The organism is Flavitalea antarctica, assembly GCF_054461535.1.
Genome location: NZ_JBTLQG010000018.1, coordinates 57,672 through 114,222, shown reverse-complemented (window position 1 = coordinate 114,222; position 56,551 = coordinate 57,672). Strand labels below are relative to the sequence as shown.

General features: G+C 43.1%; 43 protein-coding genes and 1 tRNA gene (1 of these 44 running past the window's edge). 24 read left to right on the top strand and 20 right to left on the bottom strand.

Annotation, left to right across the window (positions count from 1 at the left end):
• The first annotated feature begins 3 nt into the window (after window positions 1–3).
• Together ACX0G7_RS16545 and ACX0G7_RS16540 are read left to right on the top strand one after the other, a co-directional pair.
• The gene (locus ACX0G7_RS16545) at window positions 4–126 is read left to right on the top strand and encodes an ATP-binding protein (protein ID WP_458924617.1); all 123 of its coding nucleotides are present in this window, start codon (window positions 4–6) and stop codon (window positions 124–126) included.
• A 2,041-nt stretch (window positions 127–2,167) separates the two neighbouring features.
• Window positions 2,168–2,410 (top strand): hypothetical protein, encoded by a 243-nt coding sequence (locus ACX0G7_RS16540; RefSeq protein WP_458924614.1) that lies wholly within the window; start codon window positions 2,168–2,170, stop codon window positions 2,408–2,410.
• 232 nt (window positions 2,411–2,642) lie between these two features.
• On the opposite strand, the gene ACX0G7_RS16535 is transcribed toward ACX0G7_RS16540, so the two are convergent.
• The 4 genes from ACX0G7_RS16535 to ACX0G7_RS16520 form a co-directional block, all read right to left on the bottom strand.
• A complete protein-coding gene (locus tag ACX0G7_RS16535; RefSeq protein ID WP_458924613.1) occupies window positions 2,643–2,984 on the bottom strand; it encodes a helix-turn-helix transcriptional regulator in 342 nt (113 codons plus the stop codon).
• A 242-nt stretch (window positions 2,985–3,226) separates the two neighbouring features.
• Window positions 3,227–3,487, bottom strand: coding sequence for a phosphoribosylpyrophosphate synthetase (locus ACX0G7_RS16530; protein ID WP_458924612.1), 261 nt, complete (start codon window positions 3,485–3,487; stop codon window positions 3,227–3,229).
• A gap of 370 nt (window positions 3,488–3,857) precedes the next feature.
• The gene (locus ACX0G7_RS16525; protein WP_458924611.1) at window positions 3,858–4,400 is read right to left on the bottom strand and encodes a carboxymuconolactone decarboxylase family protein; all 543 of its coding nucleotides are present in this window, start codon (window positions 4,398–4,400) and stop codon (window positions 3,858–3,860) included.
• Window positions 4,401–5,544: 1,144 nt separating this feature from the next.
• Entirely contained in the window at window positions 5,545–5,724 is a 180-nt protein-coding gene (locus tag ACX0G7_RS16520; protein ID WP_458924610.1) for a hypothetical protein, read from the bottom strand.
• Window positions 5,725–6,469: 745 nt separating this feature from the next.
• Between ACX0G7_RS16520 and ACX0G7_RS16515 the strand changes: the two genes are divergently transcribed.
• The 10 genes from ACX0G7_RS16515 (at window position 6,470) to ACX0G7_RS16470 (ending at window position 22,290) form a co-directional block, all read left to right on the top strand.
• A complete protein-coding gene (locus ACX0G7_RS16515; protein ID WP_458924609.1) occupies window positions 6,470–14,893 on the top strand; it encodes an RHS repeat-associated core domain-containing protein in 8,424 nt (2,807 codons plus the stop codon).
• Window positions 14,894–15,709: 816 nt separating this feature from the next.
• Window positions 15,710–15,844, top strand: a complete 135-nt coding sequence (locus ACX0G7_RS16510) for a hypothetical protein (RefSeq protein ID WP_458924608.1) — start codon at window positions 15,710–15,712, stop codon at window positions 15,842–15,844.
• A gap of 148 nt (window positions 15,845–15,992) precedes the next feature.
• Window positions 15,993–16,226, top strand: coding sequence for a hypothetical protein (locus ACX0G7_RS16505; RefSeq protein WP_458924607.1), 234 nt, complete (start codon window positions 15,993–15,995; stop codon window positions 16,224–16,226).
• Window positions 16,223–16,501, top strand: coding sequence for a hypothetical protein (locus ACX0G7_RS16500; RefSeq protein WP_458924606.1), 279 nt, complete (start codon window positions 16,223–16,225; stop codon window positions 16,499–16,501). Before ACX0G7_RS16505 ends, ACX0G7_RS16500 begins: the two co-directional genes overlap by 4 nt.
• A 173-nt stretch (window positions 16,502–16,674) precedes the next feature.
• Window positions 16,675–18,249, top strand: coding sequence for a hypothetical protein (locus tag ACX0G7_RS16495; RefSeq protein ID WP_458924605.1), 1,575 nt, complete (start codon window positions 16,675–16,677; stop codon window positions 18,247–18,249).
• Window positions 18,250–18,469: 220 nt separating this feature from the next.
• Window positions 18,470–18,865 (top strand): hypothetical protein, encoded by a 396-nt coding sequence (locus tag ACX0G7_RS16490; RefSeq protein ID WP_458924604.1) that lies wholly within the window; start codon window positions 18,470–18,472, stop codon window positions 18,863–18,865.
• A 27-nt stretch (window positions 18,866–18,892) separates the two neighbouring features.
• Window positions 18,893–20,503, top strand: a complete 1,611-nt coding sequence (locus tag ACX0G7_RS16485) for a hypothetical protein (protein WP_458924603.1) — start codon at window positions 18,893–18,895, stop codon at window positions 20,501–20,503.
• Between the two features lie 100 nt (window positions 20,504–20,603).
• Window positions 20,604–21,104: a hypothetical protein gene (locus tag ACX0G7_RS16480; protein WP_458924602.1), complete on the top strand. Its 501-nt coding sequence runs from the start codon at window positions 20,604–20,606 to the stop codon at window positions 21,102–21,104.
• Between the two features lie 324 nt (window positions 21,105–21,428).
• Window positions 21,429–21,785: a hypothetical protein gene (locus ACX0G7_RS16475; RefSeq protein WP_458924601.1), complete on the top strand. Its 357-nt coding sequence runs from the start codon at window positions 21,429–21,431 to the stop codon at window positions 21,783–21,785.
• A 142-nt stretch (window positions 21,786–21,927) separates the two neighbouring features.
• Window positions 21,928–22,290: a hypothetical protein gene (locus ACX0G7_RS16470; RefSeq protein ID WP_458924600.1), complete on the top strand. Its 363-nt coding sequence runs from the start codon at window positions 21,928–21,930 to the stop codon at window positions 22,288–22,290.
• On the opposite strand, the gene ACX0G7_RS16465 is transcribed toward ACX0G7_RS16470, so the two are convergent.
• The 3 genes from ACX0G7_RS16465 to ACX0G7_RS16455 form a co-directional block, all read right to left on the bottom strand.
• Window positions 22,280–22,768 carry a hypothetical protein gene (locus ACX0G7_RS16465; protein WP_458924599.1) on the bottom strand — a complete coding sequence of 163 codons (489 nt, stop codon included), beginning with the start codon at window positions 22,766–22,768 and terminating at the stop codon, window positions 22,280–22,282. The two genes, ACX0G7_RS16470 and ACX0G7_RS16465, sit on opposite strands and share 11 nt — an antisense overlap.
• Window positions 22,769–23,161: 393 nt before the next feature.
• Window positions 23,162–25,807, bottom strand: a complete 2,646-nt coding sequence (locus ACX0G7_RS16460) for a T9SS type B sorting domain-containing protein (protein WP_458924598.1) — start codon at window positions 25,805–25,807, stop codon at window positions 23,162–23,164.
• Window positions 25,808–25,870: 63 nt separating this feature from the next.
• Window positions 25,871–26,953, bottom strand: a complete 1,083-nt coding sequence (locus tag ACX0G7_RS16455) for a hypothetical protein (RefSeq protein ID WP_458924597.1) — start codon at window positions 26,951–26,953, stop codon at window positions 25,871–25,873.
• A gap of 129 nt (window positions 26,954–27,082) precedes the next feature.
• On the opposite strand from ACX0G7_RS16455, the gene ACX0G7_RS16450 reads away from it, so the two are divergent.
• The gene (locus ACX0G7_RS16450; protein WP_458924616.1) at window positions 27,083–27,652 is read left to right on the top strand and encodes a lipase family protein; all 570 of its coding nucleotides are present in this window, start codon (window positions 27,083–27,085) and stop codon (window positions 27,650–27,652) included.
• A gap of 30 nt (window positions 27,653–27,682) precedes the next feature.
• Window positions 27,683–27,988, top strand: coding sequence for a hypothetical protein (locus ACX0G7_RS16445; protein WP_458924596.1), 306 nt, complete (start codon window positions 27,683–27,685; stop codon window positions 27,986–27,988).
• Between the two features lie 1,006 nt (window positions 27,989–28,994).
• Here ACX0G7_RS16445 and ACX0G7_RS16440 read toward each other — a convergent pair.
• From ACX0G7_RS16440 to ACX0G7_RS16420, 5 genes are all read right to left on the bottom strand, one after another.
• Complete coding sequence (locus tag ACX0G7_RS16440; RefSeq protein WP_458924595.1) at window positions 28,995–30,221, bottom strand: site-specific integrase; 1,227 nt, start codon at window positions 30,219–30,221, stop codon at window positions 28,995–28,997.
• A gap of 397 nt (window positions 30,222–30,618) precedes the next feature.
• A tRNA-Arg gene (locus ACX0G7_RS16435) sits at window positions 30,619–30,692 on the bottom strand.
• Between the two features lie 190 nt (window positions 30,693–30,882).
• Window positions 30,883–32,799: a glucosamine-6-phosphate deaminase gene (gene nagB / locus ACX0G7_RS16430; protein WP_458924594.1), complete on the bottom strand. Its 1,917-nt coding sequence runs from the start codon at window positions 32,797–32,799 to the stop codon at window positions 30,883–30,885.
• Between the two features lie 237 nt (window positions 32,800–33,036).
• Entirely contained in the window at window positions 33,037–34,458 is a 1,422-nt protein-coding gene (locus ACX0G7_RS16425) for an alpha-L-fucosidase (RefSeq protein WP_458924593.1), read from the bottom strand.
• A gap of 131 nt (window positions 34,459–34,589) precedes the next feature.
• Window positions 34,590–36,470 carry a CocE/NonD family hydrolase gene (locus ACX0G7_RS16420; protein ID WP_458924592.1) on the bottom strand — a complete coding sequence of 627 codons (1,881 nt, stop codon included), beginning with the start codon at window positions 36,468–36,470 and terminating at the stop codon, window positions 34,590–34,592.
• Window positions 36,471–36,547: 77 nt separating this feature from the next.
• Here ACX0G7_RS16420 and ACX0G7_RS16415 point away from each other — a divergent pair, with 77 nt between their 5' ends.
• The 4 genes from ACX0G7_RS16415 (at window position 36,548) to ACX0G7_RS16400 (ending at window position 39,393) form a co-directional block, all read left to right on the top strand.
• A complete protein-coding gene (locus ACX0G7_RS16415; protein WP_458924591.1) occupies window positions 36,548–37,015 on the top strand; it encodes a nuclear transport factor 2 family protein in 468 nt (155 codons plus the stop codon).
• 32 nt (window positions 37,016–37,047) lie between these two features.
• Window positions 37,048–38,064, top strand: coding sequence for a N(4)-(beta-N-acetylglucosaminyl)-L-asparaginase (locus tag ACX0G7_RS16410; RefSeq protein ID WP_458924590.1), 1,017 nt, complete (start codon window positions 37,048–37,050; stop codon window positions 38,062–38,064).
• A gap of 91 nt (window positions 38,065–38,155) precedes the next feature.
• Window positions 38,156–38,911: a copper homeostasis protein CutC gene (locus ACX0G7_RS16405; RefSeq protein WP_458924589.1), complete on the top strand. Its 756-nt coding sequence runs from the start codon at window positions 38,156–38,158 to the stop codon at window positions 38,909–38,911.
• A gap of 188 nt (window positions 38,912–39,099) precedes the next feature.
• A complete protein-coding gene (locus ACX0G7_RS16400; RefSeq protein WP_458924588.1) occupies window positions 39,100–39,393 on the top strand; it encodes a hypothetical protein in 294 nt (97 codons plus the stop codon).
• Window positions 39,394–39,595: 202 nt separating this feature from the next.
• On the opposite strand, the gene pyk is transcribed toward ACX0G7_RS16400, so the two are convergent.
• Both pyk and pfkA read right to left on the bottom strand, forming a co-directional pair.
• Window positions 39,596–41,089: a pyruvate kinase gene (gene pyk, locus ACX0G7_RS16395; RefSeq protein ID WP_458924587.1), complete on the bottom strand. Its 1,494-nt coding sequence runs from the start codon at window positions 41,087–41,089 to the stop codon at window positions 39,596–39,598.
• A 77-nt stretch (window positions 41,090–41,166) separates the two neighbouring features.
• The gene (gene pfkA / locus ACX0G7_RS16390; RefSeq protein ID WP_458924586.1) at window positions 41,167–42,150 is read right to left on the bottom strand and encodes a 6-phosphofructokinase; all 984 of its coding nucleotides are present in this window, start codon (window positions 42,148–42,150) and stop codon (window positions 41,167–41,169) included.
• Window positions 42,151–42,408: 258 nt separating this feature from the next.
• Here pfkA and ACX0G7_RS16385 point away from each other — a divergent pair, with 258 nt between their 5' ends.
• Window positions 42,409–43,311, top strand: coding sequence for an SDR family oxidoreductase (locus ACX0G7_RS16385; RefSeq protein ID WP_458924585.1), 903 nt, complete (start codon window positions 42,409–42,411; stop codon window positions 43,309–43,311).
• Here ACX0G7_RS16385 and ctlX read toward each other — a convergent pair.
• On the bottom strand, window positions 43,248–44,204 hold the full coding sequence (gene ctlX / locus ACX0G7_RS16380) for a citrulline utilization hydrolase CtlX (protein ID WP_458924584.1): 957 nt from the start codon (window positions 44,202–44,204) through the stop codon (window positions 43,248–43,250). The two genes, ACX0G7_RS16385 and ctlX, sit on opposite strands and share 64 nt — an antisense overlap.
• Before the next feature lie 90 nt (window positions 44,205–44,294).
• Window positions 44,295–45,749: an arginine deiminase family protein gene (locus tag ACX0G7_RS16375; RefSeq protein WP_458924583.1), complete on the bottom strand. Its 1,455-nt coding sequence runs from the start codon at window positions 45,747–45,749 to the stop codon at window positions 44,295–44,297.
• A 265-nt stretch (window positions 45,750–46,014) separates the two neighbouring features.
• Between ACX0G7_RS16375 and ACX0G7_RS16370 the strand changes: the two genes are divergently transcribed.
• The 5 genes from ACX0G7_RS16370 (at window position 46,015) to ACX0G7_RS16350 (ending at window position 52,435) form a co-directional block, all read left to right on the top strand.
• The gene (locus ACX0G7_RS16370) at window positions 46,015–47,169 is read left to right on the top strand and encodes an acyl-CoA dehydrogenase (protein ID WP_458924582.1); all 1,155 of its coding nucleotides are present in this window, start codon (window positions 46,015–46,017) and stop codon (window positions 47,167–47,169) included.
• Window positions 47,170–47,208: 39 nt separating this feature from the next.
• Window positions 47,209–47,991, top strand: coding sequence for an ABC transporter ATP-binding protein (locus ACX0G7_RS16365; RefSeq protein ID WP_458924581.1), 783 nt, complete (start codon window positions 47,209–47,211; stop codon window positions 47,989–47,991).
• The gene (locus tag ACX0G7_RS16360; protein ID WP_458924580.1) at window positions 47,984–49,648 is read left to right on the top strand and encodes a hypothetical protein; all 1,665 of its coding nucleotides are present in this window, start codon (window positions 47,984–47,986) and stop codon (window positions 49,646–49,648) included. Before ACX0G7_RS16365 ends, ACX0G7_RS16360 begins: the two co-directional genes overlap by 8 nt.
• A gap of 1 nt (window position 49,649) precedes the next feature.
• A complete protein-coding gene (locus ACX0G7_RS16355) occupies window positions 49,650–50,336 on the top strand; it encodes a YggS family pyridoxal phosphate-dependent enzyme (RefSeq protein ID WP_458924579.1) in 687 nt (228 codons plus the stop codon).
• A 419-nt stretch (window positions 50,337–50,755) separates the two neighbouring features.
• Window positions 50,756–52,435: a glutamine--tRNA ligase/YqeY domain fusion protein gene (locus ACX0G7_RS16350; RefSeq protein ID WP_458924578.1), complete on the top strand. Its 1,680-nt coding sequence runs from the start codon at window positions 50,756–50,758 to the stop codon at window positions 52,433–52,435.
• A gap of 11 nt (window positions 52,436–52,446) precedes the next feature.
• Here ACX0G7_RS16350 and ACX0G7_RS16345 read toward each other — a convergent pair whose 3' ends face one another.
• From ACX0G7_RS16345 to ACX0G7_RS16330, 4 genes are all read right to left on the bottom strand, one after another.
• Entirely contained in the window at window positions 52,447–53,799 is a 1,353-nt protein-coding gene (locus ACX0G7_RS16345; protein WP_458924577.1) for an amidohydrolase, read from the bottom strand.
• 239 nt (window positions 53,800–54,038) lie between these two features.
• Window positions 54,039–54,590 (bottom strand): GNAT family N-acetyltransferase, encoded by a 552-nt coding sequence (locus ACX0G7_RS16340; protein ID WP_458924576.1) that lies wholly within the window; start codon window positions 54,588–54,590, stop codon window positions 54,039–54,041.
• A 114-nt stretch (window positions 54,591–54,704) separates the two neighbouring features.
• Window positions 54,705–56,264, bottom strand: a complete 1,560-nt coding sequence (locus tag ACX0G7_RS16335) for an acyl-CoA mutase large subunit family protein (RefSeq protein WP_458924575.1) — start codon at window positions 56,262–56,264, stop codon at window positions 54,705–54,707.
• 84 nt (window positions 56,265–56,348) lie between these two features.
• Window positions 56,349–56,551, bottom strand: partial view of a DUF7935 family protein gene (locus ACX0G7_RS16330; RefSeq protein ID WP_458924574.1) — the 3' end only. Its footprint extends 343 nt past the window's final position; the window shows 203 of its 546 coding nt (coding positions 344–546); its start codon lies off the right edge, out of view — the gene reads right to left on this strand; its stop codon occupies window positions 56,349–56,351.

Here is a 56,551-nt window from a genome sequence, read left to right as displayed (position 1 = left end):
GAAATACTTGGTGATGAAGTACTGGCAACAGCGCTTCTAGACAGGTTATTGTTTAAATGTGAGGTCATCAGTCTTACGGGCAAAAGCTATCGACTACAAAACAGACAAACAATTTTCGCAAACTAGTTCATAAAATCTCTCATTCTGTATTCCATGTTGCCAAATCTTCTGTATCATTGTTGCCAATTATTCTGCATTCCTAATTGCCAAAAGTTCTGTATTGTTAGTTGCTGATTACATCCTACGTCATGTAGCATCTCCAGCGATCGGATAATGATTGTCTCATCATCAAAAAATTCAAGCGCTTCGTCTACAGTCATTCGCAAAACCTCCGCGATGTTTTTATAATTGCAAGTAATCTCGAGAGTTTTTGCATTGTAAATTTCGTGGTGAAACTGGCCGGTAATATGGCTGGAAATCGCAGAATAATTTCACAGATTTTCCCAACTGTGACTCTCGAGAATGCAGTCTGGACAATTGTTTGAGTGGAATCCGGTGGATCAATTTTTGAGGGTGAATCGAATCACCGGTTAGTTCACTGGAATTACGATAAGATTTGATATAATTTGACACGCCTAAAAACAAAAAACCTAGCAAAATCAAGTGTTTTGCTGGGATCTGATATCATTTGATATCCGTAGTTGTGACCGCGTCAGGATTCAAACCTATTGCGGAATGTCTTGTCCAGCCTGTATTTCAAAGATTGTTCGATACTCAGTTCACCGAATAATTCACTGAACTTCAAATTTACAAATTATCGGACATAAAGAAGAATGTTTGCGAACTATGGGGATAATTGCATCTGTTGAAACAGTGTAGATATTCCTTTGAGTTGAATTTGCCAGAATAGCTTTAATTGTTTGCGGTTGAAAGGTTCCAATTCATTACTCTCCGCAGATCTCATTTGCAAAGCGATGTAAAATGATGAAGTAGTTGATAGACAACACATGCAATTTTGGTTCGTATGCAGTTGAGCGCAAAAAAAGGCACTTAACTATTGTACTTTCAGAGACCAAGGAGAAAAAAATGCTTGCAAAAATAATTCGAGCAACTCGTGCCCCTTGGTGACTGACCACTGGGTATTTGACTGCGCAGACCCATAGATGAGGTCGATAAGCACTGACTCGGGAGGACACTTTAAGGGCTTAAGAGATTCTCGGTTTGGGAACCCGTGATTTTCAGAGCCCTCGCCAATCAGATGAGTAGTTATTGGGACTTGGCCACTGGGAGGTCTGAATTCCCAAGTCGTAGGGGAGGCTTAACAACTTGTGTTTGATATGAGAATAGTTTAAACACTTACCATTACAAAATTAATTTGCCTAAGCCTTGACAATTCTATAATAACGAGTATTTTAACCACCAAATTCGCTGCCCTTTTAAATCCGTGAATGGGACTGGCGTGGCGAAACTATGATTATAAATATCAGGGTGTCGAATATGTTGGATTCGGCAAACTCCCCACAATTCACGCTTGTGGGTAAAGTTCCAATGAACAAGCAACACAGACCACCATCTCATGCAATCTTCATTGTTTTCTAAAATGCATTTTCATTGTGAAATGCAAATATCGCGCACTCAAAGTGCGTTATATTTCAGATTGGGTGCATCTATTCACAACGTGCATAAGATGAGATATTTCGGGCTAGGAGATCTTAGATGTACGCTGGTAGTGTTTTCGCAAAGACATTTGAACACCAAATAAAATCACTGTATACGTCACTTTGTGACGTATAAAAATTATTACAGAGAAATAAACGATAAATTAAGTGTGCCAGGTGAGCCGCGCGCTTCGGCGTGGTAAGCTTGTTTGCCAAAGCCGAAGCGCGCGGCTCACGGAGCAAAGTTAGCGGGTAAATTTTTGAATGTCGGTGATCGGGGGACGTATTAACATCGTGAGCTCGTGGTATTTTCACCGTAGCCAACCCAACGACAAAGGTTAATTAAGTGGGAACGTATTGGTCCGTCCTGGCCAGGAAAAATAACTTCGTCAATCGGATATTGACAAAATTATTTTTCCTTCACAACTGCTTAGCTGTTGCTGATCATCGGCAACGTCGGCTAACGCGGTCTTGCCAAAAGCGGCCATCAAGATTCCTGATTTTGCAAGTTACAGTCGGGCAGCCATCGGCAATACCCATCACGTTGTGCGCAACTACAAGTCCATCAAATGGAATCGATAAAAACGAGTGGTCGTCCCACAACGAACTATACAATTGTCGAGAGTGGTATCATGATCACAACATTTACCCATTCTAAACTTCCGACCGAAGAGCACGTGCCTTTTGAATATATAACGAACGAAAAATTTTATTACGTTAATAAAAATCCAATGCTGTTGATTTTGGCCGGTATTTTTCTCCTGATATTTATCTTTGTGTTGATAATTCATTCCCAAAGGAGAGCCGATTAACCCTGTATCAATTATTTTACTTGGCCATTATTAATAGTTCTTTTCACGGCGTGTACTTCATGTTACAGCCGAAAAGGTATTATTTAAAAACCTTTACAGACAAATCTATAAAGTTCAAAATCAACAACAATGAAGCCGAGGTCGTCAAGTTTGTGGAAACTGTAATTATCAGGCGAAACGAACATCTTAGATTTAAATATGGTACGCCGAATCCATACTTGTCATATGATGCTCAATTCTCCAATTTCAATATTATGCTTAGGGAACAAATAATCAACGCTGCCGAGTACCAAAGCCGGTATCTGCTTGTTTCAACGCCCCGCACGGAAATATTCAAGAGTTGCGAGATCTCTTTACTACTTAAATTCATATGCAGGTAATTAGACAATTTTATTTCATTTTGAGTGAGACTAGGATATAGCGTTTGTAGACTTTTAGTGAAATCGCTAAGTATGGTATCGAAATGTGTTGCGAAGTTTTTCCAGTCATCATCCATCTTGTCTTCGTCTTTTAGTGCTCTGATTAATTTCCTGACACTATCACCGCTTCCATCTTCATCCGAAACCTTTTTCAAGCGAACAAGCTCATCTTTGGATACGTGGAGGGAGAAAATGGAAGCATGCGACGTGAGCTTTTGAACACCTGTTTATTTAACAGCTTTTTGGTAGTCACCTGATAGACCGAAGGATGGTGTCTTGATTACAACACGGAGGGACCGCCTAAGTCTCTTCCATACCTGTCACCCAGTTTAGGCCGGTTGGTGGGGCAAAGACTCAAAACAAACACCGAGGTTTTATCTACAAATAGCCCTTGCTTTTACATTAACCGCTTAAACATTCTCTCTGTGTTGCTATCCGCATAAATACCATATCCATCGACAAATACCCCGAGAAGGCCGTTACTCGCTGACAACGCATAAACCACGGCTTCATCCGCGGGATCGCTATGACCTTCGAAACGGTAAACTTCATGAATTTGAACATCAGCAAGATCATACGTCTTGTTAATCTGGTGGCAATTAAGCTGATTCTTCTTCAGGTTATAGTCGAATCGATAGCCTCGATTACGTAGGTCCATGACCGCAGCCGTTAGAGTGTCATAGCTATACATGGTTCATTTTTTAGTCGATTCAGATATCAATTATCCGATGGACTGCTAGTCTGTTATCGGTTGTTCGGTGTATGTACTTGAAAAGGTGATCTACTTATTGTAATTTTGGTTACCGCTTTTACGTTGTTACATGTAAGAACGTCGATTATTTGCGAGCCAAAGCATTCCATGGCCATTTCGCGAAGTGTTGCCTTCCCAGACGGTGAAGCGTGTTTTACGGATTGTTAACCCTCTCATGCGACTCGCTTTCCTATTGCCAAAGAATTTGTTTCTGCGTGCTGGAAATCTAAAGGCATATGTTTCCGACCAATAGAAGTTGACTACTTTCGAAGTCCCATTAAGCCGGTAATGGCGAAACTCGCTGAAAGTCGATTGGGATTTTTGTTACAGCGTACACGTAATTTGTAAAGATGCGCACAGTGATTAGCCCGATAAGCTCCATGAGAGCACCTTCATCATAACCGTTGTCAAAAAACCGTTGTAATGCCTCCTCTGAAGCATGACCTTGTTCTTCTAAAATAGAGGTCGTAAGATGTATTAGGACATCCAGTTTTGGATCTTTTAACTCCCCCTTACGTATTGACATAATTTCCGCGGTTGTAAAACCCTTTTTAATTGCGGTAATGGTATGGGCTGCAAGGCAGTAATCACAGGCATTCAACTCAGAAACCACCAGCGCGATGACCTCTCGTTCTTTCGGTGAAAACACTCCCTGATTCAAAGTTTCTTCAAATGCCATAAACGCCTTCAACGCTATATGTGAATATCCCATTGTTGCGTAAAGATTCGGCACTTTACCGAGTTTCTTGGTTATAGCATCAAAAAGGAATCGACTTTCTTCATTTAAGGCTTCTTTAACCGGGACCGATATCGTGTACATTTTCGATTGTTTTTGTAAAAAAAAGAGGTTAGGATGATTAGCGGCCTGCTATGCGACACGAAATGATTGATAAAAAAGTATCGTAGCAGTCAGCTAAATGATCTTATCCTCATAAGGTGATAAAAAGTGACCTCCGAATACATGGCGTCAGATGATCTGTTTTGTGACCGATGCCTGTTAGGTCTTCGAGAAGCAACATATCGCCGCCTGTGAACTTGCGGGTTTCCCCGCTGCTACATGTGATTTCCATTTCCCCGTCAAGGAGAATAATAAACTGCCGCCTTACTGAGGGATTGTAATTCAATTCACAATTTGCTTGAGTCTCGCAAAAAAATAACATTTCGGGGGTTACTGGTTTTGACAACAGATTGCCCCCATCTTCATTATTGAGGAGCACGGGAACCACATCGAAACAACTGTTCCCTTCGTGGTCGGAGTATATTCTGGTATAATGCATTTAATGGAGTGTTTATAGTTGATAAATTATTAGGTCAGAATTTTTATAATTTCAACTTCTACGTATAATCAGGACGCTGCCGCTGAAATTACAAACACTGATACTATAGCGTTCGTTGAAACGAATATAAAGCCGCATAACGTGTGATAACCGCTGCAATATTGCTTCACGTCAGATTCCGAAGGCGACCTGTCCTTGCCCTAGGCATCTGCATTGACCAGTTTGGGTTCCTTTGCTTTTTGACCTGTCTGAAAACACATTCAGTGACAAACTATTTGTTACACAAAGATTATATATACTTAGAAGTTGCGGTTGACTTTACTAACATTACTTTTTGATTTTTAGATTCATCAAATCCCTTAACTGTTATGCCTTCAACTCTTCAATTTGCCTTTTATGTAGCTAGGTTGAATTTTCAGCAGGTTGTAAACAGGAAATAACGATACAGAGCTTTTGGAAATTAGGAATGCAGAATAATTGGCGACAATAGGACAGCATGTTCGGCAACATAGATACTGACTAAGAAATTTTTGAACAGCTAGTATGCAAAGATGCGTTGTCGTTATTGTATTCAATAGCTTTTACCTTTCAAGTTGGTAACGCCGCATTTGAACAAAGGCCAATACACCGGTTGCCATCTTCGGGATTGCGATTTGTACGCAAATGCTGGCCGCACGCTCATTTCTCTTATTTGAGCCGTTTTAAAGGCTTTACATTTTCAATGATGGAGTTGTCGAAAGAAGCGGACAACAGGAATAGGACATGGCTATTTTTCACATCTTCTCCAAGTCGCAGGATCAGCAGTCTCATCTGCGAGGCAACAGAGATTTGTTGTCCGATACGCCAGCTGATTCTGATATCAACCAAATTCATGCAATTATATCCTGACCCGAAAATTTCACAAAGGGGGTTAGGGTCGCAGTTCGTCCCCTCAGTTCTCGTGCACCGTCACCCAAGCGGCTCATGAAAGTTTAGGAGCGGTTGCTCAACCATCGCGTTGAATGAAAACATCAAAATAGTTGAACGAGGCTATAAAAAATGGAATGAACTTTTCTTAGAACTTTACATTCGGAAGCAGAAAGAGACTGAATTCATCGGGTTGCATTGTTCCGGCAGCAGTGGTTTTTTGTGAGATGATTAAACAGTCTTTATGATACAAGCAGGCAGTTATAGTTAGTTTTTCATTGGCAGTAGGTTTAGGTACGCAGGCGGTTGTTTCTACAATCGCCTGCTTCGTTATGGCCGAAAGTCAATCTTATTTTACGCTTACTTTTGATGGGCAGATAAATAGAATAACGATCGTGTAGATTACAGGCTGAAGTACACGTTCAAGTTTTTGTTTGATCCACCATTCTACAAGCAGACTGAATAAGCCTACAACGTTGCGTTAAGGGTCCTTGTATGAATATTCTAAGTATGAAAGGGGCAAATCCGTGAGTGAGCTGAGGCTAAGTGATATAATTATTAATGGTGCAATCGTAATCATAACAAAAATTCCACTTATCAACATATCTCCAGTGTCAGGTTACAACATGTAACGAGATCAACGGTAAAGATAGAGAGCATAGTAATCACTGGAACTACGCTCGCGTATATTCAACCAGCACTTATCTTGGAAAACGAAATTGCGGTAACCCGGGAATTTGACTTTTTTTGCGGGGGCAAGGAAGTACAATCGATCCAGATTCATGATTCCACTGTGCTCACACAAGGGGAGTTGCAGGTCAGCTGGCCTGTGCAACCAATGGCGGCAGAGTATGACCTTGAATGGGCATATATTGATGCTTCTGCGCTCTCCAAGTACTATTCTTCCGGTACAACGCTTGACAGGGCGAAAATCTTTCTGAATAATGCGACCCGCGTAACCACGGCATCTTCCAGCTACCGGATACCATTGTTATACGATAACAACGGTCATTTGTTTGTTCGTGTCCGGCCGGCACAATTTAAGAACGGCAATCTGAGATTTGAAACCCCGTGGAGTACGAACTTTCCTAATGGATTGGGGCAATACAATTTTGCCGGGCATGAAAGTTCACTTAACTGGCAATCAACGATCAGTTTTGCGGAAGACGGTAAACGCAAAGCCGTGATTCAATATTTTGATGGCTCGCTGAGAAGCCGTCAGACTGTTACCAAAGATAACTCGACCGACACAACTATCGTGGCCGAGTCTTTCTATGATCACCAGGGAAGAGCTGTGATACAAGTGCTTCCGACTCCTTCACTAAGCAAGATAATAGCTTTCAGTCCGAACTATAATAAATCTATCAATGATGCCGAATATGTGAAAGGTCTCTATGATGGTACGTTGTCTGGCGACTGTATTACCGGCGCTCCCGGTATGAGCGATTCAAGCGGCTCGTCTAAGTACTACTCGCCCAGGAATCCGCTGAAGAACTTTTTAAAGAATCAATTTATACCCGATGCAAAAAAGTTCCCGTTTGCTGAAACGCGTTTTACTCCTGATAATACCGGCCGGATCGCATTGCAAGGTGGAGTAGGAGAAGACCTTCAGATTGGTAAGACTGCCGATGGCGCCTCTCACGAGACCCGATATTTTTACGGTGGCGCGAACCAGGAAGAACTGGATGCATTATTCGGCACCGAAGCAGGTAACTCAAGCCATTATTTTAAGAATATGGTAAGGGATCCCAATGGGCAGTATAGTGTGAGTTATGTGGACATGCATGGCCGAACAGTAGCTACTGCCTTAGCCGGTACGCCCCTTGCCAAATTGGATCAATTACCATCGAAAAATGAAAAGGTAACTACCCGCAGATTGCTTGACGACAAATCAAACATTGTTCGCGGTACGGAGATTCGTGCGGAAAAGGCATTGCTAGTCGCCAGGGCTGGTCAGCATAATTTCAAATACTCATTGATGCCGGATAGCCTGACGATTCCAGATAAAGACGGTATGAATATCTGCTATGACTGTATCTACGATTTGGAGATTACCATATCAGACGATTGTAGCAACACAACTTTCGGTGGTAACCCACTAAGAATAGTGCGTACCAACATGTCGGTGATTCCTTTAAATACTAGTTGTGATGCGAACCAGCAATTTCCCAGCGTTGATACCAGTGTTTATCTCCCGGAGGGCAGTTATCTGGTGACAAAGCGGCTAGTAATAAATAGGAGTGCAATGGACTACTACCGTGACAGCGTCTATTCAATAAGAAACCGAACAACAACACTGGAACAATCTATTGCAAACCAGTATACGCTGCTGCGAGAGACTCAGGAATGCGAAGTGACCTGTGCGAGTTGTGAGGCCAGCCTGGGTCCATGGGATGAGTTCCGGGAAAGTTATATCGTGGGGCTCGGTATAAATGCAGCTGATTCTGCACAGTATCGGGATCAGGCTTATAGCGCATACCAAACAAGAAAACTTGAGTGCGATAAAATCTGTGAGCGGATTGGTATACATAACGATCTGCGTGAACAAATGCTGGCAGATATGAGTCCTCCATCTGGTCAGTATGCAAATGCTGATTTAATCGATGAATACTCTATCTTTTTTCCAATGCAAGGGCTACCAGTATGGCACGACGGTCGCGTCGATTACAGGGACGAGAATGGAAAGCCGGAAGTAATTGATCCTAGGTCCCTCAGCCAGGAGGAGTTTATTGCACGATTTAAACCATCATGGGCTGAGGCGTTGCTTATTTTGCATCCTGAATATCACAAATGGAATCTTTATAAGAATTTGAATGAAAGTCAGGCCTGGGATGAGCAATTTAAGAAAGTAACTAGCTACGACGAGGCGAAAAACAGAGGTTATCTCAACCCGGGAAATTTCATACCTCCCAATAATACAAGCAAGTTTAATTATGTATCCGGATTTCGTGATCCATTTTTTACAGACTATATAGGTGTCCATGTAACCACTGCTCAAAAGGCAACTATGCAGAGTGCGTTGAACCAGGTCGCAGCGGATAACGCCAGATCAATGTGGGCAATGGCGACGATTACGGGGCATTGTCCTAAAGATGACATGACCTGTATCAACACTTTTTCCAACAATAATAATGCCTTCGAATTGAGTGCTGATTGCGCAGGGGATCTAAATATTGCCTGGAAAAATTTTCAGTCCTTATATCAAATAGCCAAGCAGGATATAATCAACAAGATGCTGGAGGATTATAACTCAAGTGTGTCTTCTAAGATCGTTCTGGCCCATCTTAAAAGGGATGGTCATCATCTGCATTTCGTAAGTAAGGAACTCAATTTGAGTGATCTGCCAATAGCTACCAGGGATGAAGTTGCCATGCGTGCTGCCGAGCAGGCCAGCTACGCAAGAAACTGCGAATATTATGTGGAGTATTGGTTGGAACAACTAGGTCCATGTAATTTAACCGAAAGTGAAAAAGCCGCAATCATACCCCAACTTAAACAAATATGTATTGAAGGCAGTGATGCCAGCCATCCGCTTGGTTCTTCATCTGTCAGGCCATCGAGCACAAATCCCTACCGCAGTTTCGAACAGTTTCTTAAACAATATCTCGGTAGCCGCTACAATGAAAGTTGTAATGCTCTTTTGATAGAAGCACCTAAAGCGTATGCCGTTCCTCTAAATTTTGGCAGTAGCACAATCATGTCCAAGCCGGATACTTGCGCTTGTGAGAAAATCAATAGCTATTTCAATGTTTATCAAGCCAACCGCTTGGGTACGGAGTCATTTTCTGGTTATTTAAACCGTACGGTTAAAGTGAGTATAAGCCAGGGAAGCCTTGATACCCTTAGGTTATCTTGTACGGGTCAGCTGGTCTGTAATTTTCTGGAAAACCCGGTCAAGCTACCGTCACTGTTTAATTGCAGCACGCAGTCGGCTATTTGTGTTGATTGTGACGTTTTCGAAAGTGCCTACACCGCATTTAAAGCGGATTATCCGAACATCGTGCCAGTACAGGCAACTGAAGATAGCCTGCAAAATGTGAGAAACAATTTGTTTACTAGGTTCATGAATGCCAAGCTTGGATTTGCAAAGGGGCTACCTGAATACATCTCATTTATGGATACTTGTGGTATTCTAACTTCATCTGCGGAATGTGACTCTTTGAAGGCGATTGCAAACAACTTCACTTATGTACCAATATGCGATAGCAGTAGATATTTCGCTGGGGCAGATGGAATTGGGGTAATCAGTTCATCAGCTGTCTATGCAAACGGTACAGCTCATATCCCTGATTATTTTGCGCAGTCTCATGCTGGGCCCTCGTTTTGGTCAAGGTACAGGATATTAGATACCCTTTACTCAGGTAACGTATTCACTGTAGAGACCCGAATGAAAAGACCAGGCACCGCGGATATTCCACTTACTGTTGATTTTCATGTCCATTACAATGAAAATAGTAACTTGGATAAGGTTGCTGGAATATTTTCCGTCCCCAAAGCAGGCGCCACTGCAGCTGATTCTTCAGGTGGATATCGAGGTAGGCTAGCCCACGGACGGACCGGTCAGCAGGTAGACGCGACTTCACCAAAAGTGCCCGACTTCAGAGACTGGGTAATTCTTAAACTGAAGCATTCTACCGACAATATCTGGCGCTTGTATGTGAACGATACTCTGGTGAATCAGCTGTATCTTGATAGCTCGGTCAGGAAAATCAATCAAGTTAGTATTGGGGTGCAGGGGCTGAATTTTGGATATATTGATTACATAAAAGTATATGATGGTAATGGCTTGCTTCAGTATACAGAAGAATTTGAAGATAACTGTCAGTCCTCTACAAATACACCACTTGCGTTTAAGCATAAAGATTTACCCACAAATTGTGAACGTGCATTCGTAAATCACTATAATACACAAAAAGGGACATCTTATTCTAAACCTCAAATTGACTCGTTGTATAGCAACTGTGGTTTAGTCCTTCCATATTGTCCAGATGTCTCTGCATCCCAACTTAATCAATCACTGACGGAATTTACAATTAACAAAGGTCTTCCAAGACTAGATGCCGGTGGTTGTGATACGACGCACTGGAAAGTAAACTTTGGCAACTCTGCGAACTATGTGAGTCCATTGCCTTTAAGTCAATTGATGAAAAATGGAGTTTTGACTCATCCGCAGCTCCCCAACACACCGACCGCTGTCGATTTTGATTACTACGATACTGTCTGCGTCAACAACCAACCGTTGACTTTTGAATACAAGATTAAATCAAATGTGCCGGCATCCGGCGCAGATCATTTTTGGCTCTGGTTGACCTGGTTTGATTACAACGGGAACAGTTGGCGAAATTTGATCTCGTCAAAGTTCAATAGTGCACAAATGGGATATTGCGATCTTCTATGTTCCAATGTCTCAGTTCCTCAAGGTCAGTCCTATTCTACACCAAAAGTTATTCGCATCAGCTATTGGAAAGATTCAATATCTGTCTTCTTTGATGGACAATTCTACTTTAAAGAGAAAGTAAGCCTTCCCAGAGCTAGATTCAAGAGTTTTGCGTTTTCGTCGTTCTCGAGAGATTTCGAACTCGACTATGCCCGAATCTATGACAGTACCAACACTTTAGTATATAATGAAGAATTCAATGACTGTACTGCGCAGGCAAGAATTCAACTTCCGAAATGCACAGATTGTAAGGTTCGTTTTCAGGACTACTTTAACGAGAAATACCGCACCAATTTTAACTATTCACAAATCAGTAGTGTTTACCAGCGAATTACCGGTACACCTTTGACCCTCTGCGGACAGACAGGTGCTACGCTTTGTGGCAATGCTGAATCATCATACGAGGCAGTCGATTTTCCTGGTGGAGCTACCTGTAAGGATTCTACGCTGATAGCTTATAGCGTCGGAACTATTTTATATGAAAATTACCGCGATTCATTGGTTAACAATTTTGATGAACGCTACCTGGCTAAATGTCTTGCGGCTAAGAGCCTTGAAAAATTCACGGTAACTGATACTTCGAGTGAGTATCATTACACCCTGTATTATTATGATCAGGCAGGTAACCTGGTAAAGACAGTACCACCTGCGGGTGTTAACGAGAGTAAGTTTGGTCACATGATTGCGTGGTCGGATTCCGTTAAGCTGGCCAGAACCAATAGGCAGCATCTTACACCGAAGCATATCATGCCAACTGATTACCGTTACAATACTTTAAACCAGGTGGTGGCCCAACATTCATCAGACGGTGGTAAGTCCATGTTCTGGTACGACCGGCTGGGTAGACTGGCTGTATCTCAAAATGCAAAGCAGTTTGGTGCCAGTGCCACGGAAACCAATCGCCTATATAGTTTTACCATGTATGACTTCCTGGGTCGTATAACAGAAGTAGGTCAGATAAAAAACACCACGGCAAACCCAATGACAGATGCGCGCAGCCGGGACGTGGCATTGTTGTCCGGATGGATCACGGCTTCAGCCAGTGGCAAAAGTGAGCTTACTAATACTTATTATGATCTTGGTTATCCTGGTTTAAATAACGGCGCAGTCATCTCTCAGACTAACCTGCGTAACCGTGTGTCCTATACCAGCTTTACGGCACTCAGCAACCCGGTACAATTCACACAGGCGACGTTTTATGCTTATGATATCCATGGTAATGTCAGACAGTTGACACAGGATTATGGCAGTGCCTTTACAAACATGATGACGGCCCGTTATAATCGGTTCAAGAGCCTGCATTATGAATATGACCTGATCAGTGGTAAGGTAAACCAGGTTTCTTACGAACCAGGATTCAAAGATGCCTGGTACCACCGCTACGAATATGACGCTGAAAATCGGATCACCAAGGTACAGACTTCGGTCAACGGCATCCATTGGGAAACCGATGCACGGTATGAATACTACCGGCACGGACCGCTGTCCAGAACGATCCTGGGTGGACAAAATGTCCAGGGTATCGACTATGCCTACACGCTGCAAGGGTGGCTGAAGGGTGTTAACAGTACCAACCTCTCCGCTGACCATGATATGGGCAATGATGGAGCGGTTAATTTATCAAACCAGTATACGGCCAAAGATGCAGTTGGCTTCTCGCTCAACTACTTTGCCGGCGATTACCACGCCATTACAGGTCAGATCAAATTCCCCGGAACCAATGGGTTATTTCCCGGCACAACAATACCGGCCATGTATAACGGTAACATCAGTAGCATGGCTGAATCGATTGACAAGATGTCAACAACGGGGCTGTTTGGTGGAAAAACCATGCTGTACAACTACATGTATGACCAGTTGAACCGGATCACCGGAATGGATGCCTACAACAATTTCAATGTTGCGAGCAACAACTGGAATGGTATGGTAAAGCTTGACCAGTACCAGGAGCGGGTGGCTTATGATGCCAATGGTAATATCCAGAAATACCTGCGACATGGTCACCTGACTGGTGGCAACCTGGTTATGGATAGCTTGTCCTATAAATATGATCTAGCGAACAAACGGCACAACAGGTTACTTCAGGTAGTAGATAATGTGTCTCCAACAAGGTATGGCACTTACCGTGACCTGGATCCTCAAAGCTCAACTACGAACTATCAATATGATGCAATTGGTAACATTGTGGCCGATGCTTCGGAAGGCATCACATCAATAGTGTGGAGCGTGTATGGAAAAATCCTGGAGATCAACCGCACCGCTAGCACAAACAATCCAACGACTAAGATCGTATATACGTACGATGCACAAGGTAATCGGATCAGTTCGGTGACCACGAAATCGAATACCACCAACCGGGATTATGTCTGGTATGTACGGGACGCACAAGGCAACGCCATCGGTGTGTACAAAGCAACCGGTAGTACCAACCTTGGTAGTCTCTACCCGGCACTGTCTGAACGCTACATCTACGGAAGCAGCCGTCTCGGATCATACAACCTGTCAACTTCTGTGAGAGATGGATCCGAGCAAATGAAAAATGTGTACAATTACGGTTATAACAGGGGCGAGCGAAACTACGAGTTATCAAACCACCTTGGAAACGTGCTGACTACATTATCTGATAAGAAATTCGGCGTACCTTCAGCCGGCAATAGTTCTTTGATTGATTATTATACAGCAGATGTCACTAACGCCACATCGTACTATCCATTTGGATCGATCATGCCTGGAAGGACCTGGAGTAATGGAGGTAAATATCGTTACGGTTTCAATGGTAAGGAGAATGATGACAATGTCAAGAACGCAGAAGGCACACAGCAGGATTACGGAATGCGGATTTTCGATCCTCGAATTGGTAAATTCTTGTCAATGGATCCAATCACAAGTGATTTTCCTTTTTATAGCCCGTATCAGTTCGCCGGCAATAAACCTATCTGGGCGATCGACTTGGATGGCATGGAAGAGTGGATGCAAACCCAAGCTAATTTGCAAAAGCAACGAGCAGTCCTTCAGATGAAATCGCTGGCTTCACCTAAAGCCACAGTAAGTGCGTATAATCCAGGAAACAAAACGTTTGCTCAAAACTGGAGGGATTCAAAGAATATCGCAGCAAATATTTCTTATGACATTATGAATGGCTTTTACACGCTACCACAGCAGTTGACTGCTGACATGCGGAATGAAGATTACATTTACAATATTGGCGGAAATTATTACAATGCTAGGGGGATTTTTGATGAGAAGCAAAGACTTAAAAATTTCAACAATGGAGCAACCGCTCTTGTTCCCGGTAGCTTAGCATCCAAAACTGAGGGAATACTAGCGAAGTATGCAGACAACGTAATTATTGGAATCGAAAATAAAGTGACTCAGCAAATAGCCTCTAAGACGAAAAATCTTGTGAGTATAAATACAATTGAAGGAGATGTCATGATTTTTTCTAGCAAAATTGGTGATGAGCTCGTTGAGGGCATTACAAACTTCAAAGTTTCGGATGGGAAATTGTTTTTAAATCAATTGCATTTGGAAGGATCTGCAGCTAACAAGGTCGGTCGAGAAGCACTTTGGAAAATGGCAAAAGATTTAGGAAAGCAATACAATGTGAAAGAAGTTATTATTCAAGGGGGGAAGCGCACAACAGGAAAATATAAAGGAAAAGAACCGACTCCTATAACTATTAAAGTAGATTAATATGCCAAAAATTATAATGCAAGGGTGGCAAGAAGGAATGAAAAAGGTATCTCTGACAAAACTTCAGAACACACTATTACAAGTTCCATTACAGGAATCGAAAGATAATGTTGACAGATTGTTATGTAGTCAGATTATTGAGATCGAAATCAGTGATCGTTCGACTGCTGCTCAGTTCGTAAAGGAAGCAGTAAGTCTGGGTGTAATCTGTACTATTGAGGATTGAATTCTTTTCATCGAAAGGGTCCTGAAGTTGATTTGTCGTACCATCGAGTACACAGCGAGCAAAGACTTTGGACATGGTCATAATTTTCAGTAAGACAGGCTTTCAGAGTTGTTGTAGCTCAAGATACCAGGCCGGTTCCTGCCAGCGCTAATGGAACAAACTGGTCATACAATTCTTCCTTGTGTGACCTCCTGAGTGGGAGATACGATAAATCTGCTGGTGCTGATGAAAGTAATTTCGAACACATCATTGCGTTGTCGGCTTTTATTTATCTGGCCAGAAACAACAGGCAACTTCTTACTTCCCAGCATATTAGCTGACTGATTGCAGTTTATACTTCAAACAAGGTAGTCACGCAAAATTCTTCAGACGGTGGACAGTCTATGTTTTGGTGAGTCCACCTTGTAGACTCGCTGTATCAAAACGCAAAGCAGTTTGCTGCCAGTGTCACGGAAACCAATCGCCTATATAAATGCGCCTAGTAAAAATTAAACCAATCAAAAGTGGTTTGCAACATTGTAGAACCAACGTAACCGGTTGTCCTATTCAAACTTCACGCCACTCAGCACCCGTTGCAATTTATCCTGACTATGTTTTGTGCCTATGATATCTATGGTAATGAAAGACAGTTGACGCAGGATTATGGCAGTGGCTTCGCCAACATGAAGACAGCCCGTCATAACCGATTTAAGCGTTTGCCCTATGAAAAGGGCCTGATCAGTTGAAAGGTGAACCATGTTGCGGTATGATGAATACGTAGGTAAAAGACAATCAAGAAATATATGGAAGACGCTCAAAAAGGGAAATCTAATCTTCCGGACAATATATCAGTTCAAAATGAATAATCTTTTATGAAGCACAAGAAATACGTTTTTGGTACTTTTTACTATCATGGGTTCATGTCGTGATTCGCGGTATGACACGAAACGTCTAGGTAAAAAAGCTATTGAAGAATTGAAAAAAGTGTGGTATACTAAAGAAGACTTTTTAAAATGGCGAGAGACATACAAAGAGGCTGTTAAAAACCTTGAAGGCATGAAAAAGAACACCTCAGTTCAACAAGCAAGACTGGAAAGCGTTGAGAAAATTTTAGAAATATGGAAATGAAAAAGAAAATATTTACCCACAGTGTCTTAAACAACACAGAGAGGGAAATACAGATCATCGTGGAGTATATTCATTTTGTTGAAGTAATCCCTCCAAATAAGACATTTAGAATTGAAGTTCTTACATTCAAAAATGCAAATCCTTTGAATGATCTTCGATTAGAATATGATAGTGATGGACTGGCCATCTATTTTGACAATAAAATTGAGGATTACGGAAGTTATGAGATATGTTTTTTTCTGGATAAAATAAGAATTTGCAGCCAAACTATATAGACGCTAATACCTGGTGTATATGGGTTCAAATCATGTCAATGGGGGTTTTTAATAGTTGACTAAAGAAATCATCATACGAGGCAGTCGATTTTCCTGGTGGAGCTACCTGTAAGGATTCTACGCTGATAGCTTATAGCGTCGGAACTATTTTATATGAAAATTACCGCGATTCATTGGTTAACAATTTTGATGAACGCTACCTGGCTAAATGTCTTGCGGCTAAGAGCCTTGAAAAATTCACGGTAACTGATACTTCGAGTGAGTATCATTACACCCTGTATTATTATGATCAGGCAGGTAACCTGGTAAAGACAGTACCACCTGCGGGTGTTAACGAGAGTAAGTTTGGTCACATGATTGCGTGGTCGGATTCCGTTAAGCTGGCCAGAACCAATAGGCAGCATCTTACACCGAAGCATATCATGCCAACTGATTACCGTTACAATACTTTAAACCAGGTGGTGGCCCAACATTCATCAGACGGTGGTAAGTCCATGTTCTGGTACGACCGGCTGGGTAGACTGGCTGTATCTCAAAATGCAAAGCAGTTTGGTGCCAGTGCCACGGAAACCAATCGCCTATATAGTTTTACCATGTATGACTTCCTGGGTCGTATAACAGAAGTAGGTCAGATAAAAAACACCACGGCAAACCCAATGACAGATGCGCGCAGCCGGGACGTGGCATTGTTGTCCGGATGGATCACGGCTTCAGCCAGTGGCAAAAGTGAGCTTACTAATACTTATTATGATCTTGGTTATCCTGGTTTAAATAACGGCGCAGTCATCTCTCAGACTAACCTGCGTAACCGTGTGTCCTATACCAGCTTTACGGCACTCAGCAACCCGGTACAATTCACACAGGCGACGTTTTATGCTTATGATATCCATGGTAATGTCAGACAGTTGACACAGGATTATGGCAGTGCCTTTACAAACATGATGACGGCCCGTTATAATCGGTTCAAGAGCCTGCATTATGAATATGACCTGATCAGTGGTAAGGTAAACCAGGTTTCTTACGAACCAGGATTCAAAGATGCCTGGTACCACCGCTACGAATATGACGCTGAAAATCGGATCACCAAGGTACAGACTTCGGTCAACGGCATCCATTGGGAAACCGATGCACGGTATGAATACTACCGGCACGGACCGCTGTCCAGAACGATCCTGGGTGGACAAAATGTCCAGGGTATCGACTATGCCTACACGCTGCAAGGGTGGCTGAAGGGTGTTAACAGTACCAACCTCTCCGCTGACCATGATATGGGCAATGATGGAGCGGTTAATTTATCAAACCAGTATACGGCCAAAGATGCAGTTGGCTTCTCGCTCAACTACTTTGCCGGCGATTACCACGCCATTACAGGTCAGATCAAATTCCCCGGAACCAATGGGTTATTTCCCGGCACAACAATACCGGCCATGTATAACGGTAACATCAGTAGCATGGCTGAATCGATTGACAAGATGTCAACAACGGGGCTGTTTGGTGGAAAAACCATGCTGTACAACTACATGTATGACCAGTTGAACCGGATCACCGGAATGGATGCCTACAACAATTTCAATGTTGCGAGCAACAACTGGAATGGTATGGTAAAGCTTGACCATTACCAGGAGCGGGTGAATCAAAGGCCACGGCCTGTTGAAACACTTGTCCTTATGCTACTGTGCAAGGCTACGAACGACTTGCCAATTCTTCATCCTCAGCCATGCCTTAACACGAGAAAGCCAAGAAAATAAAATATAATCGGAGCGTGTAGTAACGATTATGGCCACGCGAAAAGGAAACAAATCACCAGTGTTCCAAAAAACCAGAAAGTAAATGATTGTATCTAATGGGTTTTGTATAGTGAAGGAAGTGTTAACACGTAGATGAAGGAAACGCTGTACTTAATCAGTAGACACGTTTACATTTTCGCACTTTAATCTTTATATTAGTGTAACCAACCTTATAGCTGCTATGAGAAATGCAAGTCTTCGGACCTTCCCCCGCGTTGTTAGGAACTTTTTGCTTTTCATTTATATAAATTTAGCCTGGTCTTGCGAGAAAGTGATTAACCGTCCTGACTCTTTAACCGAAAAACCCGGGATTCAGAGCTCCAATCAAAGTCTTTCTGCCTTGAGTGTAACCAACGAGGATGACTATTGTTATGAAGATAGGGAAGATGGCTTTGCCTTCGACAGTGTATTGAAGCCAACTATCCTGGGTGCGCAACTGATTGGCGCACCTTATTCTGTGGCAAATATGCAACAAGCAAAACTGAATCTAACCGGTACAAGTGCAGGTATTTCTGAAAACAAGTGGTACGTGAGATTGAAGCCAACATCACATGAACAGCTGGCTGCAATCGAGTGATTAGATGTTGACTTCTTTGATTATCCGTTGGACTACGAATTAATACAGGAAGGTGATTACTTCGATGATGGTTCCACTTCTCCTGAGGATATACCTTGGCTATATGCGGTTGTGGATATTAATTTTATTCCTCCTACAGGCATTGCCTTTGAATTATTGCAAAGATTACACGTTCCAGACGACTACAGAATTGAGAATGAAGCGTTTGACATTACTGGTAATTACGTCGATACTGCGGACTGTTCTCAGGCTGCATTGATTTCTGCACCACAAGATGACGCTCAAAGAACTGGCTGTAATTGTTCAACTAGGCCGTCAGCTCTATCGTGTGATTGCCGGGTAGAATGCGGCTTCTCCAGATGCATTACACCATTGCCTCCGATTCCAATAACCAGGATACCCGTGGGAAACATCACTGTAAGTGACGACATTGTGCAAGCCATAGTACCCATCCGTAAAGTAAGAATGATAGCCAGGCGGTTCCTCAAAGTTGACAGAACGTTCACTGACAACAACGGCAATTATAACTTCACCAAGAGCTTCCGAAATAAGGTTACAATCCTAATGAAATTCAAAAATGTCGATGCGACTGTTGGTGGCTTGAGGGGCGCTCGTCTCTGGCAAATGTTGTTTCCGGTGAAAATCAATCTAGGCAGATTCAGAGGTAATCTAAATAATGTACGCTATAATGTTGCAGACAACAATGACCTAAGAACTTCTGGCGCGAAAATGTGGGCTGCCGCAACCACCCACAACGCAGTACAAGAGTATACCTCCGGTTACGCTACTTCTGAAGGCATCGGCGCGCCACCAGGCAATTTGAAAATGTTAGTCGTGCCGGGCAATGGAGCTGGAAGTGCCCCCATGTTTGCAAAGCGATATGCAGGCAATATTCCGGATTATTTTGTAAGACAGTTTCTACTTCCGATTAATCACAACAATGCTCCTGCTTACCTGAGTGCACTTGCTACTACTTTGGCTTTCCGTTTAGACGTAGTAATTGGATATGAAGGTTCAAGTTCCAATCTAACAAAGACAAATGCTCGGATGGCAGAGTTGTGTTACCATGAACTGACTCATGCAGCTCACTATAATAAAGTCGGTAATAACTGGTATGGAAATTTTGTGGCAGCTGAATTAGATGAAATCCGGCTTAATATCGATAATTCTGCATTAAGTCCATACGGCCCTGGCAATACTAGTAATTCTCCGATTATCGCTTTGGGAGAAAGCTGGGCTTATCATATAGGGCACTTTCTGACCCAAAGGAAATACGGTGCCTTAAGTGGGCAGTTTGTTGAACAGGGAATTACATATGCGAATCAGTCGCCTTTCCCAGGTTTGAATAGTAACTTCAATTTACTTGAAGATTTCAGTTCAGGTCGGCTTAATGATCAGTTTAGGTGGATACCGCAAGGTATTTATTACGATTTATTTGATGATACGAATGACTTCGACAGGCCTGGTAGACGGGTGGATTTAGTAGATGTGGTCTCAAGTTATTCAAATGCTCACTTTTTCAACGCACTAGACGATGATATTGTAGATATGCCTTCTTATAAGAACCGGCTTCTTAATGAGAATGGGAACCGCGATGCTTCAGGAGTAAACATTATATTTGACTTTTATGATAACTAGATACATAAAGTGGCTATTATTATATTGCTCTTTAACTTTTGCAAATGCTGGCTGTCGATTGCTGTCATCTGAATGCGCTAACACCACTTACAGCTTTGAAATGCCTATCAAAGCGTATCCCGATTCAGAAAGTATCAATTTGCGAGATACCATTTGGTTTGAAATCACTAGTTCTACCCAATTCAAAGATGAAGCTACCGGCATTTTTGTTGACTATGATAAAGCTCAGAATCTTGGCACTTATCTGTCTTTTGCCGGCCTTCTTAAAGATTCCATATTTCCGGTCACTGTCGATAAATTTGATTTCATTCTCAAGAAAGGGCTTGAAAGTAAAAGTACTGATATCAGGCTGCGAAAGGAATACAATTTTCCGGATGTTAGGAATCGTTATGAATTCTTACTTGGGATCGTTCCGAAAGAGAAAGGGACGTTCTCAGTACTATTTAGCAGGGCTGCTAACGTTTATCGGAGTGACGATAAGTGCACTAAAGCCACTTTTTCAATAAACTTTGTCGACACAGATCAACATTATGAACTTCATCCATTTTTTGTGGGTAACACAGGACTGAAAGGGGGGGACTATTATTTTGTAGTCAAATAATAATGTATTGATTGTGCATAATAAGACTCCTCGTTATAAAAGGCATGAATTTCAACCTATGACATTGAAATTGCCAATTATCCGTAAAAAGTTATTATTATTATGCCACTGCCGGTTTGAGGTGACGGCGTGATGTTCTTTTGTTTGTTCCAGTTCTGAGGAAGAAGTTCTCAGATCTTATTGATGCGTGGCCTCTTTTTGATTACATCTTTGCTGTTCTTTCATCCAGTTGCCAGGCGCCAGAAGTATTGGTGAATATTGCTCTTGCCTAATCTCAGATACTTAGTCCTCCGTTTTCTGATATGGCAGTGGCTTTACAACATTATGACAGCCCGTTACAATCGTTTCAAGAGTCTGTATTATGAATATGACCTGATCAGTGGTAAGGTAAACCAGGCGTCTTATGAACCAGGATTCAGTGCGGTGAATTTCTCAAACCAGTATACGGCCGAAGATGCGTTTGGCTTCTCGCTCAACTACTTTGCGGGCGATTACCAGGCGATTACCGGCCAGATCAAATTTCCCGAACTAACGGGTTCTTTTCCCGCACAGCACTACCGGCCACTGTATAACGGTAACATCAGCAGCATCGCTGAATCAATTGACAAGATGTCGACAAAAGGATTGTTTGGTGGAAAAATCATGCTCTACAATTACAAGTATGACCAGCTGCTACAATAAATTTAATGTTGCAAGCAACAACTGGAACGGCATGGTAAAGCTTGACGAGTACCAAGAGCGGGTGGCTTATGATGCGAACGGTAATATCCAAGAATAGCTGCGACATCGTCACTTAAAGGGTGGCAACGTGGTGAGGGATAGCTTGTCTTATAGATATGGTCTAGCCAACAAACGGCACAACAGGTTACTGCAAGTAGTAGATAATATATCTCCGACAAGAGATGGCACTTACCGTGATCTGGATGCTCAGGCCTCGACAAAAAGTTATCAATATGACGCCATTGGCAACATTGTAGTTGATGCTTCTGAATGCATCACATCAATAGTGCGGAGCGTATATGGAAAGATCCTGAAGATCAACCGTACCCCGAGCACAAACAATCCAACCACCAAAATCGTGTACAATTACGATGGACAAGGTAACCGGATCAATTCGGTGACAAAGAGAACGATTACTACAGGCTGGCACTATGAAGAGAACTTATCTCTGTTACTCACTCTTTAAAACCAAAATTGAGGTAAACATTCTGGGTGGTTGTGGTATAGTTCAACCCCGTAAACAAAAAGTCATCATAAAGTCCTGGCTTAACGTCGGTATCAATTTCTATAGCTATACTCAGGTAAATCGGGTCTGCACTGCCACTGACTGGAATATCAATGACCGTAGAAGTGGCTCCGTGAATAATTCTGTCAGAACTTTTAACGATTGTTTCCTTCCACTTATAAGGGTTCGCAGGTTGAGGATCGGGGGTATATTGGCGAACAACTATCAGGTGGCCTAAATAACCGGCAAACACAGCCACGCTTTCCGTAAGAAATTCTAGCTTAATAGTGTCGGCAATTGGCTGTTGTGCATTGAAATTTTTAATAGTTAGCGGAAATTCCATTGAAAGGCCAGCGTAATGACCATTGCCATAGATCCCTGGCTCATCGCCGATGTGGATCCTGCCCTGCCAAATAAAAGTGGAGCTCGAGTTGATCATACAATTTTTTTTCTGAAAGTTAGATTATTTCGTAAGATGAAAGATTCTATTTTTCATGTGGCAAAATCCTGGTGGTGCGAGCTAGCAATTTTTCGTTGAGCTGGGATAAATGATTGAAGCCTGGCTAGAGGAGAAATTGACAGAGGGAAGCTCCGGAGACATTCTAGGGAAGTGATCCGCCTGCAAGGACCCGCTCAAAACAATTAACAGCAGTTTGTACAAGCGATAATTTTTTCACAACATGCCTCAAGACAATCAATAGCACAGTTGAATTAATGAAACTTTTACAATGAACTTTACTTAATCTGAAGCTGGATAGAATACCACTGTTAGTCGTTTTGTAATTGGGCCAGTTAATCAAGATTGTGGATAATGGTAGTACTCTTTGCTGTTCTATCTAGAAAGCGTAAGTGTGCCATGCTGAACACTCATTGCCTCGTTGATGAATTGATAACTGCACACCCAGACAAAGACGCCTTGCGGCTGCATTTTTTGGCTAAGCCTTCCATCCCAGGTGGTACCAATATCTCTCGTTGCAAACACTACCTGCCCATATCGATTGTAGATTTTTAGGTCATAATAGATAAGTTCCCCGCTTATAATCGGTCTGAATTTATCATTGAGTCCATTTCCATCCGGTGTGAAAGCATTTGGGAAATTTATTTTTTGTGTGCATCGAATCTGTGAAACGATGACTGTATCTGCTGACTTGCAATCGTTCATATCAGTTGCATTTAACCGGTAAGTTCCTGGGGAAGAAACCACGGTTTCCGAAGACGTTGTACCGTCATTCCATAGGTAACTTTTGAATCCCGGTTGTGGTTTAAGAACAAGCCGCTTTCCCTGACATAGAGCCGTGTCTTTTCCCAGATCCGGTTTAATAGGTGACTTTACTTTGATTTGAATGGAATCGCTGATAGTGCAACCCGGGAAAGCAAGCGCCTCAATCCGGAAAGTTTTATCCTGAGTGATAGAGCTAAGTCGCGCTGTTTTTCCATCGGCTAATACTTCCAACCCTTCCTGAGCACGCCAAAAATAATTCGAGTATCCGTTTGCTGGAACGATTTCAAGCTTGTCATTGTTGCAAAGATTTACGGTGCGTGCTGTGTTTAATAGGGAAGGAGGCTCGGTAATAGTAATTGACTTTGTCTGGACCGCATTGCAGAAACTAAAAAATCTCACTGTATAAGTCCCGGCTTTTGTAACATTGAAAACGGAGTCGCTTGAGCCGTCCTGCCATTGATACATCTTAAACCAATTCCCCGGTGTTAATTTTATAGTATCTCCGGGACACAAAAAGAACTGTGGGTTAAGGAAGTTTCCCGGGGGCACTAAGGTGATGACCAGAGAATCTAAGATAGCCTTGTCAACCCCGACATAAGCGTAAATTTTTACTTTGGTAGTTGTTGCTCCAAGACCTCTGAAGGTAACAGCTATTGTTGAATCGTTTATATTGGTAAGGGTATAAATATCAGTCGCCTTGACATCCCACATCAGCGCTTGGTTACACTTTGTGTTTCTACTAGCGGAATAGTAAACCTGACCCTCAACCACGCACACAGTATCCGGACCAGAAATCTTAATACTATTGCAAACATTCTCATCTGCGCATAACGGGCTGATAGTTAGCGAAAGGGTAGTCTGAGTCAAAACGATTGGTTGGACTGAAACGACATTGTCCTCGATAGATTTAAACTCCAAATCCGATGAGTAAAGGGTAAACGGATCTACAGTTATTGGAAACGAAGTGTCTCTCGCGGAGCATGATTCAAACGCTTCAAAACCCAGATCTTGATGAACCACCTCAAACGAGGGAAATGGCGTTGAGGAAGTATTGCTGAAGTACCTAATTCTCTTGCCAGAGACCTCCACATTTTCACCGCCTTCCGACAAGTAATAATCGATACCAGGCACTGATACTCGAGACATTTGAGTGAGAACCTTGCCGTTCAAATTAAAATAAGAATAATATTGATATCCACCTGGCCGGGTACTAATCATATGAAAATTGAACGCGGAGTCTGGTTTCATCTGGCTGCGAGGTGCGAGAAGAAACGAGGAGTAGACACTTTTACTTTGCTCAATTGCTAATGACTCATCAAAGACCACGAGAAGTTGATTCCTATTTGTCGAGGTTGCCTCAGCAAGAAAGCCCCAAAGAACGAACTTATTCTGAATTTTTTCGACCCGGTAATTGTGTCTAAGGACCGAATAACTGAGAGTCGTCGGAGTATTTCCGAAGCAGAACCGTTTTGTGTCCACAATGTTGCCTGAACCATAGTCCAGCTGCAAGCCATAAATAGCTCTCGTATCCAATTGAGGACATTCGTTATCGATTATAAAACCGAAGAGGAAGATTTTGCCTTTATGAAGAAACACGCCGATAAAGTTGTTAAAAGTCCCATCGTAACTGACAAACAATTTATTGACGACCACATTGCCGTTTATATCAAGACGAACGAAAATGCCGTGATCTGCATTAGATCCGTTTAGTGTGCCGGTAGCAGTGGCTGCTATTAGTATGTCACCGCCTAAACCCTCCGACACTGCGGTAATGGCGATCTTTAAGTTGTTAGTAATCACCAGATCTTCCGCAAGGCTTTTTGTCCATATAAGCTGTCCATTTGCATTAAGCCTGGTTACAAAGGGAACCGACCGCTCAGGGCTACTATTCTCAATCGTCCTTCCCATAATAAGCACATCACCGCTTGCAAGCTCAAGAATTTTGTTAACTCGGGAGGACTTTAGCAAAGATCCCAATGATGTGTTCCAGACAATGTTTCCAGCCGGGTCAAGTTTGACAACAAATCCTTTTTCTTGAGCATTTCCTGACATTTTATACACGCCACCAATGAGGCTGCTGGCATCAATTGTTGTGGTAAGGCAAACACCTTCAACTGATCCATTAGTCGCACGCAGCGACGCAATGATTAAGGAGTCACTGGCAACAGCGCACGGCAAGTTGATTAAAAAAATTACAACTGTGGTTAACAGCCAAAGCCAAAGGTGCTTCATAGAAGATGTAAAAACTGCAACCATTTACCTTACTATTTAAGGCACATGGTTGCAGTTATTTAGGGATTACTCATCTCAGTCAAAGTACTAAAAAGTTATTGTAGGTCCAAATGCAGACCATGGGCCAACGCAAGTCGTTCCAGAGACCATCTTGTTACGGTATCGCATCTTATAGCTTCCAGCTTTTACATAAATGCTGAAAGCGTTATCCGGTTCTGTACCTGCATAGACATTTTTAACTTCGAAATTGTCAATTACGACAATTTCAGAAACAGCAGTACCGCCAACTGCCTGGAATTCCACTTCATGTTGGTTTGGTAAAGAGTAGCCCGAAATACCTGTGCACTGCCCGCCGCCATTGCAGCCTGATAAGGAGGCTGGCATTGGTGACATCGGAGGATTAAAATATATTTCATCAATGCGCGAACATGGCGCAGAACTTATTCCGCCGATGTATAAGGTATAAGAAGCAAGGTACTGTGTTGCCACATTCAAAGGGTCTGAGCATGTCGTTCTAAGTATACAATTGTTTTCCACAGAGACAGCACTTTGATATGTTGACTGGGAAATATAACCACTTTCATAGGTTACCGAATATACCGTGCTATTAGGAAAGCTTGCATTTATTTGACTAGTCGCCACGACGCTGACAGGGGTAATGTTCGTGTTAGAATATATTACAGAGTTTGCACTGTTCCTTAAGCGCAACTGCCCTCTGGTGGATGTTGATACCAATGGCAGTTCAGTTGTTATCATGAAGGTAACTTGCAACTTGTAGCCATTATTAATCCCACACAAAAAACTGGAACTACCGCTGAACGTTACATCATCAAAGGTGTATATCGGATCACCGTTTGCATCTGTGCAGGATGTTATTCCGTTTGTTATTATATCGGAACTCATTGTGGTTACGTTAGAAATAGATGGTAACAACAAATTTCCATCGGCGTCACAGATGCCGGACGTTCCTTTTGCATTTGAAATTAACGAGATGCGCTTTCCATAAGTATCGAAAAATTGACCAGCGGCTAAAATCGCTTTTTCATGGTCTGATTTGGCTGAGGGGGCATTTAATTGCAAATCGTCTTTTTTACAAGACACCACGCAGGAAACGACCAGCATCAGCATGGACCAATAACGAATTCGGAAATTAATTTTTGAAAGAATCATAGATAAGGTTTTTGGTAAGAAGATTGTGGTTTGTGATAAAATCTTTTAAAAGTATCTTAATAAGTTAAGACCTACTATAGAGGTTAATACTTAGCTTTAGTCAAATCAAGTTCCCCGAACCAATGGGTTATTACCCGGCCCAGCAATACCGGCCACTGTATAACGGTAACATTAGCAGCATGGCTGAAAATGAGGAGAGTCGCAGCGCAGCAACTTGCTGACTATGTAATGGCTAATCGAAAGAAGGGTGAGTCAATCACTTTAGTTGGTCATAGCCATGGAGGAAATGTGGCCATTCAAGCGTCGGAAATGATTCGACAACTCACGGGTGAAAAAGTCAATCTAATAACAATAGCTACTCCAGCCTATAATAAGAGTGGTGATTCTGAAAATCCTGGATCTCATGAAAAGGACATTAATCAACATATTGCTTTGTGGAATAGATTAGATGCAGTTTCAGGCGGCTTGGCAGGAGAAGATAATTACACAAATTCAGATATAACCACCAATATTGAAATTGATGTTGATTTTTGGTACATAAAGAAGGAGTATTATGATGTTAGCTCTGGGCATGGCGAATACCGAACAAAAGAAAGTACTGTTGTCGATAGTTACGGAGCTCACAGCTTTGACGTACATCATCCAGAGTCGTTAATTCAAGCAATACGACGTATGAGCGGAAGGTTCGATAAAAAATAATCTTCGTTAATGAGCAAATCAATTAAACATATGAGAAAAATTTTAACAATAACATATGCTGGATATGTTGTCATCATGTTGGCAATTATTTATTTGAGTATATATGGTGATCTTACATTTGGAAACGGATTAGGTGACATAAAGTCGCTGGTGGTGTTAGTACTAATAAATGTAGCCTTATTTGTGGTATGGTGGAAGTTTATCCGCAAAACCTTGCTTGTAAGAAATCATTTACTATTTTTAAGTGGGCTCATTCTCATATTAATCATTACTTTGCTACAACTAACAATTTTTCGCGGACCAGAATTTCCCTGGAATGGTGATATATTTTTATAACATGCAATACGTTAAATGTTATTTGCAAGATTGTGATAAGAAACTGCGAAACTGTGGAGTTCTGCAAATAGAGAATTAATATTATTATGAACTTCGGCCGGATGTTTTAGAGATAACCGCAAAATTGAATTCCTCCCTTTTATGGAGGAAGCTGACATTAGTTGTTTAACAGCAGTAGTATCAACAGTTATTATCTCAATTAGTACCCAGACGCCTCAATCACTTTCTCGAAGCCTGACTTTGTATAAACGTCACTCAATACACTGGAATTGCAGATTGCGCGGCTAATCTATTTATTGTGCCACTTTTTATTGATTAGTATAACTGATTCGTCAATGCGGTTGTCTTTTTTTAGTTTCGGCAAATTGTATAGCGACTGTTAGTCATAATAAGGCTTTAATGAGGTGGCTCCGTTTAGCCGGACACTAAATTCTCTTGGTTAATTAATGCCCTCATTTCTTTGGGTAATGAGGAGTTGTTTTGTTTCAAAGAGCCGGATTAGAAATCAATAATGCCTAAGGATTGGAAACTGAGACAACCTATAATAGAGCATACAATAGTGTGAAATAATAGCTAGGATTTGAAGTGATTTGATTAAATTTGACACTTAAGTCTTCATACAATTTTATCAGTGAGTCATTCGGTGAGTCGTAAGAAAATGCTCTTGTAAATAATTGAGATACAAATAATTACAGGGCAAGTTCGAATCTTGTCTTCCCGACAATAGCAACTGTCAAAACTTATTATAATCAATAATATCAAATTTTTTACACGATCTTTTCATTTTCATCTTATGCGTTTTGTTGCAAAAAACATCAAACCACTGGTGAGAGATTCGGTGAGTCTTTGTAAGTACGTAATTGATAACGTCCGGTTGATAACAATGTCTGACTCCGGCTGAACCAGTAAGTTGAACGATGGACTGGGAACGCTGGAGACTGTGTAATGTAATACCTAAACGTGTCTCTCGTCCAGCCGCTAAAAAGAAAGATGCGATTTCTAGACATTAATTACCCCGTTCCAAAAGTTTTTCCTCTAGCTGATTCATGTCTTTACTGACCTTGCTTTCCAAAACCTTGGCATATATTTGCGTCGTCGTGATTTTAGTATGACCTAGCATTCTGCTCACTGTTTCTAGTGGTACCCCATTTGTTAAAGTGATGGTTGTGGCGAAAGTATGCCGGGCCATGTGAAATGTGAGATTCTTACTTATGCCGCATATTACAGCTATCTCTTTCAAATAGGCGTTTGTCTTGATGTTTGTAATAACCGGGAGCACGCTCGAGTCAGCCATTGCATTCTCTGGCCGATATTTTTCCAAAATTTCCAGTGCTACTGGCAACAACGGAACATTACACTTAGTATTTGTTTTCTGACGAAAAGTATAAATCCACTTTTTGCCATCGATGCCAACAACAATGTTTCCAACTGTCAAGTTTGCAACATCAACATGTGCCATTCCAGTGTAGCAACAAAAAACAAATATGTCTCTTATCCGTTCAAGGCGTTCAACATGTAGCGTTTTGGTTTGGATCGCAGATAGCTCTTCATTTGTCAGGAAAGTTCTATGAGATTTTTCTTGTTTTCCTTTGAAGCCCAGGAAGGGGTCTTTAATCAGCCAGTTATTGACTATCGCCATTTTGACCACTTTGTGAATGCGCTCGATATGTTTTAAGGCTGCATTGTTACCACATGACCACCTAGTTCTTGCAAATCTTTCAAATTCTACAATGAAATTTAGGTCAAGCTGGTGAAAGGCGATGTCTTTTACTCGGATGTGATCATTGAGGAACTCTTTTAGATGGCCTTTGGTAACCTTCCAGTTCTTAACAGTACCCTTAGCATAGCCGGCGGTCTGCCTTGCCTCCATGTCATCTACGGCCAGTTCAAATTGTTGCAAAAGCAAGCGTTTTTTGTGATCAAAGCCAAGTAACTCGTTTTTTATGGAGTCGGCCGTGATAATTTTGCCTTGTTCGATAAAACGATTATAAATTTCTCGAATCCGGTGCTCGAAGTTGACGATGCCACCATTAAGCCGTTTGGACTCATCACTTGTTCCTCTTACCCGCCCCTTATTCGGATCCCATTTTGATTGGGAAACCGCGATTTTGGTAGAGACCTCCGTGCGCGAACCATCGGCAGTGATGCGGATATAGACTGTCGAATTCCCGGAGTCCGTCAACCCTTGTTTCCGCAAAAAAGATAATACTGCAAAGCTGTGTTTCTTGTTCATCGTTCATTTGTTTAATTTAAAAAATGCTCGGTGAATACATGTTCCTGAATGTCCATGAAAATCGCTTCTGGAATTCACAGATTTTCACAACTGGGTCTTTTGTAATGCAGGCTGGAAGCGCGATTGGTTGAAATTCGGGAGTCATTTTTTATCGAATCTTGATAACTCCCGATTTACTCACCAGAATTATGATAAGATTTGATACAAATTGACACGCCGAAAAACAAAAAACCCAGCAAAATCAAGTGTTTTGCTGGGATCTGATATCATTTGATATCTGTAGTTGTGACCGCGTCAGGGTTCAAACCTGAAACCTTGCCGTACGTACGGCATGCTCTATTCAGTTGAGCTACGCGCAAAAAAAAAGCCCCATCTTTCGATGAGACTTCTTAAAGCGTGACCGCGTCAGGATTCAAACCTGAAACCTTCTGATCCGTAGTCAGATGCTCTATTCAGTTGAGCTACGCAGCCGAAATAAAAACCAATTACTGTTTTGCGTCAAACCTGAAACCTTGCCGTACGTACGGCATGCTCTATTCAGTTGAGCTACGCAGCCAGGGTGATTTTAATTGGACGGCAAAAATAAGGCAAATCGGAATAACTCCCAAGCTAAATTATAGATTTCGAATTATTTCGAACACACGTTGCCCATCTTCCACGACTAGTAATGCCACCGCACAAAAGCCTCAACAGCAGCGTATTTTGTCAATCCGAGCTTGGCATACAGCTCCGCAGTAGCCGCATTCCGGTCTTCGGCACGCTGCCAGAACTCCCGGGTATCGGAACCCTGGAAGGGAACCATATCTTTCTGCGACTGATGAATAAATATTCCAAAACGTTTTTTCATCACCTGGTCAGGGCTCATCGGGATCGCCATCTCGATCTCACTGATATCCCATTCCTGCCATGCTCCCTTGTACAACCACATCCAGCATTCCTCCACCCATGAGTCGGCCGGATCGCCTGAGGTTTTTATCCTTCTCAACGCCTCGAACACAATATCCAGGCAAACTTTATGTGTACCATGCGGGTCCGCGAGGTCACCGGCACAAAACACCTGCTGCGGCTTCAGCTTCCTGAGTAATTCGATGGTGAGCACCACATCTTCTTCTCCCATAGGCTTTTTCTCAATCGTACCCGTCTCATAAAACGGGAGGTTCATGAAATGATAGTTATCATCGCTGATGCCGACGTAACGACAGGTTGCTTTCGCTTCGCACCGCCTGATAAGGCCCTTGATGGCCCTGATCTCAGGGGTATCGACCTGGTTAGACTTTTTCCCCATCAGGTATGCCCTGGCGGTATTTAAGATTTCCTGGGATTTTTTGCTTTCCATCCCAAACATGTCTTCAAATCCCACTGCGAAATCCATGAACCTTGTAACAAACTCATCAGTTACCGCGATATTTCCCGAGGTCTGGTAAGCAACATGCACATCATGACCCTGGTCGTGCAGGCGCTGGAATGTACCACCCATCGAAATAATATCATCGTCGGGATGCGGTGAAAATATGATCACCCTTTTTGGATAAGGCTGTGACCTTTCCGGGTGATTAGGCAGCAAAACATTTGGCTTACCACCTGGCCAACCGGTTATAGTATCACGCATCATATAATATACCTGCAGATTCAGCTGGTAAGCATCTCCTTCCTCAACGAGGAGGTCGCTCAGGCCCGAATCACGGTAATCATTATTAGTGAGGCTTAACAAAGGTTTGCCGGTTTTGAGAGACAAACCTATCACCGCCTTACGGATCATTTTTGGCGTCCAGTCCAACTCACCCGTCAGCCATGGGGACTTATAACGGGTAAGCTCAGACGCAGAAGCTTCATCAAGAATAAAAACGCATTCATTGTGTTGTTGTAGTAAAGAAGCAGGGATCTGCTCTGTCACCTGGTCCTCAACAGCTTTTTGAACAACTGCTGCCTTGCCCTGGCCCCAGGCCATCAACAAAACACGTTTTGCTTTCATGATGCTTGAGATACCCATGGTAATCGCAAGCCTCGGTACCTGTGTAATATTTGCAAACTCATAAGAATTTGCTATGCGTGTTACATTATCAAGTGTGACCAATCTCGTCTTGGAAAAAATGCTTGAACCGGGTTCGTTAAAGCCGATATGGCCATTGTTACCGATACCCAGCAACTGAAGATCGATACCCCCGAGATCTTCAATAGTTTTTTCATAAGCCATGCAATAGGCCTTGATTTCCTCTTTTTTTATTTCTCCGTTCGGGATATGAATATTTGCCGGATCTATATCAACATGATCAAGCAAATGAACTTTCATGAAGCGGTTATAGCTCTGCAATGCATCGTTGTCTATCGGATAATACTCATCCAGGTTTACAGAGACAACATTTCTGAAACTCAGACCTTCTTCTTTATGCATCCGTACAAGTTCAGCATATACAGATTTCGGGCTGGATCCTGTAGCCAGGCCGAGTACACATTTTTCGCCTGTTGCCTGCTTTTCCCTGATAAGGGCCGCCATTTCATCGGCTATATGCTTCGAACCCTGTTCAAGGTCCGGAAATATTTTTACGGGGATCTTTTCGAAAGCGTCTACCATGCTCATGCTTGATTAAGATTTAGTCGGGAAATGCCGCAAATTTAAAGTCTATTTATGGAAGATCTTTCAATTTGTTCAACTGGTATCAAATATTTTGCAATTAAATCACCACACTTCAAACCGGTTCGAACACATCTTTCGGGCCCATTGAGACCAGGGAACATCTTATTTAGTCAACCAGGAATAGTAAGAGATTGCTGTCAACGGACCGTTTCCAAATTCTGTTGATCAAGGTCAGTTTGCCTATTGAATTATGAAACAATAAGCATGTTTCTGATTCTTAATTGTCGGGTCGTTCGTCGGTAAGGTGATAACGATCTCATCATTCCGGGCCAACCACTTCAATTTGCCTTTATATCCCGCAAGTGAAACAGTTGCACCTTTTGATGGCACAATGCCCTTGATCGTAACGTTGTTCCCTGTTTTTACACTGTCTTCAACCAGGTAAAATGCGTAACGTTTTTTGCCATCTTTGCTTTGGGTGAAATAAGTATTGCCAGATGAATAAGGCGCAATCGATTTACTATTATAAATTCCTTCACTGTTAAGACCCATCCATTCGCCGATCTCATTCAGTCTTTCATAAGCCACCGGATCCCAGTCTCCATCGGGCCCTGGTCCGATATTCAGCAAAAAGTTCCCACCCCTTGAAACAACCTTCACCAGCAGGTGGATAAGCTGATGTGCCGATTTGTATCTGTCATTCGGAACATAACTCCATGAATCGCCCATGGTCATGCAGGTTTCCCAGGGGTAGGACAGGGGCTCGTGCGGCACTTCCTGTTCCGGAGTGGTATAATTTTCAAATTCGCCCGGAACGCTACGGTCAACCACAATCAGGCCGGGTTGATGGCTCCTGGCCATTGTAGCAATTCTCCTCATATCTATATCCTGGTCCGTTTTAATACCTTTTTGCCAGGAGATAGTTGTATCCACTGTTGATAACGGCCTCACCCATCCGCCATCAAGCCAAAGGATATCTATCTTTCCATAACCTGTCATCAGTTCTTCAATCTGTTTGTAAGTAAAGTCTTTAAACGCGGTCCATCTTTCCGGGTATTTGGTAGGTTCATAATTTACATTCCGGTCTTTTGGAGGCATGTATGGCCACCAATAGTCCCTGTTATGCCAGTCTGGTTTTGAAAAATATGCACCGGCAAGAAAGTTTTCTTTACGAAAAGCTTCAAACACTTCTTTTGCCACATTGCTTTTTGGATTGGAAGAAAAAGGTGTTTTTGGATCAGTGATTTTATAATCACTTTGTTTGGTGTCGAACATGTTGAAGCCGTCATGATGTTTTGTTGTGAATACAACGTATTTCATTCCGGCTTTCTTCGCTGCCGCGGCCCATTTTGCAGGATCGAATTTCACGGGATTAAAAGTGGTCTGCAATTTTTCATAAGCCTGCACATATTCAAAGTAATTGTTCGCATAAGGACCTCTGCGTTTGGTCCAGTCTTCGTCCTCAGGACAAAGGCTCCAGCTTTCAACAACTCCCCATTGACTGTAAGTTCCCCAGTGCATAAACAATCCGAACTTCAGATCCTGCCATTGGCCAAGTTTTTCTAACACCAGGGGATCAGTGGGCGCGGTGTATTTGTGCTGCGCGGAAATGGTGCCTGCATAGAGGACACAAAACATTAAAACGATAGACTTAAATTTCATTTTATTCAGATTTACAATCCTCGAAGCAGGCTTATGATGATTGGATAAGCATGTTAATCAATAAAGCAGACTTCAATTGGTTTGATAGACACATTAATCAATGAACCGGTTTCAGATGATTGAAAAGTATGTTAATGGATTACCGGTAGGATGATGTTGCTGGCGTTGGATGCGTCATGAAATATCCGGATAGTTGCTTTTTGAAAATCGCTTTCACCAGCTTGGTAAATATTTATAAACTTATGGGGGTTGCGGTCGACAAGCGGGAACCAGCTGCTTTGCACCTGGATCATTAGCCTGTGTCCTTTTTTAAATGTGTGGGCAACATCAGGTAAAGTGAATTTCACCCTTTCTATCTTACCCGGGGTAAAGGCTGATGGCTTTTCATAACTGTGCCTGAATTTCCCACGCATTACTTCGCCTCTCACCAACATCTGGTAGCCACCCATTACGGCCTGGTATGGTAATGCATCCGGAACAGGTTGCTTATATTGAAAGGTGTCCGGAAAAACATCAATCAGCTTCACGATAAAGTCTGCGTCAGTCCCGCTGATGCTTGTTAAGAGGTCAGCAACCACTGGGCCGGCAAGGGTCATATCTTTAGTAAGGATATCAGTTTTAAACACGAGTACATCGGGACGTCGCGCCGCAAAACGCTGGTCATCGATCATATACTCACGGGTACGCTCACTGCCTGTTTGTTCAACATATGGCACCGGCTTCATCGGATCGCTGATGTATTCTGTGAAGGAACTTTTGCCCGCTGGCTTATTGAAAGAGAGTTTGCCATTTGCACCAAGATAAACGGGTAGGTCCTGTTTCTCCGCAACCGGCCATGCGGGTAATTTGCGCCACTTGTTTTCGCCCGAAAAAAATATGGTGGCTTCAGCAAGTTTAGGATCGCCTCCTTTGCCTTTGAGATGATGGTTGAAGAACGGGATTTCAATATTATCCTGGTACCACTCACTCGTATTTGAACCAAACTGAATATTACCCAGGGAAGCCCCACCGGCAGGAGATGACCATTGCCCGTGATACCACGGGCCCATTACAATACGGTTATCTGCGGATGGACTCTTTTGTTCAATGGCTTTGTACAGGTTCCATGCACCATAACAGTCTTCTGCATCAAACAATCCCCCGATTATCAGCATGGCTGGTTTCAGATCGGAGACATGGTTCATCGGGTTACGTTGCTTCCAGAAGGTATCATAATCCGGATGACTCATCAGGTCTTTCCAGAATTTGATGCTATCGCCCATAATAGCGGTAAGATTTTTTACAGGACCTGTTCTAAGATAAAAATCATAGGCATCAGGTGTTGGATAATTATATTCAGGAGGTCCCACCGTAGTAGGTACTGGTCTGGGTTGTCCGAATCCTTTATAAAAGCGAAATGCATCCATCTGGAAAAATGCCCCGTTATGATGGAAGTCATCACCGATAAACCATTCTGTCACCGGGGCCTGGGGACTGACGGCCTTCAGTGCCGGGTGCCCGCTTAATGCCGCCATGGTACTGTAAAAGCCGGGATAAGAGATGCCCATGACGCCAACGTTGCCGTTATTGTTTTGTATATTTTTCACGATCCAGTCGATAGCATCATAGGTGTCGCTGGCTTCATCTATGTCCTTATTTGTTTTTTTATTTGGGTTAAAGGGTCTGATATCCACAAACTCACCTTCACTCATCCACCTGCCGCGCACATCCTGTTTTATTATTATATATCCTTCTCTCAGGTAATAACGGAAATAAGTGTTCCAGTAAGCAGTGCGTTGATCTTCGCCATAAGGAGCACAGGAGTATGGGGTACGCATAAAAAGAATGGGATGTTTTTCCGAAGCATCTTTTGGCATAAGCACGGAAGTAAACAGCTTCACTCCATCCCGCATTGGGATATACAACTCTTTCTTCTCATAATTCTCAAAAAACCATGCTGAATCCTGGGAAGCCTGGCTAAAACCGGTGACCGAAATGCAGGTGAAGATTACAAAAAGAACATATTTCCCCATTTGAGCTTAATTTTATCCATTAACAGTTTTGGAGGCTTAAATTTAGCGATTGTTAATCAACCCTTATCTTACAATTTATGCAGGCTCATAAAAAACTGATCGAAGATTTTTATACAGCTTTCAGTCAACTCAATGCTGACAGGATGGTAGAATCATATCATGATGAGGTAGTGTTCTGGGATCCGGTCTTTGAGAACCTCGACGCACGCAAAGCAAAAGCGATGTGGCATATGCTCTGTGGCAACGCGAAGGATTTTTCATTGGATTTCCGGGATGTAAAAGCCGGCGATGAATATGGTTCGTGCAACTGGGTGGCTGTTTATACTTTTTCTAAAACCGGCCGGCAGGTTATCAATGATGTGAAGGCACATTTTAAATTTCATGAAGGGCGAATTGTTGAACATATGGATGATTTCGATCTCTGGAAATGGAGCCGGCAGGCGCTTGGAACACCCGGCGTACTTTTCGGCTGGACTCCTTTTATTCATAACCGGATCAGAAAAACAGCGAAAGCCAGTTTGAAAAAATACCTGAAGGAGGGATGAGTTTAATTTAATCAACGGAATTATAAATTTATATGCAGAAGAGAAGAACATTTATCCGGAATACATTTATTGGTTCCGCAGGTCTTATGGTTAACCCCGGCTTGACGGATGCAATTCTGCCGCCGGTTAAAAACAATCCCATAGTTGTGTCCACCTGGGACTTTGGGCAGGCTGCCAACACCGAGGCCTGGAAAACACTCGGAAATAAGGGACGCGCCGTCGATGCAGTTGAGAAAGGCGTAATGATACCTGAAGCAGATCCCACCAATCAATCTGTTGGTTATGGAGGACTGCCTGATCGGGATGGCCGCGTTACCCTGGATGCCTGTATCATGGACGACAAATACAATTGCGGATCGGTGATGTGCCTTGAGCACATTATGCACCCGATAAATGTCGCAAGGCTCGTAATGGATAAAACACCACATATTGTCCTGGTTGCCGAAGGTGCGCTTCAGTTTGCACTTGCCAATGGTTTCAAAAAAGAAAACCTCCTTACGCCTGAAGCCGAAAAAGCCTGGAAGGAATGGCTCAAGACCGCTGAATATCAGCCCGTGATGAATATCGAAAACCAGTTGTATAAAAAATCTGATTCAACTATGCCCGGTGGCAAAGACAATCACGATACCATCGGTATGGTTGCCCTTGACAATAACGGAAACATGGGCGGCGCCTGTACCACAAGCGGCATGGCTTTCAAAATGAAAGGAAGAGTGGGTGATTCGCCAATAATAGGTGCCGGGCTTTATGTTGATAACGAAGTAGGTGCCGCTACTTCAACGGGAGTGGGAGAGGAAGTGATCCGGATAGTCGGCTCTCACCTTGTTGTTGAATTGATGCGGCAGGGTCACTCACCGGAACAGGCCTGTAAAAAAGCAGTCGAAAGAATCATCGCCCGCAACCCTGCAAAAGCAAAGGAGGTTCAGGTTGGATTCCTCGCTTTAAACAACAAGGGCCAATACGGCGCTTATGCATTACAGAAAGGGTTTACTTACTCTGTAAAAAGCAATAAGGAAGATAAGGTGTACAACGCGAAAAGCGTCTATTAAAATGATCGTTGGGTGGGCATTCAATATCCGGGTGGACTCTCAACATCCGGGTGGCCTTCAAACATCGAAATCTCAATAAAATATATCGTTAATGTTCCTGGAAGTTTGTGCCTTTAATATTCAATCCGCTATAATCGCAGAAAAGGTTGGTGCAATACGTGCGGAGTTGTGTGATAATCCTATTGAGGGTGGCACAACTCCATCGTATGGTGCCATCCATTTAACGCGCAGCAAAATTAATATAGAATTATACCCCATCATCAGGCCACGTGCCGGAAGCTATTTCTACGATGATGATGAATTTGCAATGATGTTGAAAGACATCGAAGTTTGCAGACAGGCAGGCTGTGATGGGATCTCCGTTGGCGTTCAGAAAAAAGACGGCACCATTGATGGAGAAAGATTAAAGATCATCGTTGACAAAGCCTACCCTATGGGAGTAACCTGCAACCGGGCATTTGATGCAGTTCCTGATCCGTTTGCTGCACTTGAAACGATCATCGATGCCGGATGTGAGCGGATACTTACCAGTGGCCTGAAAAGTGCTGCGCCGGATGCAACCGCTTTCATACGCCAGCTCATTGAACAAGCTGAAGAAAGAATCATCATTATGCCGGGGGCTGGGATCAATTCGGGCAACATTGAAAAGATGATCAAAGAAACAGGAGCACGTGAGTTCCATACTTCGGGTCGTATCAAAATGAATGATGCGGCTGACCCATCACACTATGTAACCTATCAAAATCCCGCAATACTTGACATCGGCAATGTGTACGTCTCTTCAGAAGAAGAGTTGCAGCGAATCGTTGATATCCTGAATTCAAAATATCCAGCAAGCGATCATTAACGCGTTTAAGCATCAACGGATCCCGACTTTCCCCTTCAAAACCATTGTAGAATATAATTCCCATGCTTGTATTTGTTTGGTGCCTGAGGCGGAAAGAACTGTGAAGGGCTTACTGGCACTGAATTTGGGCTCAGCACTTAATAAGTACTTTTGGTCAACAGCATTTACATTCATTTAAAAAATAAATCATGAAGAGAAAAACCAACAGGCATAGCAGACCACTCATCCTGGCAATGGCTGTTTCAACATTGCTTTTGACGGCTTGTCACTTTGAAAGTGATAAAGACTATAAAACTAAGGAAGGAACTGAATCCGCAGATTCAACACATAGAAATGCGCACGAAGACGATCAGCATAATCCCAGTAAGCCACCTGTTGATGCAGCCAGGCAAAGTGACAGTTCGCTACACACTCCAACTCCCGCCGGTAATGATTCTTTAGTAAAGAAAGATTCATCGAGGGGCGATAAACCCGCTCACTAAATAGTCCTAAACAAGTGAAGGTATAATACCCGGGCAGGTAGCTGCTAAATCATAAAAATAAAAGCATCCCTTATCTATGGGATGCTTTTGTTTTTAAGTTAATCGACCGGTTTGTCTGATACCAAAACCTTTACAAATTTATTCGACCTTAGTAATCTTCATCGCGTTATTTGTTCGACCCTGGTAATCTTCAGCACGTTATTTATTCAACCTTGGTAATCTTCATCACGTTGGTTGGCAGATGCAGGTCAACCGGGGTGGACCCGGTATTAACCACGATGCTGCCTGCCTGTACGAAACCTCTTTCTTTCAGGATCTCGATCTGATCATGAATAATTTCATCAAGGCTCTCCTCTTCATCATAAAAGAAGGCGCGCACACCCCAGCTAAGGCTTAACTGGTTTACCAGGCTTCTTTCTTTTGTGAAGATATACAATGGTGCTTTGGGCCTGTAACTGCTCAGCATGAAAGCAGTGTATCCGGATTGGGTCATCCCAACCAGTGCATCAGCACGGGTATCGCTGGATAGCTTACACGCGTTATAGCAAATAGCATCACTCAGAAACGAAGGAGAGTGCGGTTGAGGTTTCAAATCTTCTTCACGGTTATAGCGGTATTCAGTTCTTTCAACTTCCAGGATGATCTTGCGCATAGTTTCAACAACCAGGGCGGGGTGTTTGCCAGTCGCGGTCTCTGCGCTAAGCATAACTGCGTCGGCGCCTTCCAGCACTGCATTGGCAACATCGGTGATCTCACTCCGGTTTGGCTTAACCCGGTCGATCATACTCTCCATCATCTGCGTTGCCACGATAACGGGTTTTGCACGGTGAAGTGACTTCCTGATGATATCTCTTTGCGCAGCCGGTACCTTTTCTACGGGAAGCTCAACGCCGAGATCGCCGCGGGCCACCATCACTGCATCAGACTCAACAATGATATTACGCAAATCAACAAGCGCTGATGGCATCTCGATTTTCGCAATAACTTTTGTTTTGCTTTTTGCTTCAGTCAGCCTTCGCTTAAGATCAACAATATCTTCAGCTTTGCGAACAAATGAAAGTGCAACCCAATCAAGTTTCTTTTCAATAATAAAAGCCAGGTCTATGATATCCTTCTCTGTCATTGCTGGCAGGGAAATCTTTGTATCAGGAAGATTAACACCTTTTTTCGGTAATAACAATCCGCCATAGGTGACCTTAACCTTCACTTCACCTTCAGGGGTAATGTCTACAACAACCACTTCAAGTTTGCCATCATCGATCATGATCTTATTACCTATTTCCACGTCTTCGTGAAGGTTTGGATAAGACACATAGATCTTCTCTTTCGTACCTACTACTTTTTCTTTCGAAGTGAAGGTGAGGATGTCGCCGGGTTCGATCAACAATGCATCATTGCCAATTTCACCAACTCTTAATTTCGGGCCCTGTAAGTCTCCAAGTATGGAAATGCTGTATGGTTCGGTTTTGTTGATCTGCCGTATAAAATCAATGATTTTTGCTTTATCCTCATGCGTTCCGTGCGAAAAATTCAAGCGGAAGATATTGACACCGGCTTTCACAAGTTCCAGCAGTTTCTCATATGTATCACATGCCGGTCCTACGGTAGCTACGATTTTTGTACGATGCGAGGTGTGTTGAATTCCAGCCTCTTTATCCATTTCACCGTACAGGTATTTTGAAAGATCTCTTGCCATGGTTTAGTTATAGTTTATCAGATTTTAGTTTAGTTGCAGCTTATTGATCGGTTTGTTGTAGTGTTTAAGCCTGTTAATCAGCTGGCCAGGATCTTCACGATCTTGATCCATTCTTCGCTGATGCGTTGTTTAGATTTTACCGCTCTTTCGAGGGAAGTAAAATGCATCCGGTTGTTGAGTATCCCCACCATTACATTATGCCGGTTTTCCATAAGGCATTCCACGGCGGAATAACCCATCCTGCTCGCGATTAGCCGGTCAATGCAGGTTGGGGAACCCCCGCGCTGAATATGACCCAGGATGCAGACACGGACATCGGCTGCAGGCATTCTCTCTTTCACAACCTTTGCCACCTCGTTTCCACCGCCGAACTCGTCACCCTCGGCCACAACGACCATATTTACCAGCTTTTTTCTTCTTTCTTTTTCCTGTAACGAAAAAACCAACGCTTCGATATCGGTTTTACGTTCCGGTATTAAGATATGCTCCGCACCGGTGGCAATGCCGCTGTGCAGCGCAATATAGCCTGCATCGCGGCCCATCACTTCTATGATAAATAAACGGTCATGTGCATCAGCTGTATCCCGGATCTTATCGATTGCTTCAACGGCGGTGTTTACTGCCGTGTCAAACCCTATGGTAAAATCTGTTCCCGCAATATCTTTGTCGATAGTTCCAGGTAACCCGATACACGGAATATCAAATTCGCGGCTGAAAATGTCGGCTCCTTTGAATGAACCGTCTCCGCCAATCACCACCAGCCCATCAATGCCCAATTTTTTTAAATTATCATAAGCTTTCTGCCTGCCTTCGGGCTGAAAAAATTCTTTACACCTCGCTGTCTTCAAAACGGTTCCACCGCGCTGAATAATATTTGCAACGCTGCGGGAATGCATTGGTACGATATCGTTGTCAATCATTCCACTATAACCGCGCATAATTCCAAAAACTTCCATTCCATAATATATCCCTGTTCGCACTACAGCCCTGATAGCTGCATTCATTCCCGGAGCATCCCCTCCTGATGTCAACACTCCAATTTTAGTAACCTTTTTTGCCATGAATTACACTCAGTTAGTTTATTATTTAAATATTCTTCAATATGAGGGAAGAATCCTTAGTATTTGTTCATTTTCAATTTAAACGAGGCTCAAAAATAAGGTTTTGTTTTGATAAGCAAGCGTTGGGAGGAAGCGTCGAAAATTTAGTAATGTTGTATAATAAACTGATATCAAGTCAGCAATAAAGTTTTTATTTACTTCCGCTGCCGCCATGGTCGCAGGCAGACTGGTCTGGCCGACGAAAATTAAAATTAAAGGATGAAAGTATTGGTTACCGGGGCAAACGGGCTCCTCGGGCAACACCTGGTTGCTGAGTTAATTGAAAAAAGATATTCAGTGGTAGCGATTGGGCGGGGGCCGGCAAGATTGCCTTTTCCTGAATCAGCGTATAAATATTATGATATTGACATCGCGACGGAACTTGCCGTGCATGAGGTCTTTAGTGCCGAATCGCCTGAAGTGGTGATCCATGCGGCTGCTATGACCCAGGTTGATGACTGTGAAGTGAACCAGGAGCTCTGCGAACGGATAAACGTACAGGGCACCTCTCATGTCATAATAAACGCAGAGCAATATGCCAGGAAACTCATCTATATTTCAACGGACTTCGTATTCGACGGTGAGAAAGGTGATTATGCGGAAGAAGACGATATGGGCCCGGTTAACTGGTATGGCTTCACCAAAATGCAGGCGGAAAGTATCGTGGAAACCTGTGATATGCCATGGGCGATCGTGCGGACCTGTCTTGTTTATGGGAATACGCTTACAGGAACCAGAACAAATATCATCAGCTGGGTAAAAGAAAACCTACAGGCAGGAAAGCCCATCAAGGTAGTTTCTGACCAGGTGCGTACACCTACTTATGTCAAGGACCTGGTTAAGGGGATCATGCTTATTGTACAGAAAAACGGGGAAGGCACTTTTCATATTGCCGGAAAGGATGTTCTGACACCCTATGACATGGCAGTTAAAACCGCAGCATATTTCGGTCTTGATTCTTCCCTGATGACAAAAGTGGATGCTTCCAGTTTCAGTCAGCCCGGCAGGCGACCACTGAAAACCGGTTTCAACATCTCAAAGGCAAAACTTGAGTTGGGTTATGAGCCAATTTCCTTTGATGAAGCTCTTGTGCTCATGGATGAGGATCTGCGTGGTAAATGAATTTCTGCAATCATGCATCTTGCGCTTCCCCCACCATTTGTTTCGATAGTATTTAAAGGTGAATGAATGATACGGCACCATTGAGTAAGCAGGTTGACCTGGCCGGCAGTCAAAGATTCATAGGCACGGGTTGACATGACAAGCAGGTTTTCGTTCTTTTTGTTTTTCAACTCTAACATGTTTCCCGCGAATTCATTCACTTGTGTCATGGTTATTTCGACTATTTCTTTACCCGATTGCCGGATCATCTCCACCACATGGTCCCTTTCGCGTTGGTCCCTGATTGAATCAAGTGCAATCACCACAAATTTTTCACCCACACACATCATAACGTTGGTGTGATAAATGGCCTGGCCCGATGAATCCGTGGCATGAAAGATAACCGGCCGGTATTTCATAAGTGAACAAAACTTCTCTAATACCTTCACGTCTGTGCGGGGTGAGAGGCATGCGTAAGCGATCCTGTTATCCCGATCCAGCACCATGCTGCCGGTACCTTCCAGGAAACTGTTTTGATTTTCATAACCCGAAAGGTCGATCTTATCAGTGATCTCAAAACTGCCGGCAAGTTTTTCAAACACTGCCGGTTTTCTTTCGAGGCGCCGGTTTGCTGCGAACATTGGGTAGAGGCAAACAGTTCCATCATGATGAAATGAGACCCAGTTGTTCGGAAAAATTGAATCCGGTGTAAAAGGCAAAGGACTATCATTCACCACGGTTACTTCAACCCCCTCTTCTTCTAAAAGCGCGACAAATTTTTCAAATTCAAGTATGGCCAGTTGCTGTGCTTCATCGTTTTTGCCGGCAACCTGGAAAGCGTTGTTCACGGCCGTTTCCGCATTAAAAGCAAAGTTGACCGGCCTGATCATAAGTATGGTGGAAGTTGTTTGCAAGAGAAAAGCTTAAGTAAGGTTATCAGTTATAATTATCACTTAACGGATGTATTGTTGTTTAGTGCTGCTTTCAGGCGATAAATTTTCCTGTTAACTTATTTCGTCCCTCAGAAGTGGCATGCTCATACAATGAAAACCGCCACGTGCGCGGGATAATTCAGCCGAAGGCATAAGGATCAAAGTATCTTCCAGGTCATTAACGTTAATACTGCCATTTTCCAGGCCTTCAATCAGTTCAGGTGCATTGATTACCGAAAATCCATTTTCCCGGAATGCTTCTACCGTTTTATCGTTCCGGTCATAACCGAGCACAACACCTTCCCGCAATGCGAGGAGATTGCATGAATCTGTCCATTGTTCGCGGGCATCAAAAGGAAATTCGTTGTTTCCTGAATAGATAAACTTTACTTTTTCCGTGCAGCCAAGATCATTTTCACTGATATCTCTCAGCAGGTCTTCCAGGTTGTCGAAATATTTCGGATTCTCAATATCTTTTTTCCGGAATTGGGTGATGCGCATCTTGTCATCTTTCTTATTTCCTAAAAGGATCCGTTTAACAGCGTCAGCATTTTCATGCTTGATTGCTTTTTTTGAAAAATTGCCAAGCATTACCCAAACGTTTTTCTTTACCTGGGTAAAGACAGTATCGATATGCATGTAGTCCCTTTTCTTGGGGATGCGCACTATACTTATTTTTTTTACCACGTGTTTGTCAAACAATACCTTAATAGCCTGGTGGGCCGCTTCCATGGTTGTTCGCTCACTGATGCCAATCAGTATATGATCCTTTGTTATCACCATTACATCGCCACCTTCAAGCGTTACTTTTTTATCATCGGTGTCGCTGCCAGGCAACAAAAAATAATTGAAGCTATCGGGCAATTCAATGATGTTCTCGCGGTATTCTCTGAAGAAAGGGTGATTGAAAAATATATACTTCATTAACAGGGCTTCCCTGATGCGGGCCTGCTTGGCTGGTTTATTCAGCAATACAAATTTGTTGATCACAATGCCGATATCCCGGGTAAATATGAAGTTTGGAATGGGTGCAAACAGCATGTTGTCGTCGCTGATGGAACCGCAAATAAAAATTTTTGCCAGTTCTTCCGGCGGGCAGGATGAAAGCTGTTGTTCAACCTGGTAAGAACAACTTTCAATGGCACAAACAGAGGCTACCAGTTTGAGCCGGATCTCACGGTCTTCCAATATCTCAGCAAGGAGCCACTGCAGTTCAATGACCTTCTCTGATTTAAAAAAAGCCGCGTTGCCCGGTTTATAAAAGTCCCTGCGGTTTTCCGGTGAGTCTATGTTCCTGAGCTTTCCTTTGATTTTTTCCGGATCAAGAAAGTACAATAAGATTTTTGTGTAAAAATCATACTCTTCTCTTCTTATTGTATCCAAATGAACGATGTCCTCAAAGAGCCAATCCTGTGCTTTGGACGGCACAACTTTGCCTAACCCGCTATCGGGACTATGGACCAATAATCTTCGTAAACGGCCTATTTCGGACGAAACCTGTATCATCGAACTTTGCTGACTGCTCATAAAATTTAATTGTTCGCAATGCCTGTCAAAACTGTCTCAGGAGGATCAACATTCCCGGATATAAACATGCATAATTAAGAATCTGGTGATCACGGAACAGATAGAAGCTTGTATGCTGATCCCTGATCGGGGGACAAATATAAGATTTTATAGCAGTTGGCATAATCAACTGATATGTACCCGCAGGTACATTCCGCTAAGAAAAGCATGAATTTGCACTGAATTCTATTAAATTTGATACTTCCTCTTAAAAAAAGTACCTGATATGGAATTTGAATTATCCGAAGAACATAAGATGATCCGTAAAGCAGCCCGTGACTTCGCGCAGGCCGAGTGTTTGCCCGGTGTTATTGAACGGGATGAGTTACAGAAATTTCCTAAGGACCAGGTGATGAAACTTGCAGAACTGGGATTTATGGGAATGATGGTGGATCCGGAATTCGGTGGATCTGGAATGGATACGGTGAGTTATGTACTGGCCATGGAGGAGGTCAGCAAAATAGACGCGAGTGTGAGTGTGTCTATGAGCGTAAATAATTCACTTGTGTGCTGGGGTCTCGATAAATACGGTAACAATGAACAGAAACAACAATATCTCACCCCTCTTGCCCAGGGCCGTAAAGACGGAGAACTCTATATCGGCGCGTTTTTATTAAGTGAACCTGAAGCCGGCAGCGACGCTACATCACAGCGAACCCTGGCCGAAGAAAAGGATGATCATTATCTGTTAAACGGTGTAAAGAACTGGATAACCAATGGCAACTCTGCTTCTGTGTACCTGGTAATGGCTCAAACGGATGTAGCCAAAGGAAGTAAAGGTATCAACGCATTTATCGTTGAAAAGAACTGGCCCGGTGTTACCGTAGGCGCGAAGGAAAATAAATTAGGCATCCGCGGAAGCGATACGCACAGCATATTGTTTAATGATGTAAAAGTGCCCAAAGCAAACAGGATAGGGGAGGATGGGTTCGGTTTTTCTTTCGCTATGAAAACGTTGGCGGGTGGAAGGATCGGTATAGCGGCACAGGCACTTGGCATAGCCTCCGGTGCTTATGAACTGGCTGTAAAATATTCAAAGGAGCGCAAGGCGTTTGGTAAAGAGATCATGCATCACCAGGCTATCCAGTTTAAACTGGCTGATATGGCGACCCGGATTGAAGCTGCACGTTTGTTGTGTTTACGTTCGGCCTGGGAAAAGGATAACGATCTTGATTATGCACTCAGCAGTTCAATGGCGAAAGTATACGCTTCTGAAACTGCCATGTGGGTTACTACAGAGGCTGTACAGGTGCATGGCGGCTATGGCTATGTAAAAGAATATCATGTTGAAAGGCTTATGCGTGATGCAAAAATCACCCAGATTTATGAAGGCACTTCCGAGGTTCAGCGTATCGTGATAGGTCGCGCAATACTAAAATAGAACAATGATCGCTGGTTCTTCAAATCAATCTGACCGGCAATGAGTATTATTCAGTTACAACAGGTAAAAAAACAATACAACGGTACTTATGTGCTGCAGGGGATCGACCTTTCCTTTGAAAAAGGTCAGATCGTCGGCTACATAGGACCGAATGGCGCCGGGAAGAGCACGACCATAAAGATACTTACCGGAATAATCTCCGACTTTGAGGGCAATGCCACGGTGCTGGGTCATGATGTAAGAAAGGATCCACTTATTATCAAACAGCAAATTGGCTATATACCTGAGCATGCAGCACTCTATGATGTGCTGACGCCAATGGAATATCTCGACTTTGTCGGCAAGCTGTACCAGATGGATGCTGCGGTCACCCGAAAAAAAGGTCTTGACCTCTTGCGCCTTTTCGAGCTTGCGGATAAACATGATATGCGCATGAATGGATTCAGCAAAGGAATGCGTCAGAAAGTTCTGTTGATTTCCGGGCTGATCCATAATCCCGAGATCATATTTCTTGATGAGCCCCTAAGCGGACTGGATGCAAATGCAGTGATTCTCGTCAAAGAAATTTTGTCCCAACTGAAACAGGCAGGCAAGACGATTTTTTACTCGTCGCATATCATGGATGTAGTCGAAAAGATCAGTGACCGGATCATCATTATCAATAAAGGTGCTGTCATTGCAGACGGCACTTTCACTGAATTGCAACAAGCCGGCGCAGAGGGCTCGCTCGAGAATATCTTCACCGCACTCACCGGTGATCACCAACATCTTTCGACTGCAGGGGAATTTGTTGACATAATGAAAAGTTTTTCGAATGGGTAAGTGGTTGTTGAAAATAGTGCAACTGTTCAACCCGGTTTTCAGGCGCCAGGGGATAGATGTTGATCGCCTGTACACCATAGTAGAATTAAAACTGCTGATGGATACCAGGCGCGTTTACATGAGTTGGAAGCAGGGACAGCAAAAAGATAATAAGAACCATCTTTCAACCATACTTATCCTCTATGGGTTGTTTGGAATTTTTATGGGCTTTGCCATATATTCCTTTCCTTCAGTGGTCACCGGTATGATCCTCTTTCATTCCTATGTAATCTTTATGATGGCGATGACCCTCATCACGGATTTTTCATCGGTGTTACTTGACACAACCGATAACCAGATTCTTTTGCCGAGACCGGTAAACAGCAAAACATTGTTTATGGCCCGGTTGATCCATGTTCTCCTTTACCTGCTTCAATTCAGTATTGCCATTTGCCTGGTTCCGATCATTGCCACCTTTGTAAAATACGGGCCGCTGGTGGGCTTTGGTATGATCATCACATCACAGCTGACCGTTTTACTGGCCGTATTTATTACTTACCTGTTATACCTCCTGGTACTCCGTTTTAGCAGCGAGCAAAAAATAAAAGAGATTGTCACTTATTTCCAGATCGGTATGACTTTGTTTTTCACGATCGGTTACCAGCTTATTCCAAGAATGATAGACCTGGAAGGGCTTTCTGCAAACTTCACGCTTAAATGGTATTCCTTTCTGATTCCACCAGTGTGGATGGCGATGACGCTTGAAGGTTTGTACGATTTTAATTTTGACGCTGTTCACCTGGTGATGATCTTCCTTGCCGTGACTGTGCCTTTACTTTTGTATTGGGTAATGAATAAATTCCTGGCTCCCCTGTTTTCAAAACAACTGGCGAACCTGAATAATGAAAGTCAGTCATCGAAAAAAGGACCTGCTGACTTGCGTTCAGGTCCTGGTTTTTCCGGCAAACTTGCTTCACTTTTTTGCGGATCCCCGGTTGAAAAAGGAGCATTCGAACTTACCTGGAAAATTACGGGACGTGACAAAGCATTCAGGTTGCAGTTTTATCCTGCCCTCGGATATATACCTATTATCCTCTTCCTGGTACTTTTCAACAGCGGCCGGAATGTTTCAGAACAACTTGAACTCCTGCCTTATTCAAATAAGTTTCTCTGGTTAATATATATACCCCTTTTTGCTGTAGCGGGTAGTGTTACCATTGTCACATTTAATGAAAATTTCCAGGCTTCCTGGATCTATCATAGTATGCCGGTCAAAAGACCGGGAGAATTGCTATCGGGGAACCTAAAAGCCCTCATTGTAAAGTATTTTGTACCGGTGTATGTTCTGTTTTTTGGCATCTCTTTATTTGTGTGGGGGCCCGCTGTGATTGATGACTTTATTTTAGGATTGTTAAACAGTCTTATAAGTTTGCTGGTTCTGACGCTATTCACCGATCATTATCTTCCATTCTCGCGACAACCAAACATTAAACAGCAATCAGGAAAATTTCTGCAGGTTATTCTCCAGGTGGTTATTATCGGTATACTTGTGCTTATTCATTATTTTCTGCTTGGGAGAGTTTATGTTATGTACGGGGTTGCATTGTTGTCGTTTTTGGGATTATGGTTGATGGTAAAGAATTTGCAAGCAATTAGCTGGACAAAAATTTCAGTTTGATATGGCAATAAATCTTGAAGTTTATAAGGAGCTGATGAAACTTTGCACCGCGAAGAATCTAACCCTTGTTGCGGTGTCGAAAAACAAGCCGGTAAGCGATATCCAGGATCTCTATGACATTGGTCACCGGGACTTCGGAGAGAATTATGTGCAGGAGCTTATACAGAAGCAGTTGCTGCTGCCACAGGACATCAGGTGGCATTTCATTGGCCATCTCCAGCGGAACAAGGTTAAATACATTGCGCCGTTTATTTATATGATCCATGGCGTTGAAAGCTACCAGTTGCTTGAAGAGATCGACCGGCAGGCTGTTAAAAATGAACGGAATATCAAATGCCTGTTGCAGCTCCATATCGCGCAGGAAGAAAGTAAGTTTGGACTGAGCTATGAAGAATTGCAGGATATCATCAGGGATATTCCTAAACTCGAACTGTTAAATCAGATCCGAAATGTTACGATTTCCGGCTTGATGGGGATGGCTAGTTTTACAAAAAACAAGGCACAGGTACGAAAGGAATTTGAATACCTGAAAGCCGCTTTCGATGATTGCAAGGCAAATCTTGTAAAATCTTCTGAATTTAATACGCTAAGCATGGGGATGAGTGGAGATTATGAAATAGCCATTGAAGAAGGCAGCACCATGATACGTGTTGGTAGCCTTTTATTTGGTCAGCGCGAACCGTTATGATCGGGAAAACCGATCCATTCATCGAAGGGTTGCAGTGATTCAGCGAATTGATTCGCCCGGGGTCGTTAGAGATTTTATCTTTGATCCAGATCGTTACCCTGATTTTTTTCTATTAAGTTTTTTAGTGGTTTAGAACCGTACGCTAAGTGCGGTTCTTTTTTTTTCTATGTGCTTCCACTTGCCCGGATTCTGATGCATATTTTTTCATCGCCAATAAGCTGTCAATCGTCGAATACCTTTTGAGATGCACCCCCCCGGACATAATTTTACACCATCACCCGGATTATTCATAGGAATTGTTTATTGGTTCAGAGAGCTGTAGGAGTACAGCTCTCTTTTTTTTGCCCCGCCCGACACTTACTCCGCAAAGGCTGATTTCAATTTAAAGCTTAAATTTGCAGATACAACGCATTGATAATATGGCAGAAAGCATAAAAGAAGAAGAAAAATCACTCAATTTCATAGAAGAGATCATTGTCGCTGACCTTGCGGCTAAAAAATACGATTCGATCGTGACAAGATTTCCTCCCGAACCGAATGGGTACCTGCATATTGGGCATTCAAAATCAATTTGCCTGAACTTTGGTCTGTCAAAACAATTTGGTGGAAAAACAAACCTCCGGTTCGACGACACCAACCCGGTAACGGAAGACACGGAATATGTCGAGAGCATAAAAGACGATATACGCTGGCTCGGGTTTGAATGGGCCGAAGAGTTATATGCATCTGACTATTTTGAGCAGTTATATGAGTTTGCTGTAAAACTTATCAAAAAAGGACTTGCCTATGTTGATGATTCAAGTGCGGAAGAAATTGCGAAACTAAAGGGCACACCTACTGAACCCGGCCAGCCGGGTCCTTACCGTAACAGGACAATAGAAGAAAACTTGTCGCTTTTTGCAGACATGCGCGCCGGAAAATATCCCGATGGCGCGAAGGTCCTTCGTGCAAAGATTGATATGGCATCACCGAACATGCACATGCGCGATCCCTTACTGTACCGTATAAAACACGCCCATCATCACCGGACCGGAGATAAATGGTGCATATATCCCATGTATGATTTTGCGCATGGCCAGAGCGATTCAATAGAAAAGGTGACGCATTCGATCTGCACGCTTGAATTTATTCCGCACCGCCCGTTATATGACTGGCTGATTGAAAAGCTGGAAATTTTTCCTTCCCATCAATATGAATTTGCACGCCTGAACATGACTTATACGGTCATGAGTAAGCGCAAGCTGTTGCAACTGGTGAACGAGCGCCACGTGACCGGTTGGGACGATCCGCGGATGCCAACGCTCACCGGGTTAAGGCGCCGTGGTTTTACCCCTGAAAGTATCCGTTTATTCGCCGACAAAATTGGTGTCGCGAAACGCGATAATATGATTGATTTTTCTTTGCTTGAATTTTGTATCCGCGAACATCTGAACAGGATAGCATTGCGGAGGATGGTTGTAATGGATCCACTCCGGGTAGTGATCACCAATTATCCTGCAGGTGAGACGGAGATGCTTCCAAGTGAAGATAATCCGGAAGATCCGAATAGCGGAAACAGGGACATTCCTTTCAGCAACGAACTATATATCGAAAGGGAAGACTTTATGGAAGATGCTCCCAAAAAGTTTTTCAGGCTCGCTCCAGGTAAGATGGTAAGACTTAAAAGTGCCTATATCATCAAGTGCGATGAGGTGCTGAAAGACGGCTCGGGTAATATTACGGCTGTACATTGCAGTTATATCCCGGAAAGCAAAAGCGGATCCGATACTTCCGGGCTTAAGGTCCAGGGTACATTGCATTGGGTAAGTGTGAAAGAAGCAATAAATGTTGAAGTGAGATTGTATGACCGGCTTTTCAACGCCGAAGATCCTTCATCAGAAGAAGGAGATTTCAAAGATTATATCAATACTGAGTCCTTACAAATCATACCTGGCGCCTTTGCGGAACCGGCACTGGCGTCTGCAAAATTTGATGAACGTTACCAGTTTATTCGCAAGGGATACTTTACGCTCGACAAAGAAAGTTCTGAAGAAAAGCTTGTTTTCAACAGAACGGTTACATTGAAGGATACCTGGGCCAGGGAAGCGAAAAAAGGGTAGTGACCCGTTGGTCAGAATCCTTTTTTCGTTGGCGATGGTTTCACAGCTGTCTTCTGTTTGGCGTAGTCAAACACCAGGTGGCAAAACGCCTTAACCCCAACATCCAGCTGGCTGTCGTCAATCACGAAGTCAGGTGTGTGATGAGGTGCCGCCTTATCGGGATCCATGCCTTTAGGCATTCCACCAAGATTGAAGAAAAACGAAGGGGCTTTTTCACCGAAAAACGAAAAGTCTTCGGCCCCGGTTGTCCATGTGCCTGAAACCAGGTTGTTTTTACCTGCGGCTGCTTCCAGCGAAGGAAGCATCATTTCAACCAGTTCAGGCGTATTATAAGTGACCAGCGTTTTGGTATCAATCGTAACTTCTGCAACAGCACCTGAAGATTCCGCCACCTTCATTGCCGTTTGTTTGATTTTTTCATGAACGTCCTTCTGCATTTTACTGTCCAGTGTCCGGATAGTACCTTCAAGGATCGCTTCTTCAGGAATGATGTTGTTTCTGACACCGCTGTGAAACTTCCCGACGGTTATCACTACCGGCGCCTGTGTAAGATCCGACTGGCGGCTTACAATGGTTTGCAGGGCATTGATGATCTGTGTACCTGCAACGATTGGATCAACCCCGGTCCAGGGTGTGGATCCATGAGTCTGCTTACCTTTTATCTTTATGGTAAACCAATCTGAAGAGGCCATAAATGAACCACTTTTATACCTTAGCTTGCCTACTTCGAGTGACGAGTTTATATGGATGCCGAAGATTGCATCTACTTTGGGATTGTCCATCACACCTTCCCTGATCATTTCCGGTGCGCCTCCGGTTTCATCACCCGGTGATCCTTCTTCGGCCGGCTGGAAAATAAACTTTACCGTACCAGGAACATCTTTCTTCATAGACGTTAATACTTCGGCAGTTGCCATCAACATTGCAACATGCGTGTCGTGACCACAGGCATGCATAACAGGTACTTTCTGTCCCAGGTAATCGGCGGTCACGGTAGATTTATAAGGAAGATCTGCTCTTTCAAGAACAGGCAGTGCATCCATGTCTGCTCTAAGCGCTACTACAGGTCCAGGCCTTCCGCCGGTGAGTATTGCAACTACTCCTGTTTTTGCAATACCGGTCTCCACCTGCAATCCCAGCTTCCGGAGATGTGCAGCAATGTATTCCGCGGTCTTCACTTCCCTGTTTGAAAGTTCAGGGTGTTCATGAAGATAACGGCGCCATTCTATCAGCCTGGGTAGTATTGCTTTGGCTTTCTGATCCGCAATTGCGTTTGGGGTGGTTTGTGCCTGAACTGTTCCGAAAAGTAAAATTCCGGCTGCCATCAATTTTGGGCAGATCGCCTTAAGAGCCATATCAATCATGAATTTTATTTTAAACTGATTAGTTAGAAAAATAGGGATAAAATGGACAGTAGCTGTTGAGTAACTTTGTTATTTATTTCACTGGCAGATCTTTAAGGTAGGAAATCATCTTCCAAAAAATTCAACCAACCAATAATTTTTACTTTTTTATTGATCCGATGTTAGTTTTTTATCCATCCCCGCACGCAAAGTGTCGCCGGACTTACATGAACCTTTATTTTCATGCCTTCAATGACAGGCTATTTCCAGTCCCATAGAACCACGTTCCATTCGTCCATATAATCACGATAGGTGTGGATCGTCTTGAAGCCCGTCTTCTCATGTGCGCGCATGGACCTGTGATTTGAAGTGGAGATCTCAGTAACTATACAGTCAAAACTTTCCTGGTAAAGTTCCCGGTGTTTATGATAAAGCATGCTGAATACCTGTTGACCACGATAGTTCTTATCAACACAGATCTGGCCCATGACATAATACCTGTAATCACATAAAGATTTCCCCAGCCATGTGATCGTTTCAAGATGCAGAAACATATTTTCCAGGTCCGGGTAAGCTTTCCGGCCTTCTTTAAGCAGTACAATCGCATAAGCAACGATATTGTCTCCGTCACGGACCACTATACTTGGAGCAAGGTCGTGCAACTGTTGCAACATTTCGATTGAAAACTGCATGGTAAGAAATCCTTCGGTTGCTTTTTCTTCCGCTGATATGTTTTGTTTTAGATTGCGTTCCTGTAATGAAAGGATTTGCCTGAGATCAGACTGATTGTTTGTGAGACCAGCTGTTAACATCGGTGGTAGTTTATTCTGATAAACCAAAGATAAGCAAGCGCCGGGAAGTAAGGACTATCCGGTCACTATTAAGCCAATTATTGCCGGATTGGATGTAATTGGCATTGTAGAAAGTTATTTGTGTTCGCCCCAGACTTCGCGTAAAGTATCGGCAATTTCTCCCAGGGTACATTTTTGCTCTACAGCATCAAGAACAACCGGCATGATATTGTCATCACCCGAAGCGCAGTCGTTCAACTGTTGTAACAGGTTATCACATTTAGCAGGATTACGGTTGTTTCTGAAGGCAGCCAGCTTTTCAGTTTGTATTTGTCTTATGCTGTCATCAATCCTGAAGCCGGGTATTTTTTCGTCATTTGTACTTTGAAATTTGTTTACACCAACAATAATCTTTTCACCCGTTTCAATTGATCGCTGATATTCATAAGCACTTTTTGCGATCTGCTCCTGCATAAAGCCTTTTTCAAGCGCGCTGACACTGCCACCCATATTATCTATGATGCCGATAAGTTCAAAAGCCTTTTCCTCAACCTGGTTGGTTAACGTCTCCACATAATAACTCCCGGCGAGGGGGTCGGTTGTATCAGGAACACCGCTTTCGTGGGCGATGATCTGCTGGGTGCGGAGCGCTATCCTCGCTGCTTCTTCAGTTGGCAGACTCAGCGCTTCATCATAGCCGTTTGTGTGTAATGATTGTGTTCCGCCAAGTACAGCAGCCAACGATTGCAGAGTAACCCTCGAGATGTTATTTTGTGGTTGTTGCGCGGTCAGGGTGCTGCCACCGGTCTGCGAGTGAAACCTAAGCATCATCGCCTTAGGATCTGTTGCACCCAGGTCCTTCATGATCTTTGCCCACATTCTCCTGGCCGCCCGGAATTTCGCCGCTTCCTCGAACAGATTGTTGTGCGCATTAAAGAAAAAGGATAGTCGCCGGCCGAAGACATTTATATCCAATCCTTTTTCAATGGCGGCTTTCACGTAGGCCTTACCGTTACTAAGTGTGAATGCAACTTCCTGGACAGCTGTACTTCCTGCTTCACGTATATGATAACCCGAAATAGATATCGTGTTAAATTTTGGCGTTTCTGTACCACAATATTCGAAGATGTCAGTAATGATCCGCATCGACGGTTTGGGAGGATATATATAGGTACCCCTCGCTGCATATTCTTTGAGGATATCATTTTGGATGGTACCCGTTAGTTTTTTCAGGTCCGCACCCTGTTGTTTAGCCAGGGCAATGTAAAAAGCCAGCAGGATGAAACCTGTGGCATTAATGGTCATGGAAGTTGACACCTGGTCGAGCCTGATGCCATCAAAAAGTGTCTGCATGTCTTCCAGGGTATCGATGGCCACTCCAACCTTACCGACTTCACCTTCAGCGAGCGGATGATCGCTGTCATAGCCTATCTGTGTAGGAAGATCAAAAGCAACGCTAAGTCCCATAACGCCCTGTGATAACAGGTAATGGTATCGCTTGTTACTTTCTTCTGCAGTGCTGAAACCCGCGTATTGACGCATGGTCCAGAGCCGTCCCCGGTACATGTCTTGTTGCACTCCACGTGTAAATGGAAACTCACCGGGATTACTGTCGTCTGCCTTACCGATGTCAGCAGGGGTATACACTGATTTTATTTCAATCCCTGAATCTGTTCGTTTGATATTATCATCCATAATACTGTTCACTTAAGATCAGGCATTTTTTCCAGTGAGTGAAGCAAACTTATTTCACTGCCCTGATCAAGACGCCGGCATTTACTAATTCATCAGTTTTTTAGCTTCGAAGCTAAGCACATCCGAAACAACATTGTGCAATGTTGCTTTTGGATTTTGCATCAACATTTCCAATACTGCCCTGCTAAGATCCTGGCCACTTGCATCAGGCGGTAAAAAGGAAGCAACCTGGTTGATAATAAGTATGTTCTGATCTTTGAGATTTCGGACGGCTTCCCAGGCGTCAG

What these genes read in the sequence shown, in the direction of transcription:
- ACX0G7_RS16540 (WP_458924614.1), top strand. Translation starts at nt 2,168, where the DNA reads ATGGAATCGATAAAAACGAGTGGTCGTCCCACAACGAACTATACAATT.
- ACX0G7_RS16530 (WP_458924612.1), bottom strand. Translation starts at nt 3,487, where the DNA reads ATGGACCTACGTAATCGAGGCTATCGATTCGACTATAACCTGAAGAAG.
- ACX0G7_RS16525 (WP_458924611.1), bottom strand. Translation starts at nt 4,400, where the DNA reads ATGTACACGATATCGGTCCCGGTTAAAGAAGCCTTAAATGAAGAAAGT.
- ACX0G7_RS16510 (WP_458924608.1), top strand. Translation starts at nt 15,710, where the DNA reads ATGTTTTGTGCCTATGATATCTATGGTAATGAAAGACAGTTGACGCAG.
- ACX0G7_RS16500 (WP_458924606.1), top strand. Translation starts at nt 16,223, where the DNA reads ATGAAAAAGAAAATATTTACCCACAGTGTCTTAAACAACACAGAGAGG.
- ACX0G7_RS16490 (WP_458924604.1), top strand. Translation starts at nt 18,470, where the DNA reads ATGAGAAATGCAAGTCTTCGGACCTTCCCCCGCGTTGTTAGGAACTTT.
- ACX0G7_RS16480 (WP_458924602.1), top strand. Translation starts at nt 20,604, where the DNA reads ATGCCTATCAAAGCGTATCCCGATTCAGAAAGTATCAATTTGCGAGAT.
- ACX0G7_RS16475 (WP_458924601.1), top strand. Translation starts at nt 21,429, where the DNA reads ATGACAGCCCGTTACAATCGTTTCAAGAGTCTGTATTATGAATATGAC.
- ACX0G7_RS16465 (WP_458924599.1), bottom strand. Translation starts at nt 22,768, where the DNA reads ATGATCAACTCGAGCTCCACTTTTATTTGGCAGGGCAGGATCCACATC.
- ACX0G7_RS16460 (WP_458924598.1), bottom strand. Translation starts at nt 25,807, where the DNA reads ATGGTTGCAGTTTTTACATCTTCTATGAAGCACCTTTGGCTTTGGCTG.
- ACX0G7_RS16455 (WP_458924597.1), bottom strand. Translation starts at nt 26,953, where the DNA reads ATGATTCTTTCAAAAATTAATTTCCGAATTCGTTATTGGTCCATGCTG.
- ACX0G7_RS16445 (WP_458924596.1), top strand. Translation starts at nt 27,683, where the DNA reads ATGAGAAAAATTTTAACAATAACATATGCTGGATATGTTGTCATCATG.
- ACX0G7_RS16440 (WP_458924595.1), bottom strand. Translation starts at nt 30,221, where the DNA reads ATGAACAAGAAACACAGCTTTGCAGTATTATCTTTTTTGCGGAAACAA.
- nagB (WP_458924594.1), bottom strand. Translation starts at nt 32,799, where the DNA reads ATGAGCATGGTAGACGCTTTCGAAAAGATCCCCGTAAAAATATTTCCG.
- ACX0G7_RS16425 (WP_458924593.1), bottom strand. Translation starts at nt 34,458, where the DNA reads ATGAAATTTAAGTCTATCGTTTTAATGTTTTGTGTCCTCTATGCAGGC.
- ACX0G7_RS16420 (WP_458924592.1), bottom strand. Translation starts at nt 36,470, where the DNA reads ATGGGGAAATATGTTCTTTTTGTAATCTTCACCTGCATTTCGGTCACC.
- ACX0G7_RS16415 (WP_458924591.1), top strand. Translation starts at nt 36,548, where the DNA reads ATGCAGGCTCATAAAAAACTGATCGAAGATTTTTATACAGCTTTCAGT.
- ACX0G7_RS16410 (WP_458924590.1), top strand. Translation starts at nt 37,048, where the DNA reads ATGCAGAAGAGAAGAACATTTATCCGGAATACATTTATTGGTTCCGCA.
- ACX0G7_RS16405 (WP_458924589.1), top strand. Translation starts at nt 38,156, where the DNA reads ATGTTCCTGGAAGTTTGTGCCTTTAATATTCAATCCGCTATAATCGCA.
- ACX0G7_RS16400 (WP_458924588.1), top strand. Translation starts at nt 39,100, where the DNA reads ATGAAGAGAAAAACCAACAGGCATAGCAGACCACTCATCCTGGCAATG.
- pyk (WP_458924587.1), bottom strand. Translation starts at nt 41,089, where the DNA reads ATGGCAAGAGATCTTTCAAAATACCTGTACGGTGAAATGGATAAAGAG.
- pfkA (WP_458924586.1), bottom strand. Translation starts at nt 42,150, where the DNA reads ATGGCAAAAAAGGTTACTAAAATTGGAGTGTTGACATCAGGAGGGGAT.
- ACX0G7_RS16385 (WP_458924585.1), top strand. Translation starts at nt 42,409, where the DNA reads ATGAAAGTATTGGTTACCGGGGCAAACGGGCTCCTCGGGCAACACCTG.
- ACX0G7_RS16375 (WP_458924583.1), bottom strand. Translation starts at nt 45,749, where the DNA reads ATGAGCAGTCAGCAAAGTTCGATGATACAGGTTTCGTCCGAAATAGGC.
- ACX0G7_RS16370 (WP_458924582.1), top strand. Translation starts at nt 46,015, where the DNA reads ATGGAATTTGAATTATCCGAAGAACATAAGATGATCCGTAAAGCAGCC.
- ACX0G7_RS16365 (WP_458924581.1), top strand. Translation starts at nt 47,209, where the DNA reads ATGAGTATTATTCAGTTACAACAGGTAAAAAAACAATACAACGGTACT.
- ACX0G7_RS16360 (WP_458924580.1), top strand. Translation starts at nt 47,984, where the DNA reads ATGGGTAAGTGGTTGTTGAAAATAGTGCAACTGTTCAACCCGGTTTTC.
- ACX0G7_RS16355 (WP_458924579.1), top strand. Translation starts at nt 49,650, where the DNA reads ATGGCAATAAATCTTGAAGTTTATAAGGAGCTGATGAAACTTTGCACC.
- ACX0G7_RS16350 (WP_458924578.1), top strand. Translation starts at nt 50,756, where the DNA reads ATGGCAGAAAGCATAAAAGAAGAAGAAAAATCACTCAATTTCATAGAA.
- ACX0G7_RS16345 (WP_458924577.1), bottom strand. Translation starts at nt 53,799, where the DNA reads ATGATTGATATGGCTCTTAAGGCGATCTGCCCAAAATTGATGGCAGCC.
- ACX0G7_RS16340 (WP_458924576.1), bottom strand. Translation starts at nt 54,590, where the DNA reads ATGTTAACAGCTGGTCTCACAAACAATCAGTCTGATCTCAGGCAAATC.
- ACX0G7_RS16335 (WP_458924575.1), bottom strand. Translation starts at nt 56,264, where the DNA reads ATGGATGATAATATCAAACGAACAGATTCAGGGATTGAAATAAAATCA.